This is a genomic window from Exiguobacterium sp. TDN 0502, assembly GCF_050846835.1.
Taxonomy (GTDB): Bacteria; Bacillota; Bacilli; order Exiguobacteriales; family Exiguobacteriaceae; genus Exiguobacterium_A.
Genome location: NZ_JBOZGJ010000001.1, coordinates 1 through 57039 on the forward strand (window position 1 = coordinate 1; position 57039 = coordinate 57039).

Genomic DNA, 57039 nt, shown 5'->3' on the forward strand with positions numbered 1-57039 from the left:
TCAGAAATGGGTGACGGATATCACCTATATCCAATATGGCAGCACGACGAAATATCTTTCAACCATCATGGATCTTTTTAATAACGAAATTGTCGCCTATAAGTTATACGATTACCAACAGACACCTCTCGTCATTGATACATTGAAATTGGCATTAGAGAATCGAAATCACCCCGAGGGGGTTATCCTTCATTCAGATCAAGGAAGTGTCTATACGTCGTATGTCTTTCAAGATTTCGTCAAGAGGAATCACCTAACAAGCAGTATGTCGCGTAGAGGAAACTGTTGGGACAACGCGGTCATCGAATCGTTCCATTCCAATTTGAAGTCCGAGGAGTTTCAATACGTCAAATTCCATTCACTAAGAGACCATGAGGTCTCTGAACGTGTTATCAACTATTTGAATTACTATAACGAAGAACGAATCCAAGAAAAATTAGGCTACCTGACACCGAAAAAATACGGTGTACTGGCAGCCTAATCAAGGTGTTTTATATGTGTCTCATATCGCTAGGTCAGTCTAGCTTGCCATCAACCGGTTTTTTTATAACGCTTCGTATGTTTGAAACAATACTTCAAGCAACTTTGCTTCATCCACCGTTCGATCAATGCTCTTATGCGGTATGGCGATCCGCCTCGACAGCGTCTCGGCTGGATATACGTCAAACGTAACGTGTTCCATCTCCATTAGGTACTCGAGTATCGAATCTAGCGAAACTTCTTTTTCATATTGCCGTAACCAGTTCTCATATCGTCGATCAACTTTTCCTTCTTTAAGTAGAAGTTGCCCCCCTGCAAGAATCGCCCATTTAGGTGGCGCATCGATTTGAAAGAGCTCCAACTGTTGGTACTCCTCAAAGGATCGATTCGTCACAGGTATTACACCATTGATTGATACTAACCGTTTCAACCGTAAATGCGCGCGCATCGTCATGAAACGCTGTCGCCCCGCGACTCGCTCGACGAGTAACGTGGGTTTTGTCATCGATTGCATCGTTTTTTCGTCAAATAACAAACTGTGATCAACATCTAATAATAACATCAAGCCACTCCCTTTTTTCTGTGGGAGACGATGAATGCATACGAACTAAATAACAATATCGCTGCGAAACTGTATCCCCCGACGACATCCGAAAAATAATGGACGTTCAAAATGATCCGTGAGGCCCCCATTGCTAGGAAAAGCGCACATGTCAGGATTGAAACGATCACCTTTCCAGACCGTTTTAAATGCCGGAAAGCTACGACTAGAAATCCTGCGTAGACAGCGAATGCCATTGCCGAATGACCACTCGGAAAGCTGTACCCAACGCCTCCGACAAGTTCGTTCAATGAAGGGCGTTCTCGAACGAATGCAAACTTCACTACCTGATTCAATGCGCCTACTGCGATTGCCATCAGCACATACCAAATGCTCGCGATTCGGTCACGCCACAGCAGATAACTTAATCCCCCAAGTAAGGCAGTCATTGTCACTGCTCCAACTCCAGATCCAAGTTGTGTAAACCAAGACACATAATCTCCTGGTACCCGCTTAGACATGTACGATGACAATTGCGCATCAAACAGGAAATAGCCTGTCGTCCGGATCGAAACGGCAATGACCACGAATAGAATCATCGCTACTGAGGCACTGATCCACGCCGCTCTTGGCTGCCGCATCAGTACGTTCCTTTACGTTCTTCGAGTTCCTCGGCCGAGTAATCCTCTTTATCCCGCAAACGGTGCGCTAAACGTCCGGATGCATTGGCTGCAATTGCCGCTACGATGTCATCCATGAACGTATTGACTTTTCCGTCTCCCAGTTTCGTATCCAGCTCTTTAATGATACCTATTTTTGCTTTATCTAAATAACCGAATGTCGTGACCGCAATGGATCCGTACGTATTGACCGCACCGATCGCAATCGTCTCATCTACGCCAAATAGTCCCTCGTCACTCTGGATGATAGACAAAAGAGGTTCTGATAATAATCCCTTTTCAGCTAGGATGTCTAGCTCTGCACCAACGAGTATCGCATGTTGCAACTCCCGTTTCTCAAGTACACGTTCTACCGAACTGACACATGTCTCGATCGTCAGATCAACGGTGTAAGGTGCTTGCATCTGATACACGATTTCTGCAATCGCATGGATGGTTACCCCTCGTTCGTGTAATTTATCAATCGCTGCCTGCTTGACCTCTTTTGAATGTGTTTTCTTCATGACTGTATCCACCTCTCTAACAAAGTACTTCATTAGTATACACGTATTCCAAAGCTCCTCTCAAACTTCTTTGACATCGGCGCCAGAATCCGTCATGATTATTTTGTAAAGCGTTATCATTTCAGGGGAAAGTAGGGGATTTTCGATGAACATCGGGGTTGTATTGTTTCCATCGAAACGCGTTCAAGATTTTGCCAATTCATACCGAAAGAGATACGATTCAAAGTATGCACTGATCACGCCACACATTACGCTGCGTGAGCGTATGGAAGTGGATGAGACGGAACTAGACCGAATCGTAACGGAATTGAACCGGATTGCATCAGAGACGAAACCCGTCAATCTGCATATCCAAGGTGCACGTTCGTTTCATCCGACGAACAACGTTCTTTTTCTTAAAGTGATGCCAACGGATGAACTCGAACAATTACATCGCGCCTTGCATACTGGTTCGCTTGAACATAAGCCAAAATATGATTTCTTGCCGCACATTACGATTGGTCAAGAACTTTCAGATGTCGAACTGTTCGATGTTCTCGAACGGCTTAAGATGGAAGATATCCGTTTCCAGGAAGACGTTACAAAAATGGCTTTACTGTATGAATTAGAAAATGGTGCTTGGAGTGTATATGAGACATTCCGTTTCACAGGTCAATGAATAATCAAACTTCCCGGTCGAAGCTTCGACCGGGAAGTTTTAATTCTGGTAAAACACCATATGCATTCGCTTGTTCTTCTAAAAATTCATCGGCATCCTGTTCACGGTAAGGGTCGACGGGACGGATTGGTTGAACCCGAGCGACTGGTTCAGTCTTTAACTGTGGATCAACACGTACTTGACGGTTGACATATTGCACGACTGTGAAATCGATGGCATTCATCCTCAACACTTCCTCTCTCCTTCGGTGATGCTCATATATGCTATTTCCCCAATTGGACACAAAAAAAACCAAGCAGTCCCTCATCAGGGGGATGCTTGGCATCATTCGTACTTCTTAAAGAATATGGAACCCGCTGTCAACGTGAAGGATTTCTCCTGTTACTCCACTCGACATTTGTGAAAGCAAGAACAGTCCGCTTTGACCGATTTGTTCTGTCGTCACGTTACGGTGAAGTGGCGCACGTTCTTCGATGCTGTCGAGGATCGAGTTGAAATCACCGACACCTTTTGCTGAAACTGTCCGGATCGGACCAGCTGAGATGGCGTTGACACGAACCCCTTGCTGACCGTACTCAGCAGCGAGGTAACGCACACTTGCATCTAATGCCGCTTTTGCGACACCCATGACGTTGTAGTTCGGAACCATTTTTTCGCCGCCTAGATACGTCAATGTTATGACGGATGCATCTTCTGTGAAGAAATCCTTTGCCGCTTTCACGACTGCCGTCAGACTGTATGCTGAGATATCGAGCGCTTGTGCGAACTGCTCGCGTGTCACGCCTGAGAATTCTCCGCGGAGAGCTTCTTTATCAGCGAATGCGATCGAGTGTGCGATTCCCGAAATCTTACCGTGATCCGCATGAATCGTTTGGAAAACCTGTTCGATTTCTTCATCACTCGTGACGTCACACGTATAATAAGATGCCGGACGTGATAATTCTTGTCCTAATTTTTCAAGTGGTGCTTTAAAACGTTCCCCGACATATGTAAATGCCAGGCTTGCTCCAGCAGCATCGAGCGCACGTGCGATTCCCCATGCAATCGAGCGTTGGTTGATGACGCCCATGACGACGTACGTCTTGCCTTCGAGTGAAGGATAAATATTCATGATAAAGTCCCCCTTGAATTAGTACCTGGTAATAAAACCTATCTTCAGGTTACAAAAACGTAACGCTTCTGTCAACCATCGCTCTTGATATTGCGGATTTGATAAATTACGGTAATATAGAATGTGATAGAAAGTAGGGATGAAATGAATCGATTCAAATCATTTACACAACGATATGATTATACGTTGCTTTTTTTACTCGGTTGTCTGATGGTCATCAGTGTCATCGCGATTTATACGGCCCAGCCTTCGCTTAAAGGTGCCATCAGTGCCATCAACTTCTCGGCCAAACAAATTCAATGGTATGTCATCGGCTTCATGGCGCTATCCGTCGTCATTTTCATCGATTATGAGCAACTAAAACGATTTCACTGGTTTCTATATGGTGCGGGGATCCTATCATTGATTGGTTTGGTTATTTTCCGCGGTACCCCTATCGTCACTGAAATCAAAGGGGCATACGGCTGGTATCAGTTCCCGATCATCGGGACCGTGCAACCAGCTGAATTTATGAAGTTTTTCCTGATCGTCTCGCTTGCTGCCGTCATTTCAGAACATAACGCTAGGTATGTCCAGCACGAGCGTGATTTTTTACTCCTGATTAAGATGGTTGCTGTCACAGCGTTACCACTCGCTCTGATCATCATCCAACCCGATTTGGGAATCGGTTTGATTCTCTGTGTCATCTTGGCATGTGCGATGTTGCTATCGGGACTTAATTGGAAATGGCTACTGACGATGTTCGGTCTATTCGCAGGTTCGGTCATCATTTTCTTTTATCTGTTTTATTTCCACAACGATCTGCTCGCAACGTTCTTCCCGGGTCACGCGATGAACCGGATCATGGCTTGGCTCCAGCCTTTCGAATATGCGGATGATCTCTCGTATCAGCTCGTCCAAGCGATCAACGCAACGGGTTCCGGTCAGATGTTTGGTGTCGGATACGGAAAACTGCAAGTATTCGTACCCGAATTGCATACGGACTTCATCTTTACGACGATTGCCTCACACTACGGTTTCATCGGTGCTGCCATCGTCTTAATCGTCTTATTCCTGTTCGTATATCGTTTGATTCAAATTGCTTTAGAAACGGCTGATCCATTTGGTACCTACATCGTGACAGGGTATGTCGCGATGTTTACGTTCCAGATTTTCCAGAATATCGGGATGACGATCGGGGTCTTACCGATCACAGGTCTCCCACTACCATTCATCAGTTACGGCGGATCAACGATGATCGTTAACCTCGTCGGTCTAGGATTGATCATGGCGATTGCTTCTCAGTCACGGATTTCCATGTTCGACGAAGATTAAGCGTACATTTAAAAGGCAGCGGACCTGGTCCCCTGCCTTTTATCGTATATCCATTATTCCAATCGAAGATCCTCGGGAAGCGGTGCTTCAAATCGGACCCGCTCTCCTGTCGCAGGATGCGGAAATACGGCTGACGCGCTATGAAGCGCCTGACGCGGTAATAACGGCTCTCCGCTATACATCGTATCTCCGATCAACGGATGACCGAGAAACGCCAAATGCACACGTATTTGATGGGTCCGTCCTGTCTCGAGTCGAATATCAAGTAACGAGATCGTTTGATTAAAAGCTTCGATCGTACGGCTGTTCAAAATATGTGTGACGGCCCGCTGACCATCCGGTCGAACCATTCGTTCCATGAAAGAATGATCGGTCTGCCCGATCGGTTGATCAATCGTTTGGGCCGGTACGGTTCCTGGGGCATAGGCAAGATAATGACGCTCTATCTGATTGGCCTGTTGCATTTGACTCATCCGATGATGCGCCAGTCCGTGCTTCGCAAACAATACTAATCCGCTTGTATCCCGATCGAGTCGATTGACGATATGAATCGCATACGGAATCCCTTGTTGTCGATAATATCCAAGAACATAATTCGATAATGAGCGTTCCGGATGTAAACGTGAAGGAATCGATGCCATACCCGGCGGTTTGTTGACGACAAGTAACCAATCATCCTCAAATAAAATGTCGAGCTCGCCCTGTGTTGCTATCATATCTTCTGCCGGTGTCTCTTCCGGGAACAAGACTTGCACCTCGTCTCCTTCACGCAGTACGTCATGTACATTCACATGTTGCCCGTTCCGTAAAATATCGCCATGATGTTTGATCGACACAAGCATCTTGCGTGAAATTCCGAGACGCGTCGTACAAAAATGACTAACGCGCCAGGTGTCTTCTGCTTTTGATACGGTTTGTTGTAACTGAAATCCATTCATGTTTCCATTCCCTTTACGTACTACGTTCATGTCTTTCATCCGCCAAGAATGACTCCCGGACCCGTTTCCAAAACGGGAAAGAACGAAAACGAGCAAATTTCACTTTTTTATCGGAAACGCGGCATCGGATCGATGTCACGTTCTGATGAACGATTGAGGCATAATGATCATATGTCATCTGAAAATCAATCGGATTAACCGGTCGGATCTCGACATCATGATGCTTCGGTAATAACATCGGCGAACCAATCGTCCGGTAGACCCGGTTATTGATTGATGCCATTTCCGTGATTTGAATCGCTTCTAGGGCCGGATGAACAATCGCGCCACCGAGCGCTTTATTGTACGCTGTCGAACCGGATGGTGTCGATACGCATAACCCGTCTCCGCGAAATGTCTCGAAGTAGTCCCCCCGAATCGATAAATCGCAGACCAACGTCTGATTGAAGCTTTTAATCGTGCATTCATTTAGCGCAAGCAATTGATTGTGGGATCCGTCCGCATAATCAATTGCTAATTCAAGTAACGGATACTGGACTGTCGCCAAATCCTGCTTCGCAATATGATCGATCAGCTCATCCATTTCCTCCGGGCGCCAATCCGCATAAAATCCAAGATGACCCGTATGAATGCCGACGAGCGTGATGTCTTCCACTTGATCTAGATAGGAATGAAATGCCTGTAGCATCGTACCGTCCCCACCAATCGAGACGACGATTTCCGGTCGACTGGCGTCAAGCACACATCCCCGGTCTGTCAAAGCTTGTTCGAGTTGTTGTTTCAGCGCATGTGATCGTTCATCATCACGAGCCGTGATTGCAAAACGCATGGTCATCCCCCTACTCCTTTAGTCGTTCGGACGCTTTAGCATCACGCTGGAAGACGAGTTGTGCATCTTGTATCTCCACTTTCAGTTGACTCATCTCCGCATCGAGCAGAAATGCCGCTTCTGCTGCACGTCGCAACCGCTCACGCGTCTCTTCCGGAATATTTCCCTGATACTTATAGTTCAAGGAGTGTTCAATCGTTGCCCAAAAATTCATTGCGAGCGTTCGAATTTGAATCTCGACAAGCGTCGGGACCTCGCCTTCGATCGTCTGTACCGGGTACTCAATGATGACGTGATAAGACCGGTAGCCACTATCCTTCTTTTGGGTAATATAGTTTCGTTCTTCAACGATTTTAAAGTCACCACGCGAACGCAAGAGTTCAAGGACATGAATGATGTCGTCGACGAATTGGCACATGATTCGCAATCCGGCGATATCCTGCATATCTTGTTCTAGTGATTCACGTGCGATCGCTTTTCGCTCTGCCTTTTGAAGAATACTTTTTACCGGTTTGACCCGCCCTGTGACAAATTCAATCGGTGAATGTTCTCCCCGTTGCTGAAATTGTTTACGAATCGCTTTTAATTTGACCTTCAATTCATCGACCGCAATTTGATACGGTGCAAGAAATAAATCCCAATTTTCTTTTGTCATCTGATTTTGTCACCACTTTTAATCGAATAGTATTGGTTCAGTGCGTCTTCCTACCTCATTCATGTTATCATATTTCAAGACATTCAACTAGAAAGGCGTGATTCCGATTAGACAAGAACTGGAAATTGAATTTAAGAACTTATTGTCGGAACAAGAATATCTATCGTTATTTACCCATTATGCATCGACTAAACAACCTGTTTGGCAGGCAAATGATTATTTTGATACGCCTGACTTTGAACTCCGTCAAAAAGGTGCCGCCTTACGCATTCGGGAAAAAAAACAGGGACTTGTCCTTACATTGAAGCAACCTCAAGCCAAGGGGTTGCTTGAGACACACGTGACGCTCACGTCAGCTGAAGCAGAAGATCTGTTCAAATATGGTCTCATTCATTCAAAGGAAATGAACGCGCAATTAAAGACTTTTGAGTTACAAGGATCACTCGAACATTTAGGGCGACTCGAGACGGAACGTGTCGAAGTCGAGCTTTCTGAAGGATTACTCGTCCTCGATAAAAGTCATTATCTCGGACATACCGATTATGAGTTAGAGTTTGAGGTCACCGACTTCGAACAAGGGCAAAAGGACTTCCAGCACATCCTCATGGAACATGATATTATGCAGCGCCAGACGAAAAATAAAATTGTCCGCTTCATGGAGCGTAAAGCGCTTTCTTAATTTTTCGTGTAGGAGTGAACAAGCAAAACCTTTGCTCTTTCTTTTTTTTCGTTGCTAAAATAGGGTAACGATAACAACAGGAAGGGGTGAACGGATGGAACACGCACAATGTAACGGGTCTTATTGTTCATTGGACGAACCATCGATTCAACAACCGACGAAACCTCTGGAAATCTATCATTTTCTAGATGTGACACAAACGGATGGTTTACGGTTGATACCCGTTCTCAAGAAACTAGAATTAGAATACGGTCACCTATTCCGACTGCGGACGATCGCTACGATTCCATGTGCTCCGTCTCGGTCAGCATGTGACATGTCCCCTCTCGTGATCCTGAAAGCCATCGAGCTTCAAGGAAAAACGTTCGGCATGCGCTTCATGCGCCGTCTTCGGATGCTTCACAACGTTGAAGGAGAGAGCGCCTACAGCCGCCCTTCACTCATGCGATTGGCAGAAGCTCTAACGGAATATGGACTTGATTTAGAGGAATTCCATCGTGATGTCTCATCGGATACGATTCAGAAAATGCTTGAAAAAGAGACCGAACTCGTCACGGAATGGGACGTTCGGATTTTACCGACACTTGCATTCGTCGGTGATGAAGAGGCGATTAAAGCTGAAGGTCCTTATGAGTACCTGGTATATGTCTCGATCTTAAGTGAACTACTCGATCATACGATTGAAAAGCAGGCGAAGCCACCACTCGAACAATTCTTGAGACGGTATGAAACCGCAACAACAGCTGAAATTGCCTTTATTTACGATGCACCTGAATCGCAAATTGAGCATGAGCTTAAAAAATTGGTATTGCAGCAAAAATGCGCTTCTTTGTCTTATTGTGACGGCAAAGTATGGCGTCATTTAAAAGATTCAGCTCACGCATAATCAAGACAATCCTATAGAAAGCCGGTCGTGGAGATATCCTTTTCGACCGGCTTTTTCGTTACGGACGCAGAAAAAGCCCTCTCACACGGAGAAGGGCTTTTCTGTGATCATTGGATGGGGGAAAAAGAGAATCAATCGGGGAATGTGACCCTCTTCACAAATAAAGTATACCGTGAAGTTTTCTCTTTTTCTATGGTTTGTTCAACTTGTCACAAAGATGTCACTCTGCTAATAGTGCCTCAAATTCATCTAACACGCGTTCGAATTGACGAAGTGCCGCTTCAACAGGAGCTTTCGTCGTCATATCCACTCCGGCAGCCTTCAAGACTTCGATCGGATAATCACTAGATCCCGCTTTTAAGAAATTATTGATGTATCGCTCTACAGCCGGTTGTCCTTCTTCTAAGATTTGATCCGTCAAGGCAGCAGCAGCCGAGATGCCTGTCGCATACTGGTACACATAATAATTGTAATAGAAGTGTGGAATCCGTGCCCATTCTAAACCGATCTCCTCATCTAGAACGATTTCATCTCCGAAGTATTTTTGGTTCAACTCGTAATACGTCGACGTCAAAAACTCCGGTGTCAATGATTGACCGAGACGAGCGGCATCATGGATCGCATGTTCGAACTCAGCGAACATCGTTTGTCGGAAGAGAGTCCCACGGAACGTTTCTAATTGGTTGTTCAATAGATACAGTTTTTCTTTACGATCCGTTACTTTCTTCAGTAGATAATCGTTCAATAAAGCTTCATTCGTCGTCGAAGCAACCTCTGCGACGAAAATCGAATAATCACCGTACGGATACGGTTGCGATTTCCGCGTGTAATAGCTATGAACGGAATGTCCGAATTCATGCGCGAGTGTAAACAAATTATTGATGTTATCTTGCCAGTTCATCAAGATGAACGGCTGCGTATCATAAGCACCAGATGAGTATGCTCCGCTTCGCTTCCCACGTGTCTCACGGACATCGACCCAGCGCTCGGATAGACCTTCTTCAAGAATATGTTTGTACTCCGACCCGAGCGGTGCAAGTCCTTCGACCATCAATTGTTTTGCTTCTTCATAAGAAACCTTCATCTCAACTTCAGAAACGAGTGGTGTATACATATCGTACATGTGTAGTTCATCGAGTCCGAGTACCCGTTTTCGCAACGCGACATAGCGATGCAGTAATGGTAAATGATCGTGGACTGCTTCAACCAATCCGTCGTAGACGGATTCAGGAATCGCGTTACCGTGTAAAGCGGCTGCACGCGCTGATGGAAACTTCCGGATATCGGCATAGAAGTTATCCTTCTTGACTGAGCCAGCAAGTGTCGAAGCCAGTGTGTTCGTATACTTCGCATATGTGCCGTACATCGCTTTAAATGCGGCTTCCCGGACCGAACGGTCAGATGATTCAAGGAATGTAATGAAACGACCATGCGTCAGTTCCATTTCTTCCCCGTCCTCCCCCTTAATCTTCGGGAACGTCAGATCGGCATTGTTGAGCATTCCGAATGTCGTGCCGGATTGACCAAGTACTTCTCCCGCTTTTGCAAGAATCGCCTCTTCTGCCTCTGTCAGCACATGATCACGCTCTTGATTTAATTCATCAAACGCATGGCGGTACACCGCAAGATCCGGATTTTCATTTAAATACGATTCAATCGTTGCTTCAGGTACCGCCAACAATTCTGGTGTCATGAAAGCAAGTGTTGCTCCGATTTGCGATGCTAACGTCCGAGCACGGTCGTTCATGGCTTGGTAGAAGCTATCGGCTGTATTTTCGTCATAACGCATGTGCGCGTATGTATAGAGCTTATAAAGACGTCTAGAGACTTCGTCTCGTAGCTGCAATCCTTCATATAATGTTTCCGCACTCTGACCAAGACGTCCCTTATACTCGACGAGTAACGGGAGCATTGCTTTAATCGATTCAAACTCTTCTTCCCACGCCTCATTCGTTGCATAAATGGACTCCAAATTCCACGTTTCTGTAACGTCAACATCCTGACGTGTTAATACTTCTGCCATTTCCCTCACTCCTTTAATTCAGTTATACCTGTTTTCATTTCGACAAACAATCGATGCGCTCCTGCAAAAGCCATTCGATTCATAAGTCCAGCTCCGCTAGCCACTCCATCACGAGTTGTTCGAGTACGGACGATTCGATGGCTAGATTCATTCGATTCAAAACGTATAGAATCGCTTGTTCAAGCTTTGAAGCAGAGTATTCCCCTCTTAATTGTAAAAAGACAGCGATTTGGAACTCAAACGGATGAACTGGAAGAGCGAGCAGGTAGGTCAGGGGAAGGAACACATGAAGTGGTAACGATTGAAGTGTAAGACCTGCTTCGTAGAGTGGATTTCGTAACATTCTTGGAGGAAATGAGGAATAAAATGGGCGTTCCCGGTAACGACGGATGATTCCTTGCCATCGAATAGTTGAAAATTTCCGGGGAAATGGCAGAATATCGTTCGCAAGGAACTCCTGAAGCGATAACGGCTGGACCGTGCAGTAGACATGATGTTTGGCAAAGGGAATCGGATGTCGGAAACGGCGTAATTGATGTTGAACGACTAAATCTAAAAAGCCGTTTTGTAACAGTGCCTGGCGCATCCATCCTTGAAGTTTCAACGTGACACCGCTCGATGGATGAAACCCGATCCAGCGAACCGTCTGTCCCGCTTGTGCGTCAAGAATCGCTCGCCTTTGCCATTCAACTGCCGACATCGGAGAACGCTGAATTTCTACACCGATGTTGCGTTCCGGTATCCAGAGGTCAAAACGGCGATTTCCTGATGTCCATTCTTCCATGACAGCAAGTCCTGCCGATTTCAAAACATCCGCAACTCTTTTTTCCAGGAGGCATGCAACTGGCTCTCCCCTGTGCAAGCTGACTGATGTGCAAAATGTACTCGTTGTCCCTGTCTGACGCGCACCGGCATCAGACAGTACGGACAATGAAGAGACATCCTACGTAATTCTTGAATGGAAAACAAATGAGCGAGAATACGTTTTCCAGAGACATCGACTGCTTCGAACATATGAATCGTCCTCCTTCGTCAGAGTAACGGTGAGAACAAACGTGAGACGGATTCAATCAGACGGCGACGTAACGGGCGACGATGAAATAAATCAGCATCGACTTGCGTTGAATGGATGAAATCTTCGTAAAAATCACGGGTCAGTTCGTGAACGGAGTTCGTTCCATATAAAAATGCATTCACTTCAAAGTTTAGATGAAAGCTGCGTAAATCCATATTCGCTGTACCGATGGTGGCAATGGCATCATCGACGACGATGACCTTCGAATGCATGAATCCCTTGTGATATTCATAGATTTTCACACCAGCTTGAAGCAAATCATCAAAATAAGAACGACTGGCATAAAAGACGATCTTATGGTCCGGAAAGCTAGGTAAAAGGATCCGGACGTCAATCCCTGCCATGGCAGCCGTTTTCAGAGCAGTCATGAGGTCTTCGTCTGGGATTAAATAAGGGGAAGCAATGTAGACGGATTCACGGGCTTCTGTGATCAATCCGAAGTAAAGAGATTTCATTGCTTCATGCGGCTCATCGGGTCCGCTTGCAATGATTTGAACACCACCTGTCGCCTCTTCGACATATTCAAGCGGCTCCATATAGAACGGTGTAAATAACCGTTCCCCTGTCATGTAGTACCAATCCTGTAAAAAAATCAATTGTAGTTCAGAGACAGCTTCTCCCCGGACAAGGAGATGGGTATCGCGCCAAAAACCGAAATGTTGATCGCGACCGATGTATTCATCCCCGATGTTGATTCCACCTGTGAAGGCGACTGTTCCGTCGATGACGACGATTTTCCGGTGATTACGATAGTTCGATTTACTCGAGATGAACGGCAAGACTACGGGGAAAAAGGCGCGAACCTCGATACCAGCTGCCTGCATCTGTTTAAAGAAATGTTTATCTGTCGAAAAACAACCAACTGCATCATAAAGAAAACGAACTTCCACTCCTTCTTTCGCCTTTTGAATCAATGCTGCTTGTAATTGAAGGGCAAGCTCATCATCGCGTACGATGTAATACTGTAAATGAATGTGATGTTGTGCTTGACGGATCGCTTCAAGAAGGACTGGAAACTTTTCCTGACCATTCGTCAAGATCCTCGTATGCGTATTATACGAGATCGGAAGGCGGCTGATTGAATCGATAAGTGTCACAACCTTCTCGTAACGTCCTTCTTGGAACACTGATTGGTGTATCCCTGTCTTAAACTGGGTACGATATTTAATGTATGACTCTTCATCTAGCATTGCCTTTAAGCGAAACATCCGTTTTCGACGGTAGTTTTGACCGAATGTGAAATAGACGAATACTCCAACGACAGGCAACGCCATCATGACGAGTGCCCAGACAAGAGTTCGTTCTGGATTCCGATTTTCAAGCAGGATAATGACAAACACACTCATGACGACCAAGATGATGACGATGGATAGCCATCCTACCATGTAGACACTCCAGTAGTAGGATAAAAAGGCGATCAAGCCGATGGTCAAGATGAGGGTCATGAGAAGTTGAACACGTCGTAACATGAATCCCCCTCCTTCTTATGTAGTAGATCACATTGAAAAATTGATGACAGAAAGGATGCATTGATATGGGTACGTATATTATTACGGGTGCAACAAGCGGAATCGGAGAAGCCACTGCTCTGCAACTCATTCAGGAAGGACATACCGTCCTCGCGATCGGTCGGAACGAAGAAAAAGGATCGCAACTTGAAAAAAGCGGTGAAGGACGTCTTTATTTCTTCCCTGTCGACTTAGCAGATTCCTCTGCCATCGATACGTTCTTCGATAAAACGAAGGACGACTTCCCCGAGATTGAAGGGATTTTCAACAATGCGGGAACCTTCGGAAAACCGGTTGCCCCTGAACGTGTCACCGATCAACAAAAAGAAGTGTTCCAGGTGAATTATCATGCGCCGGAGCGCATCATTCAATTAGCTACAAAACGCTTCTCCAAAGGTGCGTCCATCGTCAACAATAGTGCCATCGTAGGTCACGTTAAGTTCCCAGCAATGCTATTGCCTTATGCTTCATCTAAGAGTGCTCTACTGACGCTGACGAAGACCTATGCAGCACGGTTCCATGGTAAGTACCGGTTTAACGCCATTTGTCCCGGTCCCGTAGATACAGCGCTTAGTCACGCGTTATATGGCGGGAAAGATAAATTTGATTTGGCGATGAAACATCACCTTCGGGGTGAGCCTGCACAACCTGCTGAGATTGCAGAAGTCGTCTGCTTCTTGCTATCTAGTAAAGCGAGCTATATCAATGGACAAGCACTCGTTGTAGACGGTGGCTATACCCTCACTTAATATCAGAACAAAAGGAGGTATCACATTACGTGATCCTCCTTTTATTTGCACTTCTGACCTCAGTTCGGAAAATGTTTCCGAATAAACGGGAAAACATCGGATGCAATGATCTGTTTTCCGTACTCGGCTACAGGATGAATCGTCTGCTCACTGAAGTGAAGATACTCCGCAATTAAACTCATGACGTTCTCTTGTTCTTCTACGTTCACATCATCTTCGAAATGAACATGCAGTAAATAGAGTCCATCCTTTTGATAAAGCGCTGTTTCGAGTTCTTCGAATACCGGAGCATTCGCATATTGACTCAGCGCGATGATATGTTCGAAATCGCGAGTTTCAAATAAAACATCTTGGCTTAACTCTGTATCTTTATCTTCTGTCTCAGACATCGCTGATCGTAAAAGTGAATCGAGTTCGTCTTCATCGACTTGCTCACCATCAACTGCATTTTTCGCGATCGTTACCGTGACTTCAAGACCTTTTTCAAAAGCTTGCACTTGTATCCATAGTGGACCTTCGAAGGAGATGGACTCTTTTTCATTCGCTTCGTCCATCATCTGCCAGAATAACTGTTCTCCCCGTTCCCGGTTGTACCAAATCTCATCTCGGGCAAAACCACGGCGTTCGATGTCGGTGTACGTGATGAAGAACTTGACCGTATTGTCATTGACGCGTTCGATTTTCAATCTGTCCACTCCTTTCTTCTCGTTCCTTATCTAGAATACGAACGAGGACATGACTTGGATTCATACTTTTGAATCCCAAGGATATATTTCTATTCCTTTGTTATCTTTATTTTAACCTTTTTTATCGGTAACAAAAAGCACACTGCTCACGAAGCAGCGTGCTTTTTAAAATTACTCGTTTACAAGACGCTGAGCTTCCAAAAGTTGGAACGTACGCACCTTGCGTGGTAAGAATCGACGAATCTCATCTTCGTTATATCCAACCTGAAGACGTTTTTCGTCAATCAAAATCGGGCGACGCAACAATCCAGGATATTCTTGGATTAAATCATATAAATGTTGCAACGACAGATTCTCAACAGACACATCCAGTTTCGAAAAGACTTTTGAACGGGTTGAAATGATTTCATCCGTTCCGTCTTCCGTCATACGAAGAATCTGTTTGATTTCATCGAGCGACAACGGTTCTGAAAAAATATTACGTTCTACGAACGGGATTTCATGTTCTTCAAGCCACGCGCGTGCTTTCCGACAAGAAGTACAACTTGGTGAAGTATAGAGTGTTACCATTGAAAAACATCCTCCCCCTGATTTAACATCATGTCCGTACCTATGTGAATACGCAGATACGATGATGGTTCTATTACTTGACAGTTTACATCTAAAACAGCTGAAAACCTAGCTTTTTTTATAAAGATGAAAGAACTTTTCGTAAAAAAGCTTGTTAAAGCCATCACGTGGCTTTAACAAGCTGGCGTGTGATCAAAGGGCTGAGAAATCGTCTCTTTTGCTTTAGGAAGTTTCATCTCTTTCAGTTTTTTCTCTAAAATATCCCGCAAAAGGCGCTTCTTCAGCTTTTTCTTTTTGTCACGTTCTTTCATATTCCGACACCCCACTCGGCCCGAAACAGAACTAACAACCTACGAAAGTGAATAAATCATCTTCTACATTAGTAAGTATACCACGTATCTTAAAATTCTATTCCTACTTTCAGCAATTAAATATGTGAGATTGTCGAGTCTTTGATTTAAAACAGTTGCAATTCTTTTCATTTTTCTGTAGAGTGTATAGAAATATCAACTGCAGGAAGGAGCCTTTCATTTTATGTCACTTACGTTAGTTACGATTCTTGATCATCCGATTGCTCAAAAATATTTATCGCGCTCCGGTTTAAATCATGCGATTTCAGTCGCTGAACGTGCGTTGACGCTCGCTACACAACGTGGACTAGATGCAGATACCGCAACCAAGGCGGCGCTCTTGCATGATATTGGTCATTACGAATGGTATACCGATGGCACGTGGAATTACGATTTATACCGTCAAAACGATATTCATGCGATCAAAGGAGCAGAACGTGCTCATAAATTACTGATTCGCCTCGGCGAAGAACCGGCCCGTGCAAAAGAAATCGCACTTGCTGTCCTCTTGCATACGGACTCTTATCTTCCACCAGGTGCGATTAATCGGACACCGTTACAACAACTCGTTCACGATGCGGATACGCTTGAAGAGCAACCAGGTGGATTGCATCATTATGAAAAGATTGACTTTGAAGAAGCGATGCGGCGTCTAGATGCAATCGATGCTGTCGTTCATCGTTTCGCGCACCTCCCACGAATTGCATCAGAACATTAAAAGGCATTTCCACAACTGATGTGGAAATGCCTTTTTAGATTGCGATTAGACGAGTTGTGCTTGATATGCTTCAAGTTCTGCTTCTGTCATCGAGACATAATGACCCGGCTCGATTTCACGAAGTGGCGGAATACTTGAATCCTCATTCGATTTCCCAACAGGACCAGTTGTCGGACGATCATAGACAATCCGTTTACGTGTCCGCTCATGCTCTGGATCCGGAAGCGGAATCGCAGATAAAAGTGATTTCGTATACGCATGAACTGGATTCTCATATAGACGATCCGCGTCACACAATTCAACGAGGTGACCTTGATACATAACGCCGATCCGGTCTGAGATATACTTGACCATCGATAAATCGTGGGCGATGAACAAATATGTCAGGCTGCGGTCGCGTTGTAATTGTTTCATCAAGTTGACAACCTGTGCTTGAATCGATACATCCAGTGCCGAGATCGGCTCATCGGCAATGATGAAGTCCGGCTCTACAGCGAGTGCACGTGCGATCCCAATCCGTTGACGCTGTCCACCCGAGAATTCGTGCGGGTAACGGCTCGCGTGTTCTTTCGTCAAACCGACAGTCTCAAGCAAATCATATACACGGTTGTTGCGCTCCTCTTTCGAGTTCGCTAAGCCATGGATATCGATTCCTTCAGCAATGATATCACCGACTGTCATCCGTGGATTAAGAGAAGCATATGGATCCTGGAAGATCATTTGCATCGCACGGTTGAATTTCAGCTTATCCTTACGCGATTTTTTACCATGAACGTTTTCACCTTTAAAGATGACTTCGCCGTCTGTCGCTTCATATAAGCCGATGATCGAGCGACCAGTCGTCGACTTACCACAGCCCGATTCTCCAACGAGACCAAGTACTTCACCCTCATAGATATCGAATGAAAGACCGTCGACTGCTTTAACGACACGACCACGACCAATATTGAAATGTTGCTTCAGGTTTTTTACTTCGAGTAGTTTATTACGGTTTTCCATTATTTCAGACCGCCTTTCAGAAGCGATTTCGAGAACACGCTGTCCGGACGGTATTTTAATGCCAAGTCACGGATTGCAGCAGGTGGTTCGACGTATGGTGCTTGTGGATGAAGTAACCACGTCGCCGCTTCGTGTGTATCTGTGATTTTGAAGAATGGTGGTTCCTTTTCAAAATCAATCTTCATTGCATACTTGTTCCGCGGTGCGAATGCATCACCAACCGGCGGATGTAACAAGTTTGGAGGAGTTCCCGGAATGGCCGGAAGATCTTGCGAACGATCGTCTGATGGACGCGGCATCGAACCAAGCAGTCCCCACGTATACGGATGACGCGGTTCGTAGAAAATCTCATCGACCGTACCTTTTTCAATCAATTTACCAGCATACATGACGGCTACACGATCTGCCATGTTCGCTACGACACCTAAATCGTGCGTGATGAAGATGATTGCTGTACCCGTCTTTTGTTGAATGTCTTTCAACAACTCAAGGATTTGCGCTTGGATTGTAACATCAAGTGCAGTCGTCGGCTCATCGGCAATCAATACTTTCGGATTACATGCAAGGGCAATCGCGATGACGATCCGCTGACGCATTCCACCTGATAGTTGGTGCGGGTATTGCTTTAGACGCGCTTCCGGATTCGGAATCCCGACGAGTGTCAGAAGTTCGAGTGTCCGTTTTTTCGCTGCGTCGCCTGTTAATCCTTGGTGACGTTTTAACCCTTCAGCAATCTGTTTGTAGATTGTCATCGTCGGGTTCAGCGATGTCATCGGATCTTGGAAGATCATCGCGATGTCGCGCCCGCGAACTTTCTGCATTTCTTTATCCGAAAGCTTAACTAAATCACGACCTTCAAACAGGATTTCTCCTTGTGTGATTTCACCCGGTGGGTTCGGAATCAAGCGCATGATGGCTTTTGAAGTAACCGATTTCCCAGAACCGGATTCACCAACGATTGCGAGTGTTTCCCCTTTTTTTAAATCAAACGATACTCCGCGGACGGCTTGAACCGTCCCGGCGTACGTATGGAAAGCGACATTCAGGTCGCGAACTGACAAAATTGTTTCCATTGTGGATGAGCTCCTCTCTAATCTAATATTTGTTAGCGACGTAGACGTGGATCGAACGCATCACGTAATCCATCTGCCAACATGTTGAAGCTGATCATGAGGAGTACGAGCACTGTCGAAGGAATAACGAGCAAGAATGGGAACGTTTTTAATTCTTTGTACCCTTCGTTGATCAATGTACCTAACGACGGCTGCGGTGGTGCAAGTCCTAACCCGATGAAACTTAAGAACGCTTCAAAGAAGATAGCTCCAGGAATCGTGAACATGAGTGAAATGATGATTGTGCCAAGTGTATTTGGAATCAAATGCTTAAAGACTAAACGTGCGCTAGAAGCACCAAGTGTCCGTGCAGCGAGAACAAATTCCTGGTTCTTAAGTTTCAGGATTTGACCGCGAACGAGTCGGCTCATCCCGATCCATCCTGTAATCGTCATCGCAAGGATGATCGTCGTGATCCCCGGTTCAAGAATGAGGATGAACAGGATGATCAGAATCAAGTTAGGGATTCCGGTCAGAATCTCAGCAATCCGTTGCATGATATTATCCACACGACCGCCGTAATAAGCGGAAATCCCACCGTATGTGACTCCGACGATGACATCGATAAGTGCTGCCACTAAACCGATGAAGAGTGAAATTTTTGTCCCTTCCCAAACACGTGACCATAAATCACGACCAAGGTGATCGGTACCGAACCAGAAGTTTTCTTTTACTTGCTTTTGCTCATAAAAATTGATTTCTGTCTCGCCAAGTGTTCCCACTCCATCAAAGCCAGCCCACTCCAGTCCCGAAATTTTAGGCGGAAGTTTAGCTTGTGTGATGGTTTGGGTATATGCATCTCTACCAGAGATTGCAGGACCTGCCAATGACATAACGGCAATCACTACGATCAAGACAAGAGAAATGATTGCTGCTTTGTTCTTGCGAAGACGCATCCAAGCATCCTGCCAGAAGTTTAAACTTTTACCGGCAATTCGTTCACCAGCTTGTTCGTTGAACTCAACGTGTTGAAACAGCGATGAATCAAACTGTTCCGCTTTTGCATTAGAATTTTGTTCAGCCATTATTTGTTACCCCCCAAACGAATCCGTGGATCAACGACACCGTACAGCAAGTCGACGACTAAAATCATGAGAATGAAGATTGCGGAGAAGAACAGCGTCGTACCCATGATGACCGTGTAGTCATTCTGAGTGATGGACGATACGAACAACTCACCAAGACCAGGTACAGCGAAGATTTTTTCAATGACGAAAGTCCCTGTAATTAATGCTGCTGTCATCGGTCCAAGAATCGTGATGGCTGGAATCAAGGCATTCCGAACCATGTGTTTCCAAGTGATCGATTGACCATCTAGGCCTTTTGCTTTAGCTAACGTGACGTAATCCTGACCTGTAACCTCAAGCATCTCCGTCCTTACGAACCGGGCAATCGAGGCGGTGACCCCAAGTGATAACGATACTGTCGGTAAAATCGTATGCGCTGGGCTTTCCCAGAACGCGACTGGCAAAACGCCCCATTTCACGCCGACATAGTATTGAAGGAGTGAGGCAAATACGAAGGACGGTACCGAAATTCCAAGTACTGAGATGAACATCGCACCGTAGTCGACAACCGTGTTGTGACGAAGTGCCGCAATGACACCGAGTACAAGTCCGAGAAGTACACCAAGTACAAGTGCTTGAACTCCGAGTTGAGCCGATGGTCCGATTCGTTCAGAAATCAGATCCGTTACCGGACGGCTGTCATATTTGAATGATACACCAAGATCTCCTTGGAACAGGTTGACCATGTAGGCTGCGTAACGCTGAGGCAGCGGATCATTCAAGTTGTACTTATCCCGAAGGATGTTCAACTGTTCAGGAGAAAGTTTCTCCTGGTTTTGGAACGGTGAACCTGGTAGCAGATCCATCAGGAAGAAAGTGAACGAAGCGATGAGTAAAAACGTCAGTACGCCGTAAACCAGGCGTTGAGCTAAATAACGGCCCATAAGATGGCACCCCCTATAAAGATTTTCTGTTTTTTTCGAAACATCAATAGAATCAGTATGACCCACAATTGTCGGAACATTCAAGAATTTTGTCATAAAAATTTAAAAATTCTTTTAAATTGTGCTTTGATTCGATGTCCGATCAGGCATTTTTTGAATTTCGCCCAATAGTCAGAATTTTTCGTTTGATTCCATTATACTTTGCTAACAAAGTAATTAGAACCACTTTTTTACGAAACTTTCACATTTCCGTTAAAAATGAGTTTCCGTTCATAAAAAGTAGTATAAAACAGGAGCGTACCCGAACTGATCAGGGGACGCTCCCATTCTCGATTACTTCACATCAACATATTTGTATTGGAAATCTGCTCCGAACAATTGACGGTTGAAATCTTTGACCGTCGGACGGACCAAGTATGCAGAACCCGCTTGATAAATAGGTGCAATTGCCTGATCTTTTTCAATCAATTGCGCTTCTGCTTGTTTGAAGAGATCCAGACGTTTATTTAAATCGGACTCTTCATTCGCCGCGTTCAATAATTTATCGTACGCTGCTGACTTATACTTGACGTCGTTCTGGCTGTTCGTTGATTCGAAGATCGAAAGGTTAGACATTGGATCCTGGTAATCCGGGCCCCAAAGTGAGTACGAAATCTGGTAGTTCCCTTTCGCTTCAAGATCAAGCTTATTCTTAAACGGCTGTTGTTTGATTTCTACGGTGACGTTCGGAAGGTTTTTCTCGATTTGTCCCTTCATGTACTCACCGATCTTCTTCGCATCTTCGCTATCAAACGAGAGAAGCTCCACAGTCGTCTTTTGATCGCCGTTTGCTTTTTTCCAAAGATCTGCCGCTTCTTTTCCATCCCGGTCGAACCAGTTGATGTCACTCGTATAGTCTTTACCTGATGCATCTTTGATAAAGTCTTTCGGAATGAAGCTTGTTGTTGGAATCGAACCGTTAGCAAGTAACGTATCTGTGATTCCTTTTGGATTGATGGCACGTGCAAGGGCTTTACGTGCATTTACATCTTTAAACGTCTCATCTTCGTTGTTGAATTTCAGATAAGCGATGGATGAACGAAGCGCTGTATTGAACTCAGGCTTCGATTTATACGCGACTACTTGCTCGGATGTCAGACCTGCATAGTCGATATCATTTGAATCATAGAGATTCGCTACTGTCGAAGAATCTTTAACGACACGGATAGTGACTTCGTCTAATTTGACAGCATCTTTATCCCAGTAGTTTTCGTTTTTCTTCAAAACGCGTTTTGAATCCGTTTTCCAAGATTCCCAAACGAAAGGACCGTTGTAAAGAAGTTTATCTGGTTTAAGTGAGAAGTCTTTTTCATTCTTTTTGTAGAAGTCTTCACTGATTGGTGTATACGTACCGAACGATGTCAAAGAGAGGAAATACGGTGCCGGACGCTCGAGCTTCACTTCTAGCGTCTTATCGTCGAGCGCTTTGACGCCGAGTTCATCGACAGATTTTTTACCTTGTGTCACATCAGAGCCGTTTTTTAACGTGTCAAAGATGTACGAGTAACCTGAACCTGTTTTTGGATCTGCTGCACGTTTCCATGCAAACTCAAAATCCTGAGCCTTGACCGGTGAGCCGTCTGACCATTTTGAATCACGAAGTGTAAATGTGTACGTCAAGTTATCACTTGAAATATCTGTTTTTTCTGCGAGTGCTGGAACCGCTTTTCCGTCTTTATCTAGGCGGTAAAGTCCTTCCATCGTGTTTCCGATCATGTTGAAGGCAACGGAGTCAGTTGCTTTCGCTGGGTCGACTGTTGTGATATCAGAAGTATCAGTCAAACGTAGATTTTTCTTTCCGTTTGTTGAACTCGTCTCTTTGTCTCCTCCGCCTGTCGAACATCCAGCAAGCACGGCGCTTCCTGCAAGCATGACGGATAAAGCGAGACCGACTGTTTTTTTCTTCATCGGTAAGTCATCTCCTTTTTAATTTTCAAGTTGCCATAATACCTATGACATCAATAACGTCTCGTTGAAACTACAATGTATTCCCCAAAATCCATTGACCTAGTTTCAAAAACTTAAACGAAGTGATAAATTGATTTTATGTGAGAATAGCATTAACGTCAAGTGAATAGTCACACTATTTGCTATTTTGCATCATCATCTTGTTACCGATTCGTAACTGGATTAAAAATTTCGTATACTAAATGTATCTATGCTCGTGAAGGGGGATTTTCATGCGAACCACCTATTTTCGACCTGTCATCATCGCGGTCGTACTTGTTCTGCTCTATACGATTTGGGCAACCGTCACTGATTCAACACATGGTATTTTATATCATCTGTCTGGCGGATTATTCATTGCTGGTTTTCTGTTGCTTGCCGTCGGCTTCTTCTCAAATATGTCCGCGAATGGTTTTTTCCGAGGAATGACAGCCGGATTTAAAAAACAACGGGAAGCCAAACTCCGGGAGATTGACGATGACTACTATGAAGATGATGATGAAGAGGAAGAAGTTCTTCGAAAAAAACAGCGCCAAGCTTCTGCCCGGACAAAACCCTATTTATCAAGTGGTTTGATTTTCATCGTTGTATCCCTGATCATCTCCTATTTTTAAGCGGAATCCACGTGACGCCTTATGCGAGGTATGATAAACTCAACCTAATGAAATAAGAAAACACGATGACAAAGAGTAGTAACTTAGAATCATCCCTTACAGAGAGTCCATGGTGCTGCGAATGGACAGGTGATGCCTGAGTGAATGGACTTTCGAGTGGCTGATTCGAATGAAGTAGAGTCAGATGGGTCTGCCCATTACAGCAAATGAAGCGGCTATGAAGATAGCAACTTGGGTGGCAACGCGATGACTCGTCCCTTGATTTTTCAAGGGGCGTTTTTTTATTGATTTTTACTATTTGGAGGGATTTCACTATGAAAACGATTTTCTCAGGTATTAAACCAACCGGAACGGTCACACTCGGTAATTACTTAGGTGCCATGAAGCATTTCGTGAACTTACAGGACGGTCATGATGCGTATTATTGTGTCGTTGACCTGCATTCCATCACGGTCGATATCGATCGTGTTGAACTGATGAACAATACACGTGCCCTTGCTGCACTTTATATCGCAAGTGGTCTGAACCCAGAAAAATCAACGATTTTTGTTCAATCGGAAGTTAAGGCGCACGCACAACTCGGCTGGATGCTGACATGTCTTTCCGGTATGGGTGAACTGGAACGGATGACACAGTATAAAGACAAATCACAAGGAAAAGACCGGATTGGAGCTGGTTTATTCGTCTATCCTACTCTCATGGCGGCAGACATTTTACTGTATGATGCGGAACTTGTACCTGTTGGCGACGATCAGAAACAGCATATCGAGTTGACGCGTGATTTAGCGCAACGCTTCAACAGCCGCTATTATGAGACATTCACTTTACCTGAACCAATCATCGCGGAATCTGGCGCCCGGATCATGAGTTTAACGACTCCGGAAAAGAAGATGTCAAAATCCGATCAAAATCCAAAAGGTTTCATCTCGATGCTTGACGCACCAGATGTCATCCGGAAAAAAGTCAAATCCGCTGTTACGGACTCGGAAGGCATCGTCAAGTTTGATCGTGAAAATAAGCCGGGTGTTTCGAATTTACTGGAAATCTATTCATTGCTCGCCGGTATCTCGATTCCAGCTCTTGAAGCAAAATATGAAGGGGCAAATTACGGGACATTCAAAGCAGATGTCGCAGAAGTAATCATCGCTGAACTCGAACCTATTCAACAACGTTATTATGAATTAATTGATTCGGAAGAGCTCGATCACATCCTCGACGCTGGTCGCGACCGCGCGGAAGCAGTCGCAGCCAAAAAACTCGCGAAGATTGAAAAAGCAATGGGATTACAACGCAAGCGTGCAAAAGTAAAAAAATAAGCTGAACGGGGTTGACTCAAAAAAGAATGACGCGTCTTTTCACGCCCTTTCCTCAGGCGAGACACAAGCCAGTTTTCCTGCTTCGTTCAAGCAGGAAAGCGGGTCTTGTTTGTCTCTGACAGCGCAAAAATGCGCTTTTTTCTGTAGGAGTGGCGTGTAATGAGTCATTCTTTTTTACGAGATAAGGGTGGCAGATCATCATCATTCTGCCACCCTTATCTTTGTAGAAACTGACTTTTGAGTCAGCCCCGTTCCATACAAAAAACTGCTCCCGGCTAAACCGGAAGCAGTTTTTATTTTGCTTATTTTCCTTCGATTGAAGCCCATTTGTATGAGAAGTCCGCGCCGAAGTTGTGCTCGACGACTCCTTTAACGTATGGTTTAACGAGGAATGCACGTCCACGCTGATAAACAGGTGAGATCGCTGCTGAATCAAGAAGGATTTTCTCAGCTTCTTGCAACTCAGACCAACGTTTTGCTGCATCTGTTTGTGTTTGTGCATCTTTGATGAGTTTATCGTACTCTTTATCTGACCATTTACCACGGTTGTATGGTCCGCCAGTGACGAAGAGATCGAGGAACGTCATTGGATCTTGATAGTCAGGACCCCAGCCTGCGAATGAGAACTGGAAGTCGCCTTTGTTCTCGAGGTCGAGTTTGTTTTTGAACGGTTGTTGTTTGATCGTAACCTTCATACCTGGAAGGTTTTTCTCAAGTTCACCTTTCAAGAACTCACCGATTTTCTTCGCATCGTCGCTATCATAGTTCAAGAGCTCGAGTTCAACCGATTTTTGACCGATTTCTTTTAAGCCCTCTTCCCAGAGTTTTTTCGCTTCGTCTGCATTGTATTCGTTGAATGTCGGATACTTCTCACGGAAGTCTTTACCATCAGCATCTTTCGCGAAATCTTTCGGTACGAGATAGTTCGCTGGAAGCGATCCGTTTGCAAGGATGACATCCGTGATTCCTTTTTTATTGTAACCCATGTCGATTGCACGACGGATTTTTTCGTTATCCAGTGCTTTTACCTTTGTATTGAGGTAAAGGTAGAAGATTGTTGATTCACCTTTAGTTTTGAAGTCTTTATTGTCCTTGAACTGAGCAACGAACTCAGACGATAGACCTGCACGGTCGATGTCGCCTTTTTCATACAAGTTAACGCCTGTTGCTACCTCTTTAACGACCTTAACGTTGATCGTTTTGAGTTTGACGTTATCTTTGTCCCAATAGTTATCGTTCTTGACCATTTTCCAGCCTTGCTCACGCGTCCATTCTGTTAACTTGAATGGTCCGTTGTAGAGGGACTTGTCGGCTGTTGAACCGAAGTTCTTACCGATTTTCTTCGAGAGTTCTTCTGATTTCGGCATGAATGGTCCGAAACCAGTGAGTCCGAGGAAGTAATCCGCTGGTGCTTTTAATTTTACTTCGAACGTTTTGTCATCGACTGCTTTAACGCCGACAGCATCACGATCGCCTTTTTTCGTATTGTACTCTTCTGCACCTTCGATGTTGTAGAAGACGTATGCATATTGTGACGCGTTTTCTGGGTTCAAGACTTCTTTCCATGCATATTCGAAGTCTTTTGCCGTAATTGGAGTACCGTCAGACCATTTCGCATCACGCAATTTGAACGTGTATGTTAATTTGTCATCCGATACCGTGTGACTTTCAGCGATACCTGGAGTCGGTTGCTGGTTTTCGTCAAGACGGTAAAGACCTTCCATCGTGTTGTTTAACACGTTGAACGAGACGGCATCTGTAGAAGTCGTCGGGTTAAGCGTCGGAATATCAGCTGACTCAATCAAATTGAGCGTTTGATCACTTGATTTTTTGTCTGAACCTGTGTCGCCCGAGTTGTTGTCTGAATCCGTAGTCGAACACGCTGCGAGGAACGCACTTGATACGAGAGCTACTGAGGTAGCTAGAGCAAAGCTTTTCTTCTTCATGTTACGATGACCCCCCTAGGTTTCTAAAAAAATATTACTATCAGGTTTTTGACCGAAAAAAAAAGAATTACTATATTCGAATCAAACCCTTCGTTACAAATAGTTTACAATGTTCTGATAATTTTGCAAACCTTTTATCGGATTTTTCTAAATATTTTTTCAAAAAATAACTGGGACCCTTCGAAAAAAAGGTCCCAGTTCCGTGATTATTTTAGAATTTTCATCGACCGAAGTAGGTATTCCGGTCCATAAATCGGCACTTCAATTCCTTGAATCGTGTCTGACACATATAATTTTTCAGTCGTCTGGTACAGAGGAACGATGACCGCATCCTGCCTGATCAGCCGTTCTTCCGCCTGGTGATATAAAGCTTTCTTCTTTTTCATATCCCGCGTCTGACGCGCTTTTTTGATCAGCCGGTCATAAGCATCCGATTGATAACCGACGGAATTTAACGGATTATCGGAAACGAATTGATTCAAATAAGCCAGTGGTCCCGGATAATCTGGCATCCAGCCGGTTAATGTCATGACGTATTGTCCGGACTGCTCCTTTTTGACTTTTTCTTCAATCGCGAGTGGTTTCAGCACGATATCAATGTCAGGTAGCTGTTTTTCAAGATACGATTCGAGTTGTTTTCCGATACGCATCGCCTGAGGGTCATCAAAATTCAGCATCTCGATCCGTTGTTTTTTTGTATTTCGTTGGTTTTTCTTTTGTTTCTCCACTTTTTCCGGCATCAAGACATTCGTATCCGTGACGACGAACCGGTCTGTTGGAATTCCGGCATATCCTAAAGGCAGTTGAATCGCCTCTTTGTCAGCTAACGCGGTCGCCATCCGGTGACGTAATTCAGCTTGGCGAAACGCTGTTTTTTTTTGATTGAATGCCATATAAAAGACACCGCTCCGCTTTTTTTGATAAGTCGGTCGTGATACTTGATCGTCCTGTGTCTCAACACTCTCCTGTAACGGGAGGATGGCAGCTGTACTGCTTTCATACGTACGCCACTGGGAAGGATGATCAGCGACGATCCGACTATCGACCTGTTCCACGGTGACAACATTCTGTTGATGGTACTGCTTATTTTTCTTTAAGGTATATCCGCTTTTGGTCATCGTCTCTAGCGTATAGGCTCCATTACCGACAAGTTTGCGCCAGTCTCCTGACTTCGGTTGTGGATAAAAGACCGACATGGCAAGTAATTCCTTCAAGTTCGTCACCGGTTGATTCAATGTGATGACCAGTTGATCCGTTCCTTTTGCCTTCACACCAAGCCGCTCCGGCTTCATTTCACCATCATTGACGGCTCGTCCGTTCTCGAATACTTCAAATAAAAAGCCGTAAGGTGAATTGGTTTCGTTCGCAGCGACACGGCGAAAGCTTTCCACGAATTGTTGTGCCGTGACGGGGCTACCGTCTGCATCCTTCGTTTCTTTTAACCGGATCGTATATGTCAGACGGTCTTTTGAAACGGACATTTCACGGGCTAATCCGCGCCGGACGGATGTTCCTGAAGTAAAGACGTATAATCCTTCGTATAGTTGCGCCAACAGCGTTTGTGAACGACTGTCCGTCGCAAGCGCAATATCCGATGTTTTCGGAAGCGATGATTCGATCAATTGAGCTTTCACCTGCTCGGGTTCGTTGGATTGTTTGGTTTCCGAAGGCAGCAGTGATCGGTATATGAGGATTGCGATGATGCTGACCACTAGAAGAATGATCAGTGTCACGATCCATGTTTTTTTCGTGATGTTCGTCATAGATGACTCCTTTCTGTATCAACACGCATTTCTCTATTGAATCAGAAATCCGACAAAAAAGCGACCCCTCGTCATACGAGCGGTCGCTTCGGTTACATTAAGCTTCGTACCGTTTGAAAACGAGTGATGCGTTGTGACCGCCAAACCCGAGTGAGTTGCTGAGCGCGTACTGGATTTCGACATTTCGTGCACCTTCTGTTACATAATCGAGATCACAGCCTTCGCTCGGTTGTTTGAGGTGAATGGTCGGGTGAACGGTCTGTTCCTGTAACGATTTAATCGTTGCAATCGCCTCGACTCCACCGGCTCCACCAAGCAAGTGTCCGATCATCGATTTCGTCGAGTTGACGACGAGTTGTTTCGCTTGTTCACCGAAGACACTGTAGATTGCTTTTGTTTCCAAGATATCGTTCATCGGCGTACTCGTTCCGTGCGCATTGATGTAGCCGACAGCTTCCGGTGCGATGCCCGCATCCTGAATCGCCATCGCCATCGCCCGTGCTCCACCGTCTCCATCTGGATCCGGAGCCGTAATGTGGTACGCATCCGCTGTTAATCCATATCCACTGACTTCCGCATAAATTTTAGCGCCACGTGCTACCGCATGCTCATATTCTTCAAGAATCAGGATGCCTGCCCCTTCTCCCATGACGAAACCGTCACGGCCTTCATCAAACGGACGGCTTGCCGTCTCCGGATCATGATTCGTCGACATCGCTTTGTTGGAACAGAAACCAGCAAACGCTAAGTTCGTGATCGGCGCTTCCGCTCCACCCGCAATCATGACATCCGCATCGCCACGTTCGATGACACGAAGTGCTTCTCCGATTGCATTCGTGCCTGAAGCACATGCTGTGACAGAACAGTTATTCGGTCCCTTAGCTCCGGTATAGATCGATACCTGACCGCTTGCCATGTTCGGGATCATCATCGGAATGAAAAACGGACTGACACGGCGGTGTCCGCGTTCAAAATAGATTTTCGCTTGTTTTTCGATCGTCTCCACGCCACCGATGCCTGATCCAATCCAGACCCCTGCGCGCTCCGCGATTGCTTTGATGTCGATTCCAGCATCCTCGACAGCTTCCATGCTTGCGACGAGTGAATAATGAACAAAACGGTCCATCTTCCGTGCTTCCTTCGCTTCGATGAATGCTGTGACATCGAAGTTCTGCAATTCGCCTGTGACCTTCGTCGGGTATTCATCGATGTCGAGACGTTCCATCGGACGAATTCCGTTCGTTCCTTCTTTCAGTGCTTCCCAAAATGTATTGGCATCATTCCCGATTGGTGTCAGTGCCCCGATTCCTGTGACTACAACGCGTTTTCTCATCATCTTATGTGTTCTCTCCTTTAGTCCAAGTAATGTATGCTGCTCCCCATGTCAATCCGGCACCAAATCCAGCAAGTACAAGTTTCGTACCTGGTGTCAGGCGTCCCTGCTGACGTGCTTCTTCAAGTGCGAGTGGGATTGAAGCAGCGGATGTATTCGCATGTTCATCGATTGTGACGATGACTTTCTCTTGCGGTATATGCAGTCGTTCGCACGCTGCATCGATGATTCGCAGGTTTGCCTGATGCGGAATCAAGATATCGATGTCTTCAAGCGTGCTGTCTGCTTTTTGAATGACCTTCTCAACGATTTCCGGTAATTTACGAACAGCGAACTTAAAGACTTCACGACCGTTCATCTCGATCGGTCCATCGATGTCTTTAAACAGTAGATGCGCTCCGCGCCCATCTGTTCCGAGTTCGAAAGCATTCAATCCTGCCTGTTCGGTTGGTCCGATGACGACAGCTCCTGCGCCGTCTCCGAACAAAATCGCAGTTGACCGGTCTGACCAGTCGACGATGCTTGACATCTTTTCAGCGCCGATGACAAGGGCATGTTTGCCTTCCACCGTTCCTAACATACTTGCCGCCGTTTGCAGTGCGAAAATGAAGCCACTGCATGCCGCACTGATATCGAATGCGGTCGCCCCTCTAGCCCCGAGACGTTCCTGAACGATACAGGCTGTAGAAGGAAATGCACGTCCTGTTGCCGTTCCGACGACGATCAATCCGATGTCCTCTACTGTCAATCCAGCATCATCCAGCGCTTTCTGAGCAGCTTCCGTCGCTAAGTCTGTCACATCGACATCATCGGCCGCGATCCGTCGTGCTCCTATTCCCGTCCGTGTCCGAATCCATTCATCACTCGTATCGAGCGTCGTTGCTAATTCATCATTCGTCACGCGGCGTGACGGCAAAGACGTTCCTAATCCTACAATCCCGATCTTCATAAGGCATCCCCTTTTGTTATTAGTATCTGGTACTAATATAAAGCGTTAATTCGCTTTTGTCAAAGAAAAAAGGAAGGACATGGTTTCCCGCGTCCTTCCTTCCACCTTACTCTGCTAATGTCCGAACGACTTCCATGACCATTTTAGCGGAATTGATTGACGCAATCTCGAGGAATTCATCAAACGAGAGTGACGCTTCTTCATTTGCGCTATCTGAAATCGAACGGGTTACGACGAACGGTACACCAAACTGATGACAGACTTGCGCGATTGGTGCGGCTTCCATCTCAACAGCTGTAACTTCAGGGAAGTGCGCCTTGATTTGAGCTGAACGTTCTGAATCATGGATGAAGGAATCACCTGTCGCGATCAATCCATGAACGACACGAATCGCGTCCATCCGTTCGATGACGGCTTCTGCTGTTGCAACAAGCTTAGGGTCGGCTTGATAGGCAGCTGGCATTCCAGGTACCTGACCGTACTCATATCCAAACGCTGTCACATCAACGTCATGGTGACGTACTTCTGTTGAGACGACGACGTCTCCGACTGTCAATCCTTCTTTGAATCCACCTGCTGATCCCGTGTTGATGACCGCACTCGGTTTATAGTGATCGAGCAGCAGTGTTGTACCGATTGCAGCATTGACTTTCCCGATGCCGGACTTTAAGATGACGACCGGTACACTGTTCAAGAGACCTTCATAAAAGTGATAATTTGCGATGACCGTATCTTTACGTTCCGATAATTCATTCCGTAATAAATTAACTTCCTCTTCCATAGCACCGATGATTGCGATTGGCATATTTCATTCCTCCATCATACAGAAAGCCGGATTGCTCCGGCTCCTGTCTTCTTTATTTGATTGATGTGATTTTGACTGCGTATTCACCGCCTGGAGCCGGGACAGAGACTTGATCTCCGACTTGATGGCCCATTAAGCTCTTCGCAATTGGTGATTCGTTCGAAATTTTTCCTGTAAACGGATCTGCTTCCGCACTCCCGACGATCGTGTACGTATCTTCTTCATTGTCTTCGACACTTAAGAAAGTGACTGTCGTTCCGATACTAACGACTGAGATATCTTTCTCTTCTTCCGAGATAATCGCAACGTTACGAAGCATCTCTTCGAGTTGAGCAATCCGGCCTTCGACCATTGCTTGCTCTTCTTTTGCCGAATCATACTCCGCGTTCTCTGAAAGGTCACCGAACGAACGGGCGATCTTGATGTTCTCGACGACTTCTTTCCGGCGGACTGACTTCAATTCATTCAATTCATTTTCAATGTTCGCTTTACCTTCAAGCGTCATGTAGTATTGTTTTTCTGCCATTTTTGTCACGCTCCTTTTTATTCCACTAGTATAGTATATTCACATCTTTTTTGGAATCAATATCCTCTTTGATCAAGTGCCGAGCGGTAATCAAGAATCGCACGGATCTTTGTCACGAGTAAATCGATTGCCACATGGTTTTCGCCACCTTCAGGCACGATGATGTCTGCGTAACGTTTTGTCGGTTCACAGAATTGCAAATGCATGGGACGGACGACGTTCGTATACTGCTCGACGACAGAATCAATGGAACGTCCCCGTTCATTGATATCCCGCTGCATCCGGCGAAGAATACGAACGTCAGCATCCGTATCGACGAATACCTTAATATCCATTAGTTCCCGTAACCGTTCGTCTTCAAGCGCCAAAATTCCTTCTACGATGATGACATCGCGTGGTTCAAGACGAATTGTTTCTTGAGCCCGTGTGTGGGCGACATAATCATATACCGGTTTTTCAACGGCAATGTTCTCACGGAGTGCCTGAATGTGTTCAATCAGTAGACCGTTATCGAATGCGAACGGATGATCATAGTTCGTCTGATACCGTTCCTCCATTGATAAGTCACTTTGATCTTTATAGTATGCGTCCTGCTCGATCATGACGATTGACTCGCTTGGAAACGCATCGACGAGCGAACGTGCTACCGTCGTTTTTCCTGAACCCGTTCCACCCGCTACGCCAATTACTACCGGTTTTTGCATGTCATTTGTTCCTCCATCATTTCGACTTCTTCCGGCTGACGGATACCCCGTCACCGAGCGGAAAAATCGTCGTATCATATTGTTCTTGTTCCATCATCCAGACCGTGAATTCCTTGACGAGACGTACGAGACGACGTCTTCTCCGATCAAACGTCTTCGGATCCGGCTCGAGGACATCTCCGTGTAAGAAAAGATTGTCCGTATAGAGCACACCACCCTCGGGAATGAGTCGACCATATCCGGCAAAGAATTTTTTATACTGTCCTTTGGCTGCATCGATGAAGACCGCATCGAACTGGTCCTCAAGGGTTTCGGCTAATTCTACTGCATCCCCAAAAATGATGTCAATCCGGTCTGCCACATCCGACCGGGCAATGAACCCTTTTGCCTCTTCGTACCGTTTCGCATTCCGTTCGATCGTCGTGATCCGCGCGTTTGGTAGCGCACGTGCCATCCGGATCGCACTATATCCGATTGCTGTACCGACTTCTAGAATACGTGTCGGCTGTTGCAAGCGCAAAAGCGATAATAAGACTTCAGAACCGGTCAGTTCGATGATCGGTATATGATGTTCTTCCGCATAATGCTCCATTTCTTCTAACAGAGCATCCCGTGGATGAATCATCGATTCGACATAGGTCGTGAAATCCTTCACGCCATTCACTCCTTCTTCCGCATAAACAGGTTGACTTGAAGCGAACTTCCCGCTTCAACCCAACCCGTTGCTCATTGCTCTTTACTCGCTTCGTATTCGACCCATTCCGGTTTATACTTGACGACGTTTCGTTGATGTTCTTCATATGTCTCTTCATAGAGAATCTGTCCGCGTGGATGTTTATCACTTGGCGGACGTGCGAAGAAATAGACATACTTCGTTTTATTCGGGTTTAAGACAGCTAATACGGAATCCTTGCTGACAGTTGAAATCGGACCGATTGGAATCCCTTCGTACTTATACGTGTTGTACTTCGAGTTATTTTCAAGATCCTTCAGTGTCGTTAAGGCCGTATTCTCACCTGTTCCGTACCAGACCGTTGGATCAGACTGCAGTTTCATACCGTCATCCAGACGGTTTTTAAAGACGCCGGCGATTTCTCGACGATCCTTTGGTGTTGCCGCTTCGCGCTCGACCATGGAACCGAGACTGAGTACTTCATGGAAGGTCATGCCTGATTTTCGAATTGCATCCTCGTTCTCATCATAGACCTTTTCAGTCTCATCGAGCATCGTTTCGACGATCTGATTGATGCTTTTTCCTTTGTCGAATTCATAGGTAGCCGGGAAGAGGTAACCTTCCAGTGCGTATAGGACACCCTTTTTCTTCACCTCATCCGTCAACATCGGATATTTTTCAATCAATCCATTGATGAATGTAGCATCCGTCAAATCCTTACGGACCGTCTCTTCTTTGAACTTCGTCGCTTTCGCAATCAATGCGATTTGCCGATCCATCGTGATACCTTCTGGTAATGTGATTTTCACATCAGCTGCCTTCATGACCGTACCCGTCTTCAATTCATCGATGATTTCATCCGGGGACATGGCTTGTGACAGGGTATACGTACCCGCTTGGAATGACGATTCATTTTTATAGCGGACGTAATAACGGAAAATCGTCTCGTTCGCAATCAAGTCTTTTTCCTTCAGTAAGGAAGCAATCGTACTCGTACCTGCCCCTAAAGGAATCTCAACTTTGACGGATTTCGTTGCTTCTTCATCGACCGGTTCCAGCGCATTTTTCAAAAAGACATAGATGACCGCACTGGTAACTAGAAAAATCGTCAACAATACAGAAAGGATGATCAGCGTAATCCGGCGCGATGTCCGGCGTCGCCTTTTTTCGACTTCAGCATTTTGCTTCCATTCGTTCTCCATCGGTTCCTCCTTCTTCTCTTAAAACAAGGTGACACCGTAAGAGAAACTCTCTTACGACGTCACCTGTCATGAGTCGGGTTAGTCTAACTGATCTTCGAGCGTGTTAAAGACTTCTTCGATTTCATCCCAAGTCGCTGTATCGTCTTCGTCGATCGGCACGAGGTTGAAGTCGTTGTCTCCATCACCGTATTCGTCGAGTTCGTAAACGAAGATATCGACTTCTTCTGCTTCGTCATAATCTGCTCCGATTGGCTCGAGGAAGATGTACGTCTTGCTCGAACGTGGGCTTTCGTAACGCAGACGTTCTACGAATTCGAAATCATTTCCTTCGCCGTCCGGAATTACGTAACGTGTTGGTTCATTCTGTTGCATCAGTGATCCGCTCCTTTAACGCAAGCTCGAGTTCATCCCAAGTTTGCTCATCATTTTCATCGATCAGGCTCAGTTCAAAATCATCTTCGCCTTCTCCATATTCATCAATCTCACAGATGATCAGATCATCCGCTCCTTCGTCAGGATTCCCGATCATTTCAAGAAACAGATAGGTCTTTCCTGTACGTTCACTCGAGTAACGGTACCATTCTTCGAAAAGATGCTCTCCGCCCTCTTCATCGGGGAAGAGATACTGACGTTTTTCTTCAGCCATCGGTTTCTCCTCCTTCATCGATTCGCCCGATCCAAATACGATTGCAGGATCATGACAGCTGCCATCTTATCGATGACTTGTTTTCGTTTCTTGCGGCTGACATCGGCATCGATCAGCATCCGTTCTGCTTGCATCGTCGTCAACCGTTCATCCATGAAGACGACTTCAAGCCCGGTATGCTGTTCGATTTCCTTCGCGAAGGCTTCACTCGCCTCCGCGCGGGGACCGATGGAACCGTTCATGTTTTTCGGAAGACCAATGACTAGGATTTCGACATTGTATGTCTTCATGATGACATCGAGCCGTTTGAAGGCTTCCGGGTAATCCGGTTCCGTCCACTTGACCGTCTCGACGCCTTGCGCCGTCCAGCCCATCAAGTCACTGACCGCTACTCCGATCGTCTTCGAACCGACATCTAGTCCCATTGCACGTTTCATTTTGAATTTCCACTCTCCGCCAAATAAGATTTCACGAGTTCTTCGAGCAATTCGTCGCGTTCAATCTTACGAATTAAGTTACGTGCGTCATTATGACGAGGAATGTAAGCAGGATCTCCAGATAGGAGATAGCCGACGATTTGGTTGATCGGATGATATCCTTTTTCTTCTAAAGCATGATAGACCGTCAACAACACATCACGTGTCGCTGCTTTGTTATCGTCTTCCGGGAAGTTGAATTTCATCGTTTGATCCATCTGACTCACGTTCATCACCTCTTTCATATACACTACGTTTCTATTATGCCAGTGATTGCACGTATTGTGAAGCGTACGCGAGTGCTTCTTCTAATTTCGACGCATCTTTCCCACCCGCTTGAGCCATGTCAGGGCGACCGCCACCGCCACCGCCGCAGCGTGTTGCGACTTCCTTGATCAATTTACCGGCATGGTATCCTTGGTCGATCAAATCTTTTGAGACGCTTGCGACGAGGTTGACTTTCTCACCTTGCGCACTGCCGAGTACGATGATTGCTGATCCGAGTGAGCTCTTCAACTCGTCCATCATGCCGCGAAGGGCATCCATATCGGAGACATCGACACGTTTCGCAAGAACACGGACACCGTTGATTTCTTCAACATCATCCTTAAGCGAAGCTGCTTCGATGTTCGCGAGTTTTGCTTGCAACGACTCGTTCGCCCGTTCTGTCTCACGGAGCTGTTGTTGCAGTGCTTCGATGCGGACAGGAACTTCCGTCGTCTTCGTCTTTAAGACAGCAGCTGCTTGTTCGAGTGTTTCTAAATGTTGGTTCATGACACGATACGCGCCTGCACCCGTTACCGCTTCGATTCGGCGAGTACCTGCACCGATACCGGACTCTGAAACGATTTTGAACAAGCCGATTTCGGCTGTGTTCCCGACGTGGATTCCGCCGCACAATTCAATTGAATATGTGCCGGCTGAGACGACACGGACCGTTTCACCGTATTTCTCACCGAACAACGCCATCGCGCCTTTTGCTTTTGCATCAGCAATGTTCATCTCTTCGATATCGACCGGTAGCGATGCCCAGATTGCTTGGTTGACGTCTTGTTCGATTTTCGTCAACTCTTCTTGTGTCACGGCACCGAAGTGTGAGAAGTCGAAGCGAAGACGTTCTGGCGAAACGAGTGATCCCGCCTGGTTAACGTGTGTTCCGAGCGTATCTTTCAATGCTTTGTGGAGCAAGTGTGTTGCCGTGTGGTTTTTCGTGACGGCTTTACGTTCTGCTGCTTCGACCGTTGCAACGACGTCTGCCGCTTCTGTCGCGATCCCTGTACGGACGATGACCGTATGCAAGTTTTGACCGTTTGGCGCTTTTTGAACATCTTTGACATCAAGAACGAAATCCTTGCCTTCGATAGTTCCTGTATCCGCGACTTCTCCACCACTTTCAGCGTAGAACGGTGTGATGTCGAGAATGACTTGTGCTTCTTCACCAGCAGCGACTTCTGTAACTCGTTCTCCATCATGCAACAATGCGATGATTTTCGCATCCGCCTTAAGGTCGGTATAGCCGACGAACGTACTTTTATCTTTTAGCGTCGAGAGGACTTCCGATTGCTGTTGCATCGAACCACTCTCTTCACGTGCTGCGCGCGCACGCTGACGTTGCGCATCCATCGCTAGTTTGAAGCCTTCCTCATCGACAGACATCTGATGATCTTCTGCATACTCGACTGTCAACTCAAGTGGGAAACCATACGTGTCATATAGACGGAACGCGTCTTCACCACTGATGACGTGCTCACCGTTTGCTTTAGAATTCTGAGCGACCGTGTTCAAGATTGCAAGACCGTCATGAAGTGTCTCGTGGAAACGCTCTTCTTCGTTTTTGATGACGCGTTTGATGAAGTCCGCTTTTTCCGGAACTTGTGGGTAGAAGTCGACCATGACGTTTCCGACCGTATCGACGAGTTCATACATGAACGGACGTTCGATCCCAAGCATCTTCGCATAACGAACCGCCCGGCGCAGTAAACGACGTAGGACGTATCCGCGACCTTCATTCGAAGGAAGCGCACCGTCACCGATCGCGAATGAAACCGTACGGATGTGGTCTGCGATGACTTTAAACGCCACATCAAGTTTCGAATCGTCACGGTAGATTTTACCGCTGATTTCTTCTGTTTTGTGAATGATCGGCATGAACAGATCCGTATCGAAGTTCGTCGGTACGTCCTGCATGACACATGCCATTCGTTCGAGTCCCATCCCTGTATCGATGTTTTTACGCGGAAGTTCCGTGTAATTGCCATGTCCATCGTGGTTGTATTGACTGAAGACGATATTCCAGATCTCAAGATAGCGTTCGTTTTCACCACCTGGGTAAAGTTCCGAATCGTTCGGATCATCTCCGAAAGCCGGTCCACGATCGAAGAAGATTTCCGTGTTCGGACCAGATGGACCTTCACCGATTTCCCAGAAGTTATCTTCTAGTGGAATGATTCGTTCAGCTGGTACGCCGAGTTCTAACCAGATTTGACGCGCTGCGTCATCTTCCGGGTGAATCGTGACCGAGAGACGTTCCGGATCAAGACCGTACCAGTCATCGCTCGTTAAGAGTTCCCAGCCCCATTTGATCGCATCTTCGCGGAAGTAATCACCGACAGAGAAGTTTCCGAGCATCTCGAAGAACGTATGGTGACGCGCTGTTTTCCCGACGTTTTCGATATCGTTCGTCCGGATTGATTTTTGTGCGTTGACGATACGTGGATTGTCAGGAATGACACGACCATCGAAATATTTTTTCAGTGTCGCAACACCCGAGTTGATCCACAAGAGCGATGGGTCTTCGACCGGTACGAGTGAAGCACTCGGTTCGATCGCATGCCCTTTGCTTTGGAAGAAATCAAGATACATCTGACGGATTTGTGCACCCGTTAATGGTTTTAGAGCTTTCATGAACAGTTACCCCCATTGGTTTTATTTGGACGCAAAAAAGCGATGTCTTCATCCCTGAAAAGGGACGAAAGCATCGCTTCCGTGGTACCACCCTCGTTCGTAAGCAATCCATTGCTTACCTCGAACATCTGATAACGGGGATGACCCGCAGGTGTTTACACCCGACTCCGGAAGGAGCTTCAAAGGGACTCAAGAAAGTGATTGCAGCAGATTCACTTCTCTCTGGACTCGAGTTACCCTTTTACTTATCTTCCATCAACGTGTTACGTCCATTCATCTATCGTGATTATTACCTATCGAACGACATCCGTCAAGTCTTTGTCACCCCGCCGAGTCGTTCAATCAATCGTGTCCGGCGCCGGGGTTCCTCTTCTTGCGACGCTTTATGGAACGCCCGCGGATCACCGAACAATAATAAACTCGACTTCGCCCGAGTGACCGCCGTATAAATCAGATTCCGGGAATGCTTGAACGCCCCCGTGAAATAGACCGGCATCAAAACGATTGGAAACTCGGACCCTTGTGCCTTATGGATCGTAATCGCATAAGCATGCGTGAATTGATCCCAGTCACTCCGGTTGTACTCGACTTCCGTCTGATCGAACCGGGCGATGATTTTATCGACTTTATCGACATTCTCTTTGGCGAAGAAAATGTTGACGATTTCTCCGATATCCCCGTTATAGACGTTTTCTTCCGCATTGTTGACGAGCTGGAGAATCTTATCCCCGGTCCGGTAAATCCGCGTACCTTGTTTGACTTCGCGTTTCTTCGGTTCTTCCGGGTTGTAGACGCGTTGCAAGGCGACATTTAATTCGTCGATTCCGACTTGACCACGGTAGGTCGGCGCGAGAACCTGGACATCGAATTTCGAATACCCTTTCGCGAGTGCTTTTTCCGCAAAGGCAGAAATACCGCGTAACGTCTCTTGCGGTGATGCGGTATAAAAGCGGCGGTCCGCGAGTGGGGCTAGTAAATCTGCAGACGTCGTCCGATTCTTCAAATCGTGCGCCAGTCGTAAGATCGAGGAATCTTCCGCTTGACGATGGACGACGTTCAATCGAACGACGGGAATCCCTTCCGTATCCATCAAGTCAGCGAGGACCTGTCCCGGACCAACGGACGGTAATTGATCGCGGTCACCGACGAACAGGATTTTCATTCCGTTCGGGACGGCACGGAGCAAACTCGATAACAAGTAGATATCAATCATCGATGACTCATCGATGATCAGTACCTTGCCCGTGATCGGCTGGTCCTCATTTAATTGGAAGTTTGTTCCGTCATACTTCAAGAGACGGTGAATCGTCATCGCTGGTACGTCTGTCGCTTCCGACAAGCGCTTTGCTGCGCGTCCGGTCGGTGCGACAAGGACATACGGATAAACATCTCCCGTCTTGACGCGACTTTTCTCAAGCGGCCAGTCATGAATTTCTTGCAACGCATGTAAAATTCCTTTGATGACGGTCGTCTTACCGGTACCCGGTCCACCGGTCAAGACCATCAGTGGCGCTTTGACGGCTAACTCGATCGCTTCTCTCTGTTGCGCGGCATATTCCATGCCGAACTGTTCTTCGAGGTGACCAATCGCTTCAAGGATCGTCGCGACATCGACTTCCTGTTCGGCGCCGTTTGCCATGACGCGTGCTAGTTCTTTTGCGGCCCGGACTTCTGCATAAAAGATCGTCGGCAGATACAAGCAACCTTCCTCAAGCTTGACCTTATCTTCAGCGAGTAACAGTTCGATCGCTTGTTCCAGCCGCTCTCCCGGGTCTTCACCTAATAAACGGGGGGCCCGTTGCAGCAATGAGTCAACTGTTGCAAAAGCATGTCCCTCGCCTGCTTCCTGTTCCAGTATGTGCATGATTGAAGCCGCGACACGCTCCGGATGTAAACCGACAAGTCCGAGGTGCGACGCGATATGATCAGCTGTCTTAAAACCAATCCCGTTCACTTCATACATTAAGGAATATGGATTCTCCCGAATCCGTGCCATGGCATCCCCTTCGTAAGCAGCATAAATCTTTGCAGCTAGTTTCGGCGTGACATCAAACGGTGCTAAAAACAGCATCAGCTGGTCGACACCATATAAGGTCGCGAGCCGACTCAAAATGATATCGGCTTGTTTTTGTTTTAATCCCGGAACCTGGTTGAGGACACGTTCGTCCTTCAAAATAAGATCCACTGCCTCTTCCCCGAGAGCATCGACGATATTTTTCGCTGTCTTCGGTCCAATGCCGGTGAACGAACCATTCGTCAAGAAGCGGACCGTTGCATGTTTGGTCATTGGAACCGAACGACGAATCAGTTCCGCCTTCAGTTGTTTCCCGAAGCGTGGATGATCAACGAGACGACCGAATGCTTGATACGTGCCTCCAAGCTCGATTCCGACACCGGTACCCGTCACGACGAGCTCGGTTTCTTTTAGCTCAAAATTCTTTTCTTTGACGGCAATCAATACAATGGAGTGTGCTTCTTCTTCAGAAGAAAAGAGCACACGTTTGACGCGCCCGACGACTTGATGGGGGTGCTCCATCACTCCACCTTCTTTCTCTCTTTTGCATTCGCTGCTTTCATCATAGCATTCGTTTACCGGATTTTAAATCAGGGAAAGATACCGTGAAACATTTCGTTACGAGGAGGAGTTCGAGAATGGCACGTTTACCGATTGCAGGATTATGTGAATTAGTACTGGAAGTCGAGGATATGGACCGCGCGGTCGGCTTTTGGAATGGGACACTGGGCATTCCGATCGTCGAACAATGGGCACCTGAGGACGCGGAACCAAGCAAGGAACAATCTAAGCAGGACGGCGTCTGGGCAACGTGGCTCTACATTGGTGGCAATACTCGACTCGGTCTGTGGCTGAAACGGGACTTTACAATGGAAGAACGGACCGTCAAACACTTACCAGTGTCCGAATGGGACACGTTGTACGATGAAGGTGGTGTCCATGTCCACTGTGCTTTCTACGTTGAGAAGGACGAGTTCCAGCAAGCCTTGAATCAACTGCGGGAAGCATCGATTACCGTGAAGCTCAGAGAATGGGACGAACAGGAGACATCGAATCAAAAAGAGCATTCTGCTTATTTCAAGGATACGGAAAATAACGTCATCGAACTGTACACGAAAAACATGGATGAAGCCTATGAAGATTTTTCTGGTCCTCCCCTCCGCGTCATCCGTGAAGTTGGGAATTGAATGAAACACAAAAAGACGACTCCGCAAGGAATCGTCTTTTTTGGATCAGTCTGCTTGTTTCAACAATGCATCCATCTTCGCTTTTGCATCCCGTGCGAGAGCATGTTCCGGCTGATAGGCAAGAACCGCTTCAAGTTCTGCATAACACGCTTCCTGTTGACCGAGGAAAGCAAGAGCAATCGCATAGTTGTACCGTGCATCCGTATGCGTTTCGTCAAGCATTAAGACGTGTTCGAACATTTCGACTGCTTCGTCCAACTTCTCGTTTTGCGCTAAGGCAAGTCCGTATTGGAACGCAATCTCGATGTCGACACCGTTCAATTCTGACGCGCGTTGCAAACGAGGTAAGCCGCGTACCGGATCACCGAGCTTTTGATACGTCATCCCGAGCATGAAATGGAGATCTGCATCGTCAAGCCCATATAATAAGGCTGCCCGCAATGATTCTTCTGCTTCGACCAGTTGATCAGCAGCAAAGAACAGCGCCCCTTTTGCATAATAGGCACTCGCGAACGTATTGTCGATCATCAGTGCTCGTTCGTAAAATCGGAGCGCACGATCGGCATCGTTCATCGATTGCAATAACGTGCCGAGATTGACATAAGCCGTCGGATCTTTTGGATTTTCTTCAATCGCGTCGTTAAACGCTTGCGCTGCTAACTCGTAATTCCCGGCTTCTAAATGCCGGAATCCTACTTCATTATAGTTCATCTTTATTTGCTCCTTACGCTAGATAAGCGAGGCGTTCGCCTGCTTTATACGCTGCATCGATCGTCGCACCACCGAGGCAGATATCTCCATCATAGAATACGACCGCTTGTCCTGGTGTAATCGCCCGTTGCCGTTCGTCAAACGAAACGTCGAGTCCATCTTCGAGGACACGAACCGTGACGGCTGTATCTTGTTGACGGTAACGGAATTTCGCCGTACAACGGAATGTCTCACCGACCGGACGTTCAGATGTCCAACTGACATCTGAAGCAAGCAATCCTTCCGAATACAGCAATTCGTTATGGAATCCTTGATCGACATAGAGAATGTTCTCGTTTAGGTTTTTCCCGACGACGAACCAAGGTTCTCCGTCGCCACCAATGCCGAGTCCATGGCGTTGTCCCATCGTATAGTACATCAACCCATCGTGACGTCCCATGACGTTCCCGTCAAGCGTCCGCATCTCACCTGGTTGTGCCGGTAGATATTGACCAAGAAACTGTTTGAAGTTCCGCTCCCCGATGAAGCAGATGCCCGTCGAGTCTTTTTTCTTCGCTGTCGCGAGGTTCGCTTCTTCTGCAATCCGGCGTACTTCTGATTTTTCCATGTGACCGATCGGGAACATCGCCTTCGCGATCTGTTCTTGCGACAATTGGTTCAAGAAATACGTTTGGTCCTTGTTCGCATCGACACCTCGAAGCAATTTGTGTTCTCCGTCTTCATAGACGGCACGCGCATAATGTCCTGTCGCGACGAAATCGGCACCCAGGCGCATCGCGTGATCGAGGAAGGCTTTGAACTTGATTTCCTTGTTACACATGACGTCCGGATTCGGTGTCCGCCCGAGTTTATATTCATCGAGGAAGTACGTGAAAACTTTATCCCAGTACTCTTTCTCGAAATTGACCGCATAATACGGAATGCCGATTTGATTGGCTACCGCGATGACGTCTTCATAATCTTCCGTCGCCGTACAAAAGCCGTTCTCATCCGTGTCATCCCAGTTTTTCATGAAGATTCCGATGACGTTATAGCCTTGCTCTTTTAATAAATGAGCTGTCACGGAGGAATCAACACCGCCCGACATCCCAACGACGACTGTCGTTTCGCTCGGGGCTTTCGCTCGTGTATTCATTTACTTCACCTCTTCGTTAATTCTGAAACGATTTTACGACATCTTGCAAGGCTTGTGCGAGTAGTTCGACTTGCCGGGCATCATTTCCGTGACCGAAACTGATCCGGACCGATGCTCGTGTCCGTTCATCTTCACCGTACATCGCGGATAAGACATGCGAAGGTTCGACGGATCCTGCCGTACATGCACTCCCGCTCGATACCGCCATCTGACGCATATCGAGCATGATCAAGAACGGTTCGATCTCGATCCGTGGGAAATAGAGATTGAGGACGTTAGGTAATCCCTCTTCCCCGTTGACTTCGTAAGTGACGCCACTTTCATCCAAACGCGTTAGCAAAACGCTGCGCAACTGTTTGATGTGGTCCTGTTGTTGATCACGCTCTGCGATCATCAGTTCGAGCGCTTTCGCTAAACCGACGATGCCCGGTACGTTCTCTGTACCAGCGCGACGCTTGCGTTCCTGTTCTCCTCCGAACGTGTGAGGGGCTAACTTCACACCGGTCCGCGCGTACAATAACCCGATTCCTTTTGGACCGTTGATCTTATGACCAGACGCGGATAAGAGATCGACCTGTAACGCTTCGACATCGATTGCTTGTTTGCCGAACACTTGCACCGCGTCCGTATGGAACAAAATACCGCGTTCTCGTAAAAATTGACCGAATGCTGCAATCGGCTGGATCGTTCCGACTTCATTGTTACCGAACATGATCGAAACGAGTGTCGTATCTTCCCGGACTGCTTCCTTTAAGGCATCGAGCGAGACGACGCCTGTTGCTGGTACATCGAGATACGTCACGTCATAGCCTTGTTTTTCCAGCGCTTTAAACGCATGGAGCACGGCATGATGTTCAAACCGTGTCGTAATGAGATGACGCCCTTTTTCACGCGCCGCCTCAGCTGCACCCAAAATCGCATAATTATCCGATTCCGTCCCGCCGCTCGTAAAAATCAGTTCAGTTGGTTTGGCGTTCAATTCCTGTGCGATTTGCCGGCGCGCTTTGTCAATTGCTGCCCGAGCAGACCGACCAGCCGCGTGAACACTTGATGGATTTCCATACTGTTCGAGCAAATAAGGCGTCATCGCCGCAAGGACTTCCGGACGCATCGGCGTCGTTGCCGAATGGTCAAAGTAATTCATTCATCTTCACCTCTCAAATATAGAACATGTATCCTGTATCGTCTTCTTCTGCTAAATCTTGTAATGTCGTTGAATCGAGTACGTGATCAACCGCTTGCTGGATTTTATCCCACAGTTTGCGTTTTGTGACCTCGTCACACGCGTCACCTTCGACGACGACGAGTGGTCCTTCAAGTAAACGGATGATTTCACCAGCTGTGATGCTTTGTGCTTCACGGCCTAACTTATATCCACCGTAAGCACCGCGCACACTTTTGACGAGACCACCGTTACGAAGCGGCGCAATCAACTGTTCGAGATAGTGCTCAGATAAGTCGTACATCTGTGCGATTTTTTTTAAAGATAATGGTTTGGATTCAGCTTCTTTCGCGAGTGCGATCATGATCGTCAGACCATATCGCCCTTTCGTCGAGATTTTCATCATGCGAAGGATCATCCTTTCTAGTATAGTAGTAGCTAAAAGTGGAAGGAGCGTATGTGTATGGCACATTTATTTGAATCCCAGTCCCCTGCCGGACCGCTTGCGAATCGGATGCGTCCGCAGAATCTGGATGAGATCGTCGGACAACGCCATCTGATTGGAGAGACGACGCTCCTGCGGCGTGCCATCCTAGCCGACCGTCTTGGAACCGTCATTTTTTACGGTCCACCCGGTACTGGTAAGACGACGCTTGCGCGTGTCATCTCCAGCTATACGAAATCAGCATTCGAACAACTGAATGCGGTCACGGCAAAACTGGAACAATTACGGGAAATTTTAAAAGCAGCCGAAGCCCGTCTCCAGTTCGAAGATCAAAAAACGATCCTCTTTCTTGACGAGATTCATCGCTTCAATAAGATGCAACAGGACGCCTTACTGCCGGCGCTTGAAGCAGGGACGATTACATTGATTGGCGCGACGACGGAAAATCCGAGTTTTGAAGTCAACGCCGCACTCTTATCACGGGCAACGGTCTTTCGTTTTGAACCCCCGACGGCAGATGACTTACGGATTGTCCTCGACCGGACCCTGAAAGACGTAGAACGTGGTCTTGGCAAGTATCCGATTGCAATCACGGACGAAGCGATCGATCATTACGTCAAGTTGTCAGATGGCGATTACCGGGCATTGTTGAATGCACTGGAACTCGCTGTCTTGACGACGCCGGAAATCGACGGTCAGATCACGATCGATCTCGCTGTCGCCGAGGAATCGATTCAGCAAAAAGCATTGAAGTATGATAAGGACGGTGATCGTCATTACGATGTCATCTCTGCCTTCATTAAGTCGATTCGTGGCTCAGACCCGAACGCTGCGCTCTACTGGCTCGCCGTCATGATCGAAGCGGGCGAAAGTCCTCGCTTTATCGTGCGCCGTCTCTATGTCCATGCGGCAGAAGACATCGGTCTATCGGATCCGCAAGCGTTACTGATGGTCGATGCCTGTGCCCGTGCTTGTGAATACGTCGGTTTCCCGGAAGCACGCATCCCGCTCGCTGAAACGGTCTTATACCTCGCGACGGCACCGAAATCGAATGCTGTCATCTCAGCGATTGATCAAGCATTGACGCTCGTTCGTCGCTCGGACGGGGGACCGGTTCCGCCTCACTTGCGCGATGCCCATCACCCAGGGGCGGCAGCACTTGGCAATGGCGTTACCTATCAGTATCCACATGATTTCGAGCATGCTTACGTGCCACAGAATTACTGGCCCGAAAACCTCGCCCGGACGAAACCGGTCTTTTACCGCCCGAGTCCGCGCGGCTTCGAAAAACAACTGCAGGCCCGACTTGATTTTTGGAATAAACAAACAGCTGCGCATCAGAAAAAGCGACCATAAGGTCGCTTTTTTTAACGAACGCGCTCGATCGTCACGCCGGCTTCACGGACGATTTCATTGATGACGTAGCTTGCTGCAATCAATCCACCGACTGAAGGCACGAATGCATTCGAGCTCGGTGGCATTTTTGCCTTTCGAATCGCAGCATCATCGTTTCCGACGACTTGGCGGACTTCTTCAATGATTTTGACAGGTGGTTCATCTGAAAAGACGACAGGAACACCTTTATGGATGCCTGCCTTCCGGAGTTTCGTCCGAATGACCTTTGCTAATGGATCATAACTCGTATCTTTGATGTCAACGATCTTGATGCGTGTCGGATCCATCTTGTTTGCCATCCCCATGCTCGAGATGATCGGGATGTTACGTTTCTTACATTCTTGAATCAAGTGAATCTTGAATGAGACCGTGTCCGAAGCATCGATGACATAATCAGGCTTCTGTTCAAAGAATGACTCGAATGTTTCTTCATTGTAGAACATCTTCAAACGAACGATTTCAAGGTCCGGATTGATTAACGCAAGACGTTCTGCCATGGCATCGACCTTCGGCTGACCGACTGTCGGGAGCAAAGCATGGATTTGTCGGTTGACGTTCGTGATGTCAATGTCATCCTTATCAACAAGAATCAAACGACCGACACCACTACGGGCAAGTGCTTCTGCTGAGAACGATCCGACACCACCGATTCCCAAAATAGCGACAGACTTGGATGCCAATGCGTCAAGTCCCGTTTTACCGATTGCTAGTTCATTACGCGAAAATTGATGTAACATCTCATAACCTCACAATACTCATACTGTTTTACTCGGAATTATATCATAAAAAAAAACGTCATGCGACGTATCAAACGATAAAATAATAAGACGATGGGACCCGAAGTGCCGTGTCGATACCTTATTTTTGAACCTGCTGTGCAGGTGGGTGTCTTATCCGATTCCTATTCGTACGTCCTCCTGCTGTGTTACGAGGCATGTACTACTAGTTGGAACGTCAAACTCCCTATCAAAAAAGAGTGGCTCAAAGATAAAAGGCGGCTCTCGTACAATTCAGGAACCCCATCTGATGCATTTAATATAGCATTCTCCCCTCTGAATTGCAACTACTTCCGACTCCAGAACAGGATGCTTTTTTCAGGTCCAACGTTTCGTAAAATGCTGGTTCGGATCGTATCTTTCTTGCTGAAACACGGGATCAAACCGTGGTGTGCGCGTCGCATTCCCGACACCTGCGATAAACGCCCAGTTGCCATAGTTCGAAGCGACATCATAATCAATCAATTGTTGTTCAAAATAACGCGCTCCGATTCGCCAGTCCTGCTTTAATTCATGAATCAGATAACTGGCAACGATCTGCCTCCCTCGGTTCGACATCCATCCGGTTTCGCAAATTTCGTTCATGAAGGCATCGACGAACGGCACACCGGTTTCGCCTTCTATCCAGCGTTCGATTGCCGCCTGGTCCGTTTTCCACGTGCGTTGTCCTTCTTGTAGTCCACCTGATCGAAAAAGTCGACTTCCCGTCTCACGCATCGTCAAATGGAAGAAGTCACGCCACAATAATTCAAAATACAACCAGTACGTCGATTCATTCGCTCCTTTTCTTCGCTCGGCTTCCTGCAATTCAGCCATGACGCGACGCGGTGACAGTGACCCGTTTGCTAACCAGGCAGACAGCTTCGAGGAATCATTTCGTAAGAACCCATTGCGTGTTTCTTTATAGGTAAATACAGGCTCAGCAAGATATTCTTGCAGACGTGCCCTCCCCGCTGATTCTCCGCCTCGAAACGGAAATGCCATCTCTGGATCTGCTTCAACCGACTTCTCTTTCATCAAATGAATTCCTGATGGTGGATCAAGCGGATCGTAAAAGGTTCCGTTTGCCTCGACCCGTTTTCGAAACGCCGTAAAAACACGCTTCAGTTCATCGCTTCCGATGTCTTCCCGGCGATGCAGCGTCTGTGTCTCAAAGGAACGGACCGTATATTTATCTTCGATATACTTCTCGCTTGCTGCTTCTTCCGTACCGGTCATCTTATGGAAATAGATCGTATCATCCGGTTGCACGTAAGCGTCAAGTACTTCAGGTACCCTGCCCTCTAGAATGTCTAACGTAATTCCGATTTGCGACAGATGATTGGCTAAATTTTCAAGTGTCTCCTGTTCGAACTTCGCTTGTTGTGTTCCACGCTCAAAGTCCCGCTTTTTCTTACTCTTAATATAAACAGCGCGAATCGTGTCCTGTTCCTCGCACGCGCTCCGGAGTGCCTCATGGTCATCGACACGTAAATCATGACGGTACCAGACGATTGCTCCCATTCTCATCGACTCCCTTCTTCTCTACTATGACCCGACTGCATTACTTAGAAAACCACTCGATGTGCCGATGAGGTTTTAAGACGTTGTTTTCGTGGAATATGATTACTACAACAAATCAGAGGAGTGAATGAATCAATGGCAGCAAAACGCGGTAAACTCAGAACACTAATGACGCTCGTAACGACGGTTGGACCAATCGTCTATAAATTCTATAAAAAACAGCAATCGAAAAAATCAATCAACAATCCAAAATAAAAATGGACGTCTCCTCAACGGAGCGTCCATTTTTAACGTTTACTGACCCCTTCACTCGCTTCTACATAAAACCGCCATGGATAGGCTGTCGCTTCCCCGGCATTCGGAATACCGATGCGTGTCGTCTGAACGATTGCATCGACCGGATCAGCAACAAGTCGAAACCGGGTTTGATAAAGATCTTGACCTGAGTCGGCTGTCGTTAAACCGAACCCTTGGCACAATTTCGCCGGCCCATTGACGAGGTTTCGTCGTTGAACCGCCGTCAACTCCGCGTAGGAACAGCCAAAACGGCGTGCTGCTACAAGATCGTGTCCACTGATGATTTCCGCTCCCCGGAGCAAGAGTCCGTAGCCTTCCCCTTCATGTCCACAGACGACGTTCATACAATGGTGCATGCCGTACGTGAAGTAGACGTACAAATGTCCCGGTGGACCGAACATCGGTGCCGTCCGTTTCGTCGGTTTTCCGGAAAACGAGTGCGCCGCTTGATCGTGAGGACCAAGATACGCTTCGACTTCGACAATCCGCATCGTCACGTCATCAACCGTAATCTGCGTTCCTAAGAAATCTGGCCCGACTTCAACCGGTGAGCGTTCAAAAAACTGTCGTTCCATTCTTTCTTCCTCCTCCATGAAACAAGCGAACCTTCCTATATTGGAAGATTCGCTTGTCGTAGTTTACGATTGTTTCACTGCTGTCCGAATCGAGAGATCGTTCAATTGCGCATCCGAAACCGGGCTCGGTGCTGCCGTCAACAGATCACTTGCTGATGCTGTTTTCGGGAACGCGATCGTATCGCGTAAGTTCGAACGTCCTGCGAGCAACATGACGAGACGGTCTAGACCAAGGGCGATCCCTGCATGTGGTGGCGTTCCGTATTCGAATGCTTCCATCAAGAAGCCGAACTGCTCGTTTGCTTCTTCTTCTGTGAAGCCAAGCAGTTTGAACATCCGCTCCTGGATATCCCGTTCGTAAATCCGTTGTGATCCACCGCCAAGTTCGTAACCGTTCAAGACGAGGTCATACGCGACTGCGAGGACTTTTCCAGGATCCGCCTCGAGTAATTCGAGATCTTCACGACGCGGCATCGTGAACGGGTGGTGGTTCGCGTAGAAACGGCCGTCTTCTTCTTCATACGTGACGAGTGGGAAGTCCGTCACCCAGAGGAAGTTGAAGACTGACTCATCGATCAAGTCGAGTTCCTTCGCTAACTTCTGACGGAGCGCACCTAAGCTGTCGGCTACGATCGATGCTTTGGCTGCGACGAATAATAACAAGTCGCCTGCTTCCGCATCGGTCGCCGCTGTCAGACGAGCCGTTGCTTCTTCGTCGAAGAACTTCGCGATCGGACCGTTTAGTCCTTCTGCTGTCACTTTGACCCAAGCGAGCCCCTTTGCACCGTAAATCGCCGTGAATTCTTGTAACTTATCGATGTCTTTTCGTGAGAAACGTTCAGCGGCACCTTTGACGTTCAATGCCTTGACTTCGCCACCTGCTTCAAGCGCCATGTCGAACACCTTGAATCCTGCACCTTTGACCGCTTCCGCAACATCGATCAATTCGAGACCAAAACGTGTATCCGGTTTATCCGAACCATAACGGCTCATCGCTTCTGCATACGGCATGCGTGGGAATGGTGTCACGATGTCTTTGCCAAGCGTTTCTTTCATGACACGTGTCATCATCGACTCCATCATCGCATACAAGTCTTCGATGTCCATGAAGCTCGTCTCGATGTCGACTTGCGTGAATTCCGGTTGACGGTCTGCCCGTAAGTCTTCGTCACGGAAACAACGTGCAATTTGGAAATAGCGCTCAAAACCAGACACCATCAGCAATTGTTTGAACAATTGTGGGGATTGTGGCAAGGCGTAGAATTCACCTGGGTGAACACGACTTGGAACGAGATAGTCCCGTGCGCCTTCTGGTGTCGATTTCGTTAAGATCGGTGTCTCCACTTCAAGGAAGTCCTGCTCATCGAGAAAGTTCCGCATGATATTCGATGCTTTCGAACGGAGACGGAATGTCTCTTGGAGCGACGGACGACGTAAGTCGAGGTAACGGTATTTGAGACGTAAATCTTCTGACGTCTGCTCCGCTTCTTCACTGATCGGGAATGGTGTCATCTTCGCTGCGTTCAAGATGACGACTTCGTCTGCGACGACTTCGACTTGTCCAGTCGGGATGTTCGGGTTCGGATTCTCACGGGCGATGACATGTCCTTTAATATCAAGGACATACTCCGAACGAATCGATTCCGCAAGGCGGTGTGCCTGCTCGTTTTCCGGTTGGAAGACGATTTGGACGATGCCACTCCGGTCGCGGAGATCAAGGAAGATCAATCCTCCTAAGTCACGTCGTTTTTGAACCCATCCTTTAAGTTGAACGTGTTGTCCGATGACGTCTTCCGTCACCTGACCGTTCATATGTGTGCGTCCGATCATTGTGCTTCCTCCTTTAATTTCGCGACGATCGTATCAGCGACTGCTGATAACGGAACGTCCGCCTGTTCCCCTGTAGCCATGTTCTTGAGTGCCGCTGCGCCACGCTCGACTTCTTCGTCTCCGAGGATGACCGTGTAGCGTGCCTTCAAGCGATCGGCTGCCTTGAATTGTCCTTTGAACTTCCGACCGAGATAATCGCGATCCGCGACAAGTCCTTCGAGGCGCATCAATTGCAAGAGACGTGTTGCTGTCTTTTCGACTTCGTCACTGCCTTGCGCGACGATAAAGACATCGATTTGATCGTCAACGACTGGTAAGACGTTCTCATTCTCAAGCGCCATCAAGAGGCGCTCGATCCCGATTCCGAATCCGATCCCCGGTGTTGCCGGTCCCCCGATTTGTTCGACGAGACCGTTGTAACGTCCACCGCCACACAGTGTCGTGATTGCTCCGAAACCTTCTGCTTCCGACATGATCTCAAACGCCGTGTGATTGTAATAGTCGAGTCCGCGGACGAGTGTTGGATCAACGACATACTCGATACCGAGTGCATCAAGGTGAAGTAAAACTTCATCGAAGTAGGCTTTTGATGCCGGGTTTAAGTAATCGAGAATCGATGGTGCCGTCGCCATGCTCGGGTGATCGCGGTCGACCTTACAGTCGAGGATACGAAGTGGGTTCGTTTCGAGACGGTTCTGACAGTCCTGACACAACTCGTGCGCGACCGGTTTGAAGTGGTCAACGAGTGCTGCCCGGTGTGCTGCGCGGCTTTCGTGATCCCCGAGTGTGTTGATGACGAGCTTAAGGTGCTTTAATCCGAATGACCGGTAGATGCTCATCGCAAGACTGATCACTTCCGCATCGATCGCCGGTTGTTCACTGCCGAGTGCTTCGACTCCGTATTGGTGGAGCTGACGGAACCGACCCGCTTGCGGACGTTCATAACGGAACATCGGTCCGATATAGAACAATTTCGTCGGTTGGTTCGGTGAACCGAACAGTTTGTTCGTCACGAATGAACGAACGACAGCAGCCGTTCCTTCTGGGCGTAACGTCAACTGGTCTTTTCCGCGCTTCTCAAGCATGAACATTTCTTTTTGAACGATATCCGTCGTTTCGCCGACTCCGCGTTTGAAGAGTTCTGTCTCCTCAAAAATCGGTGTCCGGATTTCCTTATAGTTGTAACGCTTACTGATGTCACGTAATTGTTGTTCGATGTACTGCCAGCGTTCGACTGTTCCTGGAAGGACATCAAACGTACCGCGTGGTAATTTCATCTCAAATTCCTCCTTTTTGAATACAAAAAAGTCCTCGTCCGCAAAGGGACGAGAACTTGAAGATCCCGTGGTACCACCCTGGTTGTCAAATCACATTTGACCACTCGGTGCAGTTAACGCCTGCGTACGATCTTCCCTACTATCGGTTCAGGAAGATACCTCGGAAGGGTCTTTCATCGAGTTCGTCTGTTCGCCCTTCCAGCCAAGGGGCGACTCTCTAAGCAGACGAGGTCTTGATTACTCCTCTTCGTCTTCGGTCATATGAATCATTTGGTTACGTTTAATATTGCCTCGTCTCTCGGTTCCTGTCAAGCGTTTGCTTCTTTTTCAAGAATCAATGTCACCGGTCCATCATTGACGAGGGCGATATCCATCATCGCTCCGAACTGACCTGTTTCGACCGTCAGTCCTTGCGCACGAAGCCGTTCGTTGAACGCTTCATACAACTCATTGGCAACATCCGGTTTCGCCGCTTCTGTGAAGGCAGGACGACGACCTTTTTTAACATCGCCATACAGCGTGAACTGCGAGACGGATAGAATCTGACCGTCGACATCTTTTAATGAACGGTTCATCCGTTCTTCCTCATCTTCAAACACACGGAGTCCCGCGATTTTATCAGCCAACCAGTTCACCTGCTCGATCGTATCTTCATGCGTGACACCGACCAGCAAGAGAAAGCCTTGCTTGATCTGACCGATGACCTCCTGATCAACTGTGACACTTGCTTCTTTGACTCGTTGTAATACGACGCGCATGACTCATCCGCTCCTTACGTCATCATGACGCGATGTACCGCATACACGTCAGAGATTTGTTTGATCCGATCGACGACTTTCTGTAAATGATTGACGTTGTTGATCGCGATCGTCATCGTAATTTTTGCTTGTTTACTGTCGTCGCCTTTCCCGCTAACGGCAACGATGTTCGTATTCGTCGCAGATACCGACTGCAGGACATCGTTCAATAATCCTGCCCGGTCGAATCCAGAGATTTCGATTTCAACGTTATAGCTCTTGACGGCTTTTCCTTCATGTTCCCACTCGACTTCGAGCAGGCGTTCCGGATTTTGTTCATGAATGACGTTCAAGCAATCGGTCCGGTGAATCGAGACACCACGTCCACGTGTGATATATCCGACGATATCGTCTCCCGGAACCGGGTTACAGCAGCGGCTCATCCGAACGAGCATGTTATCGATGCCTTTGACACGAACGCCTTCCGGATTTTCCTTCTTCGGACGGTCGAACGTCTTCATCTCGCTGATTGCTTCATTCAATTCTAGATTTTTGGATTCTTTGTCTTTGCGTAATTTTTCCGTCAATTTATGTGCGACTTGGGCAGCGGTTAGACCGTGATAGCCAACAGCAGCATACATGTCTTCTTCTTGCGAGAAGTTGAACTTCCGTGTCACGTCTTCAAGTGTCTTCTCGTTGATGACCTCTTTCGGATCAAATCCGAGTTTCTTCACTTCCGCTTCGATCAGTTCTCGTCCTTTGGAGACATTCTCTTCGCGTTGCTGGCGTTTGAACCATTGACGGATTTTATTCTTTGCCTGACTCGACACACAAATTTTGAGCCAGTCCTTACTTGGACCGTAGCTATGCTTCGACGTGACGATTTCGATGATGTCACCTGTCTTCAGCTTATAATCGATCGGCACCATCCGACCGTTGACTTTCGCCCCGATCGTCCGGTGGCCGATTTCCGTGTGGATCCGGTAAGCATAATCAATCGGAACAGAGCCTTTCGGCAATTCGATGACGTCGCCTTTTGGTGTAAAGACGTACAACATGTCACTAAAGAAGTCGACTTTGACCGATTCCATGAACTCCTCGGCATCTGCCGTATCCTTCTGCAATTCAAGAATTTCACGGAAATGGGCGATCTTGTCCTCAAAGCCTGATTTCGCTTCCTGCTCCTTGCCTTCCTTGTACGCCCAGTGAGCGGCAATTCCGTACTCGGCAATGAAATGCATGTCCCGTGTCCGGATTTGGACCTCGAGCGGCTCGCCTTTCGGTCCGATGACCGTCGTATGCAGCGATTGATACATGTTCGGCTTCGGCATCGCGATGTAATCCTTGAAGCGTCCCGGCATCGGTTTATACTGCGTATGAATGATTCCGAGAACAGCGTAACAGTCCTTGATCGAATCGACGATGATGCGAACAGCCATCAAGTCATAGATTTCGCTGAACTCTTTTTTCGAGTTTTGCATCTTGTTATAGATGGAATAGATATGCTTCGGACGTCCATCGACTTCTGCTGCGATTTGGACGTCATCAAGTACTTCGTTGACCTCTTCGATGACCGAACCGACGAGTGCTTCCCGCTCCGTCCGTTTTTGTTTCATCATCGAGACGATCCGGTAGTACTGTTGCGGGTTGATATAACGCAAACTGATGTCTTCGAGCTCCCATTTGATCGTCGAAATCCCGAGACGATGGGCAAGCGGCGCAAAGATTTCAAGTGTTTCTTCCGCCTTTTGGACCTGCTTCTCCTTGACCATGTGTTGCAACGTCCGCATATTGTGCAAACGGTCGGCCAGTTTGATCAAGATGACACGAATGTCCTCCGCCATGGCGATGAACATCTTGCGATGGTTCTCCGCCAATTCTTCGCGCTTCGATTTATATTTGATTTTCCCGAGCTTCGTGACGCCATCGACGAGCATCGCGACGTCAGGTCCGAATCGTTCCGTTAATTCTTCAAGTGTAATGTCGGTATCCTCGACGACGTCATGAAGAAGCGCAGCGACGATCGTCGTTGCATCCAAACCAATATCGACTAAGATACCGGCAACCTGTACCGGATGAATGATGTACGGTTCCCCTGAACGGCGGAATTGACCATCATGTTCGTCTTTCGCGAATTGGTAAGCCCGTTCGATGTCTTTGACTTCATCTTGCGTCATGTATTCCGCACATCGAGCGAGAAGGTCTTCTACATTTACGATTTGTTTATTTGTCATCCCTTTTCCTCACCCAGTCCCCGGGATCGTCTGCAACGGAATCCCTAATATATAGTTCTTATTATCGTGAAATCTCGAGAAGATGTCAAAATAAAAAGAAATACCCCCTTGGTCACCATGTACCAAGAGAGTATGTCTGCTTTAGTCTTCGTAGCGAATCAATGAAAGTACGTCGTATCCTTCGAGTTTCTCACGTCCACCAAGACCATCGAGTTCGATCAAGAATCCGATGCCGGCAACCGTTCCGCCTAATTTTTCGATCATTTGGATCGTCGCTTCGATCGTTCCGCCTGTCGCAAGTAAGTCGTCGAGGATGACGACGCGTTGTCCCGGTTGGATTGCGTCTTCGTGCATCGTCAAAACATCTTTTCCGTACTCAAGACCATACTCGACACGGACTGTCTCACGCGGTAACTTTCCTTCTTTACGGACAGGAACGAATCCGATTTCCATCGCGTATGCTGCCGGACAACCGACGACGAACCCGCGTGCTTCCGGACCGGCGATGATATCTGCACCTTTACTACGCGCATACTCGACGAGTGCATCGACCGATTGTTTATATGCCGGTCCGTTCTGCATGAGTGATGTGATATCTTTGAAACTGATTCCTTCTTTCGGCCAGTTTTCGACCTCTTTTATATGCTGTTTGAACTCCATGTCTTTTCCTCCTGCTTCGCCGCTTCTACCAAAGTATCAAAACGCTCTTTCAACTGAGCGAGTGACGAATAAATGTATTGTTGCTCGAGCTCTTGACGCGCTTCATGACGCTGGTACGTCGGAGCTTCCGTCAGATCCCGTTTTGCAGCGTTTGGGTTCACACCCGGCAGCCCGTCCTCCATTGTAACAAGAAAATCAAGTTCCGAGAATACCGAATGCATAAAGTTAATCGATCGTTTCGTC

59 protein-coding genes, 1 other RNA gene and 3 other annotated features (1 of these 63 only partly in view) are annotated in these 57039 nt (G+C 47.1%); of the genes, 11 read left to right on the top strand and 49 right to left on the bottom strand.

Features of this window, described 5'->3' with window-relative positions; translation table 11 throughout:
- A partial coding sequence (locus tag ACRPK8_RS00005; protein WP_432236367.1) for an IS3 family transposase occupies nt 1–481 on the top strand: 481 nt, incomplete at its 5' end.
- A 63-nt stretch (nt 482–544) separates the two neighbouring features.
- On the opposite strand, the gene ACRPK8_RS00010 is transcribed toward ACRPK8_RS00005, so the two are convergent.
- From ACRPK8_RS00010 to ACRPK8_RS00020, 3 genes are read right to left on the bottom strand one after another with little or no spacing between them, the layout of a single operon-like run.
- The gene (locus ACRPK8_RS00010) at nt 545–1042 is read right to left on the bottom strand and encodes a hypothetical protein (RefSeq protein ID WP_432236368.1); all 498 of its coding nucleotides are present in this window, start codon (nt 1040–1042) and stop codon (nt 545–547) included.
- Nucleotides 1042–1662, bottom strand: coding sequence for a phosphatase PAP2 family protein (locus ACRPK8_RS00015; RefSeq protein WP_432236369.1), 621 nt, complete (start codon nt 1660–1662; stop codon nt 1042–1044). Before ACRPK8_RS00015 ends, ACRPK8_RS00010 begins: the two co-directional genes overlap by 1 nt.
- A complete protein-coding gene (locus ACRPK8_RS00020) occupies nt 1662–2204 on the bottom strand; it encodes a phosphatidylglycerophosphatase A family protein (protein ID WP_432236370.1) in 543 nt (180 codons plus the stop codon). The genes ACRPK8_RS00015 and ACRPK8_RS00020 overlap by 1 nt, the downstream gene beginning before the upstream one ends.
- A gap of 145 nt (nt 2205–2349) precedes the next feature.
- On the opposite strand from ACRPK8_RS00020, the gene ACRPK8_RS00025 reads away from it, so the two are divergent.
- Nucleotides 2350–2862, top strand: a complete 513-nt coding sequence (locus tag ACRPK8_RS00025) for a YjcG family protein (RefSeq protein ID WP_432236371.1) — start codon at nt 2350–2352, stop codon at nt 2860–2862.
- 4 nt (nt 2863–2866) lie between these two features.
- Here ACRPK8_RS00025 and ACRPK8_RS00030 read toward each other — a convergent pair whose 3' ends face one another.
- The gene (locus ACRPK8_RS00030) at nt 2867–3085 is read right to left on the bottom strand and encodes a hypothetical protein (protein ID WP_432236372.1); all 219 of its coding nucleotides are present in this window, start codon (nt 3083–3085) and stop codon (nt 2867–2869) included.
- Between the two features lie 114 nt (nt 3086–3199).
- Nucleotides 3200–3973, bottom strand: coding sequence for an enoyl-ACP reductase FabI (gene fabI, locus ACRPK8_RS00035; protein WP_029342212.1), 774 nt, complete (start codon nt 3971–3973; stop codon nt 3200–3202).
- A gap of 144 nt (nt 3974–4117) precedes the next feature.
- Here fabI and ACRPK8_RS00040 point away from each other — a divergent pair, with 144 nt between their 5' ends.
- On the top strand, nt 4118–5287 hold the full coding sequence (locus tag ACRPK8_RS00040) for an FtsW/RodA/SpoVE family cell cycle protein (protein WP_432236373.1): 1170 nt from the start codon (nt 4118–4120) through the stop codon (nt 5285–5287).
- Between the two features lie 53 nt (nt 5288–5340).
- Here ACRPK8_RS00040 and ACRPK8_RS00045 read toward each other — a convergent pair whose 3' ends face one another.
- From ACRPK8_RS00045 to ACRPK8_RS00055, 3 genes are read right to left on the bottom strand one after another with little or no spacing between them, the layout of a single operon-like run.
- Entirely contained in the window at nt 5341–6225 is an 885-nt protein-coding gene (locus ACRPK8_RS00045; protein ID WP_432236374.1) for an RluA family pseudouridine synthase, read from the bottom strand.
- 13 nt (nt 6226–6238) lie between these two features.
- A complete protein-coding gene (locus ACRPK8_RS00050; RefSeq protein WP_432236375.1) occupies nt 6239–7054 on the bottom strand; it encodes an NAD kinase in 816 nt (271 codons plus the stop codon).
- A gap of 10 nt (nt 7055–7064) precedes the next feature.
- Complete coding sequence (locus ACRPK8_RS00055) at nt 7065–7709, bottom strand: GTP pyrophosphokinase (RefSeq protein WP_432236376.1); 645 nt, start codon at nt 7707–7709, stop codon at nt 7065–7067.
- A gap of 118 nt (nt 7710–7827) precedes the next feature.
- Here ACRPK8_RS00055 and ACRPK8_RS00060 point away from each other — a divergent pair, with 118 nt between their 5' ends.
- The gene (locus tag ACRPK8_RS00060) at nt 7828–8388 is read left to right on the top strand and encodes a CYTH domain-containing protein (protein WP_432236886.1); all 561 of its coding nucleotides are present in this window, start codon (nt 7828–7830) and stop codon (nt 8386–8388) included.
- 94 nt (nt 8389–8482) lie between these two features.
- On the top strand, nt 8483–9274 hold the full coding sequence (locus ACRPK8_RS00065) for a DsbA family protein (protein ID WP_432236377.1): 792 nt from the start codon (nt 8483–8485) through the stop codon (nt 9272–9274).
- Nucleotides 9275–9494: 220 nt separating this feature from the next.
- Here the strand turns inward: ACRPK8_RS00065 and pepF are convergent, their stop codons facing one another.
- The 4 genes from pepF to cls all read right to left on the bottom strand — a co-directional run bounded on the left by pepF (nt 9495) and on the right by cls (nt 13841).
- Nucleotides 9495–11297 carry an oligoendopeptidase F gene (pepF, locus tag ACRPK8_RS00070; protein WP_432236378.1) on the bottom strand — a complete coding sequence of 601 codons (1803 nt, stop codon included), beginning with the start codon at nt 11295–11297 and terminating at the stop codon, nt 9495–9497.
- A gap of 79 nt (nt 11298–11376) precedes the next feature.
- Complete coding sequence (locus tag ACRPK8_RS00075) at nt 11377–12105, bottom strand: competence protein CoiA family protein (protein WP_432236379.1); 729 nt, start codon at nt 12103–12105, stop codon at nt 11377–11379.
- Nucleotides 12102–12311, bottom strand: a complete 210-nt coding sequence (locus ACRPK8_RS00080) for a competence protein CoiA family protein (protein WP_432236380.1) — start codon at nt 12309–12311, stop codon at nt 12102–12104. Before ACRPK8_RS00080 ends, ACRPK8_RS00075 begins: the two co-directional genes overlap by 4 nt.
- A gap of 18 nt (nt 12312–12329) precedes the next feature.
- Nucleotides 12330–13841, bottom strand: a complete 1512-nt coding sequence (gene cls / locus ACRPK8_RS00085; protein WP_432236381.1) for a cardiolipin synthase — start codon at nt 13839–13841, stop codon at nt 12330–12332.
- A gap of 65 nt (nt 13842–13906) precedes the next feature.
- Here cls and ACRPK8_RS00090 point away from each other — a divergent pair, with 65 nt between their 5' ends.
- A complete protein-coding gene (locus ACRPK8_RS00090) occupies nt 13907–14629 on the top strand; it encodes an SDR family NAD(P)-dependent oxidoreductase (RefSeq protein ID WP_432236382.1) in 723 nt (240 codons plus the stop codon).
- 59 nt (nt 14630–14688) lie between these two features.
- On the opposite strand, the gene mecA is transcribed toward ACRPK8_RS00090, so the two are convergent.
- The 3 genes from mecA to ACRPK8_RS00105 all read right to left on the bottom strand — a co-directional run bounded on the left by mecA (nt 14689) and on the right by ACRPK8_RS00105 (nt 16196).
- Nucleotides 14689–15315, bottom strand: coding sequence for an adaptor protein MecA (gene mecA, locus ACRPK8_RS00095; RefSeq protein ID WP_432236383.1), 627 nt, complete (start codon nt 15313–15315; stop codon nt 14689–14691).
- A 171-nt stretch (nt 15316–15486) separates the two neighbouring features.
- Complete coding sequence (spxA, locus tag ACRPK8_RS00100) at nt 15487–15885, bottom strand: transcriptional regulator SpxA (RefSeq protein ID WP_012370920.1); 399 nt, start codon at nt 15883–15885, stop codon at nt 15487–15489.
- A gap of 173 nt (nt 15886–16058) precedes the next feature.
- Nucleotides 16059–16196: a hypothetical protein gene (locus ACRPK8_RS00105; RefSeq protein ID WP_023468890.1), complete on the bottom strand. Its 138-nt coding sequence runs from the start codon at nt 16194–16196 to the stop codon at nt 16059–16061.
- A 223-nt stretch (nt 16197–16419) separates the two neighbouring features.
- On the opposite strand from ACRPK8_RS00105, the gene ACRPK8_RS00110 reads away from it, so the two are divergent.
- A complete protein-coding gene (locus tag ACRPK8_RS00110) occupies nt 16420–16953 on the top strand; it encodes an HD domain-containing protein (RefSeq protein ID WP_432236384.1) in 534 nt (177 codons plus the stop codon).
- 45 nt (nt 16954–16998) lie between these two features.
- Here ACRPK8_RS00110 and ACRPK8_RS00115 read toward each other — a convergent pair whose 3' ends face one another.
- From ACRPK8_RS00115 to ACRPK8_RS00135, 5 genes are all read right to left on the bottom strand, one after another.
- The gene (locus ACRPK8_RS00115; protein WP_432236385.1) at nt 16999–17952 is read right to left on the bottom strand and encodes an ABC transporter ATP-binding protein; all 954 of its coding nucleotides are present in this window, start codon (nt 17950–17952) and stop codon (nt 16999–17001) included.
- Nucleotides 17952–19025 (bottom strand): ABC transporter ATP-binding protein, encoded by a 1074-nt coding sequence (locus tag ACRPK8_RS00120; protein WP_432236386.1) that lies wholly within the window; start codon nt 19023–19025, stop codon nt 17952–17954. Before ACRPK8_RS00120 ends, ACRPK8_RS00115 begins: the two co-directional genes overlap by 1 nt.
- A gap of 32 nt (nt 19026–19057) precedes the next feature.
- Entirely contained in the window at nt 19058–20089 is a 1032-nt protein-coding gene (opp3C, locus tag ACRPK8_RS00125) for an oligopeptide ABC transporter permease (protein WP_432236387.1), read from the bottom strand.
- Nucleotides 20089–21015 (bottom strand): oligopeptide ABC transporter permease, encoded by a 927-nt coding sequence (gene opp3b / locus ACRPK8_RS00130; RefSeq protein ID WP_432236388.1) that lies wholly within the window; start codon nt 21013–21015, stop codon nt 20089–20091. The genes opp3C and opp3b overlap by 1 nt, the downstream gene beginning before the upstream one ends.
- Nucleotides 21016–21348: 333 nt before the next feature.
- Entirely contained in the window at nt 21349–22962 is a 1614-nt protein-coding gene (locus ACRPK8_RS00135) for a peptide ABC transporter substrate-binding protein (RefSeq protein ID WP_432236389.1), read from the bottom strand.
- Between the two features lie 272 nt (nt 22963–23234).
- On the opposite strand from ACRPK8_RS00135, the gene ACRPK8_RS00140 reads away from it, so the two are divergent.
- Complete coding sequence (locus tag ACRPK8_RS00140) at nt 23235–23615, top strand: DUF3899 domain-containing protein (protein ID WP_432236390.1); 381 nt, start codon at nt 23235–23237, stop codon at nt 23613–23615.
- A gap of 56 nt (nt 23616–23671) precedes the next feature.
- Nucleotides 23672–23877, top strand: a binding site (T-box leader).
- Between the two features lie 52 nt (nt 23878–23929).
- Nucleotides 23930–24931, top strand: a complete 1002-nt coding sequence (trpS, locus tag ACRPK8_RS00145; RefSeq protein WP_432236391.1) for a tryptophan--tRNA ligase — start codon at nt 23930–23932, stop codon at nt 24929–24931.
- Nucleotides 24932–25233: 302 nt separating this feature from the next.
- On the opposite strand, the gene ACRPK8_RS00150 is transcribed toward trpS, so the two are convergent.
- The 15 genes from ACRPK8_RS00150 to recD2 form a co-directional block, all read right to left on the bottom strand.
- Nucleotides 25234–26877 carry a peptide ABC transporter substrate-binding protein gene (locus tag ACRPK8_RS00150; protein ID WP_432236392.1) on the bottom strand — a complete coding sequence of 548 codons (1644 nt, stop codon included), beginning with the start codon at nt 26875–26877 and terminating at the stop codon, nt 25234–25236.
- Between the two features lie 206 nt (nt 26878–27083).
- Entirely contained in the window at nt 27084–28640 is a 1557-nt protein-coding gene (locus ACRPK8_RS00155) for a peptide ABC transporter substrate-binding protein (protein ID WP_432236393.1), read from the bottom strand.
- 97 nt (nt 28641–28737) lie between these two features.
- Complete coding sequence (gene fabF, locus ACRPK8_RS00160; RefSeq protein WP_432236394.1) at nt 28738–29976, bottom strand: beta-ketoacyl-ACP synthase II; 1239 nt, start codon at nt 29974–29976, stop codon at nt 28738–28740.
- A gap of 1 nt (nt 29977) precedes the next feature.
- Nucleotides 29978–30922: a beta-ketoacyl-ACP synthase III gene (locus tag ACRPK8_RS00165; protein WP_432236395.1), complete on the bottom strand. Its 945-nt coding sequence runs from the start codon at nt 30920–30922 to the stop codon at nt 29978–29980.
- Nucleotides 30923–31028: 106 nt separating this feature from the next.
- On the bottom strand, nt 31029–31727 hold the full coding sequence (mtnN, locus tag ACRPK8_RS00170; RefSeq protein ID WP_432236396.1) for a 5'-methylthioadenosine/S-adenosylhomocysteine nucleosidase: 699 nt from the start codon (nt 31725–31727) through the stop codon (nt 31029–31031).
- A gap of 52 nt (nt 31728–31779) precedes the next feature.
- Entirely contained in the window at nt 31780–32253 is a 474-nt protein-coding gene (gene greA, locus ACRPK8_RS00175) for a transcription elongation factor GreA (protein ID WP_023468904.1), read from the bottom strand.
- A 56-nt stretch (nt 32254–32309) separates the two neighbouring features.
- Nucleotides 32310–32957 (bottom strand): uridine kinase, encoded by a 648-nt coding sequence (gene udk, locus ACRPK8_RS00180; protein WP_432236397.1) that lies wholly within the window; start codon nt 32955–32957, stop codon nt 32310–32312.
- A gap of 16 nt (nt 32958–32973) precedes the next feature.
- A complete protein-coding gene (locus ACRPK8_RS00185) occupies nt 32974–33582 on the bottom strand; it encodes an O-methyltransferase (protein WP_432236887.1) in 609 nt (202 codons plus the stop codon).
- 101 nt (nt 33583–33683) lie between these two features.
- Nucleotides 33684–34832: an endolytic transglycosylase MltG gene (mltG, locus tag ACRPK8_RS00190; protein ID WP_432236398.1), complete on the bottom strand. Its 1149-nt coding sequence runs from the start codon at nt 34830–34832 to the stop codon at nt 33684–33686.
- A 78-nt stretch (nt 34833–34910) separates the two neighbouring features.
- Nucleotides 34911–35204, bottom strand: a complete 294-nt coding sequence (locus tag ACRPK8_RS00195; protein ID WP_023468908.1) for a DUF1292 domain-containing protein — start codon at nt 35202–35204, stop codon at nt 34911–34913.
- The gene (locus ACRPK8_RS00200; protein WP_023468909.1) at nt 35191–35478 is read right to left on the bottom strand and encodes a DUF1292 domain-containing protein; all 288 of its coding nucleotides are present in this window, start codon (nt 35476–35478) and stop codon (nt 35191–35193) included. The genes ACRPK8_RS00195 and ACRPK8_RS00200 overlap by 14 nt, the downstream gene beginning before the upstream one ends.
- 14 nt (nt 35479–35492) lie before the next feature.
- Entirely contained in the window at nt 35493–35915 is a 423-nt protein-coding gene (gene ruvX, locus ACRPK8_RS00205; protein WP_432236399.1) for a Holliday junction resolvase RuvX, read from the bottom strand.
- On the bottom strand, nt 35912–36181 hold the full coding sequence (locus tag ACRPK8_RS00210; RefSeq protein ID WP_029342229.1) for an IreB family regulatory phosphoprotein: 270 nt from the start codon (nt 36179–36181) through the stop codon (nt 35912–35914). Before ACRPK8_RS00210 ends, ruvX begins: the two co-directional genes overlap by 4 nt.
- A gap of 34 nt (nt 36182–36215) precedes the next feature.
- Nucleotides 36216–38858, bottom strand: coding sequence for an alanine--tRNA ligase (gene alaS / locus ACRPK8_RS00215; protein ID WP_432236400.1), 2643 nt, complete (start codon nt 38856–38858; stop codon nt 36216–36218).
- A gap of 57 nt (nt 38859–38915) precedes the next feature.
- Nucleotides 38916–39126, bottom strand: a binding site (T-box leader).
- 42 nt (nt 39127–39168) lie between these two features.
- Complete coding sequence (gene recD2, locus ACRPK8_RS00220) at nt 39169–41394, bottom strand: SF1B family DNA helicase RecD2 (RefSeq protein ID WP_432236401.1); 2226 nt, start codon at nt 41392–41394, stop codon at nt 39169–39171.
- Nucleotides 41395–41510: 116 nt separating this feature from the next.
- Between recD2 and ACRPK8_RS00225 the strand changes: the two genes are divergently transcribed.
- Nucleotides 41511–42059, top strand: coding sequence for a VOC family protein (locus tag ACRPK8_RS00225; protein ID WP_214859649.1), 549 nt, complete (start codon nt 41511–41513; stop codon nt 42057–42059).
- A 45-nt stretch (nt 42060–42104) separates the two neighbouring features.
- Here the strand turns inward: ACRPK8_RS00225 and ACRPK8_RS00230 are convergent, their stop codons facing one another.
- From ACRPK8_RS00230 to cymR, 4 genes are read right to left on the bottom strand one after another with little or no spacing between them, the layout of a single operon-like run.
- Nucleotides 42105–42770: a tetratricopeptide repeat protein gene (locus ACRPK8_RS00230; RefSeq protein WP_432236402.1), complete on the bottom strand. Its 666-nt coding sequence runs from the start codon at nt 42768–42770 to the stop codon at nt 42105–42107.
- 13 nt (nt 42771–42783) lie between these two features.
- Nucleotides 42784–43905, bottom strand: coding sequence for a tRNA 2-thiouridine(34) synthase MnmA (gene mnmA, locus ACRPK8_RS00235; protein ID WP_432236403.1), 1122 nt, complete (start codon nt 43903–43905; stop codon nt 42784–42786).
- Nucleotides 43906–43921: 16 nt separating this feature from the next.
- Nucleotides 43922–45049 (bottom strand): cysteine desulfurase family protein, encoded by a 1128-nt coding sequence (locus ACRPK8_RS00240; protein WP_432236404.1) that lies wholly within the window; start codon nt 45047–45049, stop codon nt 43922–43924.
- Between the two features lie 13 nt (nt 45050–45062).
- Nucleotides 45063–45470, bottom strand: a complete 408-nt coding sequence (gene cymR / locus ACRPK8_RS00245) for a cysteine metabolism transcriptional regulator CymR (protein ID WP_432236888.1) — start codon at nt 45468–45470, stop codon at nt 45063–45065.
- A gap of 60 nt (nt 45471–45530) precedes the next feature.
- Between cymR and ACRPK8_RS00250 the strand changes: the two genes are divergently transcribed.
- A complete protein-coding gene (locus ACRPK8_RS00250) occupies nt 45531–46868 on the top strand; it encodes a replication-associated recombination protein A (protein WP_432236405.1) in 1338 nt (445 codons plus the stop codon).
- Between the two features lie 11 nt (nt 46869–46879).
- On the opposite strand, the gene ACRPK8_RS00255 is transcribed toward ACRPK8_RS00250, so the two are convergent.
- The 10 genes from ACRPK8_RS00255 to recJ all read right to left on the bottom strand — a co-directional run.
- On the bottom strand, nt 46880–47644 hold the full coding sequence (locus ACRPK8_RS00255) for a tRNA threonylcarbamoyladenosine dehydratase (RefSeq protein WP_432236406.1): 765 nt from the start codon (nt 47642–47644) through the stop codon (nt 46880–46882).
- Nucleotides 47645–47737: 93 nt separating this feature from the next.
- Nucleotides 47738–47927, bottom strand: a non-coding RNA gene (ssrS, locus tag ACRPK8_RS00260) — 6S RNA.
- A 74-nt stretch (nt 47928–48001) separates the two neighbouring features.
- The gene (locus tag ACRPK8_RS00265) at nt 48002–49186 is read right to left on the bottom strand and encodes a DASH family cryptochrome (RefSeq protein WP_432236407.1); all 1185 of its coding nucleotides are present in this window, start codon (nt 49184–49186) and stop codon (nt 48002–48004) included.
- 287 nt (nt 49187–49473) lie between these two features.
- Entirely contained in the window at nt 49474–50058 is a 585-nt protein-coding gene (locus ACRPK8_RS00270; protein WP_432236408.1) for a DNA-3-methyladenine glycosylase, read from the bottom strand.
- Nucleotides 50059–50121: 63 nt separating this feature from the next.
- Entirely contained in the window at nt 50122–51888 is a 1767-nt protein-coding gene (aspS, locus tag ACRPK8_RS00275) for an aspartate--tRNA ligase (RefSeq protein ID WP_432236409.1), read from the bottom strand.
- Entirely contained in the window at nt 51885–53165 is a 1281-nt protein-coding gene (gene hisS / locus ACRPK8_RS00280) for a histidine--tRNA ligase (RefSeq protein WP_432236410.1), read from the bottom strand. The genes aspS and hisS overlap by 4 nt, the downstream gene beginning before the upstream one ends.
- Nucleotides 53166–53206: 41 nt before the next feature.
- Nucleotides 53207–53428, bottom strand: a binding site (T-box leader).
- Between the two features lie 45 nt (nt 53429–53473).
- Nucleotides 53474–53923: a D-aminoacyl-tRNA deacylase gene (dtd, locus tag ACRPK8_RS00285; protein ID WP_432236411.1), complete on the bottom strand. Its 450-nt coding sequence runs from the start codon at nt 53921–53923 to the stop codon at nt 53474–53476.
- A 14-nt stretch (nt 53924–53937) separates the two neighbouring features.
- Nucleotides 53938–56136 (bottom strand): RelA/SpoT family protein, encoded by a 2199-nt coding sequence (locus ACRPK8_RS00290; protein ID WP_432236412.1) that lies wholly within the window; start codon nt 56134–56136, stop codon nt 53938–53940.
- A 141-nt stretch (nt 56137–56277) separates the two neighbouring features.
- Complete coding sequence (locus ACRPK8_RS00295) at nt 56278–56796, bottom strand: adenine phosphoribosyltransferase (RefSeq protein ID WP_050677592.1); 519 nt, start codon at nt 56794–56796, stop codon at nt 56278–56280.
- Nucleotides 56775–57039, bottom strand: partial view of a single-stranded-DNA-specific exonuclease RecJ gene (recJ, locus tag ACRPK8_RS00300; protein WP_432236413.1) — the 3' portion only. The gene runs 2045 nt beyond the window's last position; 265 of the gene's 2310 nt are visible here — the last part of the coding sequence; its start codon lies beyond the right edge, outside the window; its stop codon occupies nt 56775–56777. Before recJ ends, ACRPK8_RS00295 begins: the two co-directional genes overlap by 22 nt.

What these genes read in the sequence shown, in the direction of transcription:
- ACRPK8_RS00185 (WP_432236887.1), bottom strand. Translation starts at nt 33,582, where the DNA reads ATGATTCATCCACGGGATGCTCTGTTAGAAGAAATGGAGCATTATGCG.
- ACRPK8_RS00010 (WP_432236368.1), bottom strand. Translation starts at nt 1,042, where the DNA reads ATGTTATTATTAGATGTTGATCACAGTTTGTTATTTGACGAAAAAACG.
- ACRPK8_RS00265 (WP_432236407.1), bottom strand. Translation starts at nt 49,186, where the DNA reads ATGGGAGCAATCGTCTGGTACCGTCATGATTTACGTGTCGATGACCAT.
- udk (WP_432236397.1), bottom strand. Translation starts at nt 32,957, where the DNA reads ATGCAAAAACCGGTAGTAATTGGCGTAGCGGGTGGAACGGGTTCAGGA.
- ACRPK8_RS00090 (WP_432236382.1), top strand. Translation starts at nt 13,907, where the DNA reads ATGGGTACGTATATTATTACGGGTGCAACAAGCGGAATCGGAGAAGCC.
- ACRPK8_RS00225 (WP_214859649.1), top strand. Translation starts at nt 41,511, where the DNA reads ATGGCACGTTTACCGATTGCAGGATTATGTGAATTAGTACTGGAAGTC.
- ACRPK8_RS00295 (WP_050677592.1), bottom strand. Translation starts at nt 56,796, where the DNA reads ATGGAGTTCAAACAGCATATAAAAGAGGTCGAAAACTGGCCGAAAGAA.
- pepF (WP_432236378.1), bottom strand. Translation starts at nt 11,297, where the DNA reads ATGGCAGAAGTATTAACACGTCAGGATGTTGACGTTACAGAAACGTGG.
- ACRPK8_RS00150 (WP_432236392.1), bottom strand. Translation starts at nt 26,877, where the DNA reads ATGAAGAAGAAAAGCTTTGCTCTAGCTACCTCAGTAGCTCTCGTATCA.
- ACRPK8_RS00015 (WP_432236369.1), bottom strand. Translation starts at nt 1,662, where the DNA reads ATGCGGCAGCCAAGAGCGGCGTGGATCAGTGCCTCAGTAGCGATGATT.
- opp3b (WP_432236388.1), bottom strand. Translation starts at nt 21,015, where the DNA reads ATGGGCCGTTATTTAGCTCAACGCCTGGTTTACGGCGTACTGACGTTT.
- cls (WP_432236381.1), bottom strand. Translation starts at nt 13,841, where the DNA reads ATGTTACGACGTGTTCAACTTCTCATGACCCTCATCTTGACCATCGGC.
- opp3C (WP_432236387.1), bottom strand. Translation starts at nt 20,089, where the DNA reads ATGGCTGAACAAAATTCTAATGCAAAAGCGGAACAGTTTGATTCATCG.
- ACRPK8_RS00120 (WP_432236386.1), bottom strand. Translation starts at nt 19,025, where the DNA reads ATGGAAACAATTTTGTCAGTTCGCGACCTGAATGTCGCTTTCCATACG.
- recD2 (WP_432236401.1), bottom strand. Translation starts at nt 41,394, where the DNA reads ATGGAGCACCCCCATCAAGTCGTCGGGCGCGTCAAACGTGTGCTCTTT.
- ACRPK8_RS00025 (WP_432236371.1), top strand. Translation starts at nt 2,350, where the DNA reads ATGAACATCGGGGTTGTATTGTTTCCATCGAAACGCGTTCAAGATTTT.
- aspS (WP_432236409.1), bottom strand. Translation starts at nt 51,888, where the DNA reads ATGATCGGACGCACACATATGAACGGTCAGGTGACGGAAGACGTCATC.
- ACRPK8_RS00020 (WP_432236370.1), bottom strand. Translation starts at nt 2,204, where the DNA reads ATGAAGAAAACACATTCAAAAGAGGTCAAGCAGGCAGCGATTGATAAA.
- ACRPK8_RS00240 (WP_432236404.1), bottom strand. Translation starts at nt 45,049, where the DNA reads ATGAATTACTTTGACCATTCGGCAACGACGCCGATGCGTCCGGAAGTC.
- ACRPK8_RS00140 (WP_432236390.1), top strand. Translation starts at nt 23,235, where the DNA reads ATGCGAACCACCTATTTTCGACCTGTCATCATCGCGGTCGTACTTGTT.
- spxA (WP_012370920.1), bottom strand. Translation starts at nt 15,885, where the DNA reads ATGGTAACACTCTATACTTCACCAAGTTGTACTTCTTGTCGGAAAGCA.
- ACRPK8_RS00135 (WP_432236389.1), bottom strand. Translation starts at nt 22,962, where the DNA reads ATGAAGAAAAAAACAGTCGGTCTCGCTTTATCCGTCATGCTTGCAGGA.
- ACRPK8_RS00200 (WP_023468909.1), bottom strand. Translation starts at nt 35,478, where the DNA reads ATGGCTGAAGAAAAACGTCAGTATCTCTTCCCCGATGAAGAGGGCGGA.
- ACRPK8_RS00055 (WP_432236376.1), bottom strand. Translation starts at nt 7,709, where the DNA reads ATGACAAAAGAAAATTGGGATTTATTTCTTGCACCGTATCAAATTGCG.
- greA (WP_023468904.1), bottom strand. Translation starts at nt 32,253, where the DNA reads ATGGCAGAAAAACAATACTACATGACGCTTGAAGGTAAAGCGAACATT.
- ACRPK8_RS00110 (WP_432236384.1), top strand. Translation starts at nt 16,420, where the DNA reads ATGTCACTTACGTTAGTTACGATTCTTGATCATCCGATTGCTCAAAAA.
- ACRPK8_RS00290 (WP_432236412.1), bottom strand. Translation starts at nt 56,136, where the DNA reads ATGACAAATAAACAAATCGTAAATGTAGAAGACCTTCTCGCTCGATGT.
- mltG (WP_432236398.1), bottom strand. Translation starts at nt 34,832, where the DNA reads ATGGAGAACGAATGGAAGCAAAATGCTGAAGTCGAAAAAAGGCGACGC.
- trpS (WP_432236391.1), top strand. Translation starts at nt 23,930, where the DNA reads ATGAAAACGATTTTCTCAGGTATTAAACCAACCGGAACGGTCACACTC.
- ruvX (WP_432236399.1), bottom strand. Translation starts at nt 35,915, where the DNA reads ATGAAACGTGCAATGGGACTAGATGTCGGTTCGAAGACGATCGGAGTA.
- ACRPK8_RS00065 (WP_432236377.1), top strand. Translation starts at nt 8,483, where the DNA reads ATGGAACACGCACAATGTAACGGGTCTTATTGTTCATTGGACGAACCA.
- ACRPK8_RS00050 (WP_432236375.1), bottom strand. Translation starts at nt 7,054, where the DNA reads ATGCGTTTTGCAATCACGGCTCGTGATGATGAACGATCACATGCGCTG.
- fabI (WP_029342212.1), bottom strand. Translation starts at nt 3,973, where the DNA reads ATGAATATTTATCCTTCACTCGAAGGCAAGACGTACGTCGTCATGGGC.
- ACRPK8_RS00045 (WP_432236374.1), bottom strand. Translation starts at nt 6,225, where the DNA reads ATGAATGGATTTCAGTTACAACAAACCGTATCAAAAGCAGAAGACACC.
- mnmA (WP_432236403.1), bottom strand. Translation starts at nt 43,905, where the DNA reads ATGAATACACGAGCGAAAGCCCCGAGCGAAACGACAGTCGTCGTTGGG.
- ACRPK8_RS00115 (WP_432236385.1), bottom strand. Translation starts at nt 17,952, where the DNA reads ATGGAAAACCGTAATAAACTACTCGAAGTAAAAAACCTGAAGCAACAT.
- mtnN (WP_432236396.1), bottom strand. Translation starts at nt 31,727, where the DNA reads ATGCCAATCGCAATCATCGGTGCTATGGAAGAGGAAGTTAATTTATTA.
- dtd (WP_432236411.1), bottom strand. Translation starts at nt 53,923, where the DNA reads ATGCGCGTCGTATTACAACGAGTCAAAGAAGCAAGTGTCACAGTTGAT.
- ACRPK8_RS00270 (WP_432236408.1), bottom strand. Translation starts at nt 50,058, where the DNA reads ATGGAACGACAGTTTTTTGAACGCTCACCGGTTGAAGTCGGGCCAGAT.
- ACRPK8_RS00255 (WP_432236406.1), bottom strand. Translation starts at nt 47,644, where the DNA reads ATGTTACATCAATTTTCGCGTAATGAACTAGCAATCGGTAAAACGGGA.
- ACRPK8_RS00080 (WP_432236380.1), bottom strand. Translation starts at nt 12,311, where the DNA reads ATGTTCGAAGCAGTCGATGTCTCTGGAAAACGTATTCTCGCTCATTTG.
- ACRPK8_RS00230 (WP_432236402.1), bottom strand. Translation starts at nt 42,770, where the DNA reads ATGAACTATAATGAAGTAGGATTCCGGCATTTAGAAGCCGGGAATTAC.
- ACRPK8_RS00030 (WP_432236372.1), bottom strand. Translation starts at nt 3,085, where the DNA reads ATGAATGCCATCGATTTCACAGTCGTGCAATATGTCAACCGTCAAGTA.
- ACRPK8_RS00155 (WP_432236393.1), bottom strand. Translation starts at nt 28,640, where the DNA reads ATGACGAACATCACGAAAAAAACATGGATCGTGACACTGATCATTCTT.
- ACRPK8_RS00195 (WP_023468908.1), bottom strand. Translation starts at nt 35,204, where the DNA reads ATGCAACAGAATGAACCAACACGTTACGTAATTCCGGACGGCGAAGGA.
- ACRPK8_RS00165 (WP_432236395.1), bottom strand. Translation starts at nt 30,922, where the DNA reads ATGAAGATCGGGATTGTAGGATTAGGAACGTCTTTGCCGTCACGCCGC.
- cymR (WP_432236888.1), bottom strand. Translation starts at nt 45,470, where the DNA reads ATGAAAATCTCGACGAAAGGGCGATATGGTCTGACGATCATGATCGCA.
- alaS (WP_432236400.1), bottom strand. Translation starts at nt 38,858, where the DNA reads ATGAAAGCTCTAAAACCATTAACGGGTGCACAAATCCGTCAGATGTAT.
- hisS (WP_432236410.1), bottom strand. Translation starts at nt 53,165, where the DNA reads ATGAAATTACCACGCGGTACGTTTGATGTCCTTCCAGGAACAGTCGAA.
- ACRPK8_RS00250 (WP_432236405.1), top strand. Translation starts at nt 45,531, where the DNA reads ATGGCACATTTATTTGAATCCCAGTCCCCTGCCGGACCGCTTGCGAAT.
- fabF (WP_432236394.1), bottom strand. Translation starts at nt 29,976, where the DNA reads ATGATGAGAAAACGCGTTGTAGTCACAGGAATCGGGGCACTGACACCA.
- ACRPK8_RS00105 (WP_023468890.1), bottom strand. Translation starts at nt 16,196, where the DNA reads ATGAAAGAACGTGACAAAAAGAAAAAGCTGAAGAAGCGCCTTTTGCGG.
- ACRPK8_RS00040 (WP_432236373.1), top strand. Translation starts at nt 4,118, where the DNA reads ATGAATCGATTCAAATCATTTACACAACGATATGATTATACGTTGCTT.